This is a genomic window from Hyunsoonleella jejuensis (genome assembly GCF_900111025.1).
Lineage (GTDB): Bacteria > Bacteroidota > Bacteroidia > Flavobacteriales > Flavobacteriaceae > Jejuia > Jejuia jejuensis.
On sequence record NZ_FOFN01000001.1, the window covers coordinates 922745 to 980415 of the forward strand.

General features: G+C 34.7%; 46 protein-coding genes, 1 tRNA gene and 2 pseudogenes (2 of these 49 running past the window's edge). 34 read left to right on the top strand and 15 right to left on the bottom strand.

Translation table 11 applies throughout. The features are described from left to right. Together BMY39_RS04020 and BMY39_RS04025 are read left to right on the top strand one after the other, a co-directional pair. Positions 1-1136, top strand: the 3' portion of a protein-coding gene (locus BMY39_RS04020) for an ATP-binding protein (RefSeq protein WP_092575770.1). The gene continues 718 nt to the left of window position 1, outside the view; only the last 1136 of its 1854 coding nucleotides appear in the window; the start codon falls outside the window, past its left edge; it ends in the stop codon at positions 1134-1136. A 6-nt stretch (positions 1137-1142) separates the two neighbouring features. Next, a complete protein-coding gene (locus BMY39_RS04025; protein ID WP_092575775.1) occupies positions 1143-1820 on the top strand; it encodes a response regulator in 678 nt (225 codons plus the stop codon). 258 nt (positions 1821-2078) lie between these two features. Here the strand turns inward: BMY39_RS04025 and BMY39_RS04030 are convergent, their stop codons facing one another. Continuing rightward, complete coding sequence (locus tag BMY39_RS04030; protein WP_092575781.1) at positions 2079-2582, bottom strand: DUF456 domain-containing protein; 504 nt, start codon at positions 2580-2582, stop codon at positions 2079-2081. A gap of 138 nt (positions 2583-2720) precedes the next feature. On the opposite strand from BMY39_RS04030, the gene BMY39_RS04035 reads away from it, so the two are divergent. The 3 genes from BMY39_RS04035 to BMY39_RS04045 all read left to right on the top strand — a co-directional run bounded on the left by BMY39_RS04035 (position 2721) and on the right by BMY39_RS04045 (position 5433). Beyond that, positions 2721-3083, top strand: coding sequence for a BlaI/MecI/CopY family transcriptional regulator (locus BMY39_RS04035; RefSeq protein WP_092575786.1), 363 nt, complete (start codon positions 2721-2723; stop codon positions 3081-3083). Position 3084: 1 nt separating this feature from the next. Further along, positions 3085-4854, top strand: coding sequence for a M56 family metallopeptidase (locus BMY39_RS15200; protein WP_245738158.1), 1770 nt, complete (start codon positions 3085-3087; stop codon positions 4852-4854). Positions 4855-4956: 102 nt separating this feature from the next. Then, the gene (locus BMY39_RS04045; protein ID WP_092575788.1) at positions 4957-5433 is read left to right on the top strand and encodes a hypothetical protein; all 477 of its coding nucleotides are present in this window, start codon (positions 4957-4959) and stop codon (positions 5431-5433) included. Here the strand turns inward: BMY39_RS04045 and BMY39_RS04050 are convergent. From BMY39_RS04050 to BMY39_RS04060, 3 genes are read right to left on the bottom strand one after another with little or no spacing between them, the layout of a single operon-like run. Then, positions 5430-6164, bottom strand: coding sequence for a Bax inhibitor-1/YccA family protein (locus tag BMY39_RS04050; RefSeq protein WP_092575790.1), 735 nt, complete (start codon positions 6162-6164; stop codon positions 5430-5432). The two genes, BMY39_RS04045 and BMY39_RS04050, sit on opposite strands and share 4 nt — an antisense overlap. A gap of 18 nt (positions 6165-6182) precedes the next feature. Next, complete coding sequence (locus BMY39_RS04055) at positions 6183-7325, bottom strand: glycosyltransferase family 2 protein (RefSeq protein ID WP_092575792.1); 1143 nt, start codon at positions 7323-7325, stop codon at positions 6183-6185. 1 nt (position 7326) lies between these two features. After that, positions 7327-8292 (bottom strand): lysylphosphatidylglycerol synthase domain-containing protein, encoded by a 966-nt coding sequence (locus tag BMY39_RS04060; RefSeq protein WP_092575795.1) that lies wholly within the window; start codon positions 8290-8292, stop codon positions 7327-7329. 34 nt (positions 8293-8326) lie between these two features. Here BMY39_RS04060 and BMY39_RS04065 point away from each other — a divergent pair, with 34 nt between their 5' ends. From BMY39_RS04065 to BMY39_RS04105, 8 genes are all read left to right on the top strand, one after another. Beyond that, positions 8327-8965: an outer membrane beta-barrel protein gene (locus BMY39_RS04065; RefSeq protein ID WP_092577649.1), complete on the top strand. Its 639-nt coding sequence runs from the start codon at positions 8327-8329 to the stop codon at positions 8963-8965. Further along, positions 8965-9516, top strand: coding sequence for a crossover junction endodeoxyribonuclease RuvC (ruvC, locus tag BMY39_RS04070; protein ID WP_092575798.1), 552 nt, complete (start codon positions 8965-8967; stop codon positions 9514-9516). The genes BMY39_RS04065 and ruvC overlap by 1 nt, the downstream gene beginning before the upstream one ends. Before the next feature lie 190 nt (positions 9517-9706). Then, the gene (hemW, locus tag BMY39_RS04080) at positions 9707-10942 is read left to right on the top strand and encodes a radical SAM family heme chaperone HemW (protein WP_092575805.1); all 1236 of its coding nucleotides are present in this window, start codon (positions 9707-9709) and stop codon (positions 10940-10942) included. Continuing rightward, entirely contained in the window at positions 10939-11688 is a 750-nt protein-coding gene (locus BMY39_RS04085; protein WP_092575809.1) for a cyclase family protein, read from the top strand. Before hemW ends, BMY39_RS04085 begins: the two co-directional genes overlap by 4 nt. Beyond that, positions 11689-12297 (top strand): DUF4230 domain-containing protein, encoded by a 609-nt coding sequence (locus BMY39_RS04090; RefSeq protein WP_092575812.1) that lies wholly within the window; start codon positions 11689-11691, stop codon positions 12295-12297. A 62-nt stretch (positions 12298-12359) separates the two neighbouring features. Then, entirely contained in the window at positions 12360-12881 is a 522-nt protein-coding gene (locus tag BMY39_RS04095) for a RidA family protein (protein WP_092575815.1), read from the top strand. A 43-nt stretch (positions 12882-12924) separates the two neighbouring features. Then, the gene (locus BMY39_RS04100) at positions 12925-13302 is read left to right on the top strand and encodes an MmcQ/YjbR family DNA-binding protein (protein WP_092575818.1); all 378 of its coding nucleotides are present in this window, start codon (positions 12925-12927) and stop codon (positions 13300-13302) included. Positions 13303-13341: 39 nt separating this feature from the next. After that, positions 13342-13920: a PhnA domain-containing protein gene (locus tag BMY39_RS04105; RefSeq protein ID WP_092575821.1), complete on the top strand. Its 579-nt coding sequence runs from the start codon at positions 13342-13344 to the stop codon at positions 13918-13920. On the opposite strand, the gene BMY39_RS15160 is transcribed toward BMY39_RS04105, so the two are convergent. Next, positions 13917-14057, bottom strand: coding sequence for a hypothetical protein (locus tag BMY39_RS15160; protein WP_218140991.1), 141 nt, complete (start codon positions 14055-14057; stop codon positions 13917-13919). The genes BMY39_RS04105 and BMY39_RS15160 overlap by 4 nt on opposite strands. A gap of 194 nt (positions 14058-14251) precedes the next feature. Further along, complete coding sequence (locus BMY39_RS04110; protein WP_092577654.1) at positions 14252-14683, bottom strand: YybH family protein; 432 nt, start codon at positions 14681-14683, stop codon at positions 14252-14254. 218 nt (positions 14684-14901) lie between these two features. Here BMY39_RS04110 and BMY39_RS04115 point away from each other — a divergent pair, with 218 nt between their 5' ends. Next, entirely contained in the window at positions 14902-15183 is a 282-nt protein-coding gene (locus tag BMY39_RS04115; protein WP_092575825.1) for an STAS domain-containing protein, read from the top strand. A 2-nt stretch (positions 15184-15185) separates the two neighbouring features. Here the strand turns inward: BMY39_RS04115 and BMY39_RS04120 are convergent, their stop codons facing one another. The 5 genes from BMY39_RS04120 to BMY39_RS04140 all read right to left on the bottom strand — a co-directional run bounded on the left by BMY39_RS04120 (position 15186) and on the right by BMY39_RS04140 (position 20898). After that, on the bottom strand, positions 15186-16286 hold the full coding sequence (locus BMY39_RS04120) for a DUF4407 domain-containing protein (protein WP_092575829.1): 1101 nt from the start codon (positions 16284-16286) through the stop codon (positions 15186-15188). A 76-nt stretch (positions 16287-16362) separates the two neighbouring features. Continuing rightward, complete coding sequence (locus tag BMY39_RS04125; RefSeq protein ID WP_092575833.1) at positions 16363-18063, bottom strand: M56 family metallopeptidase; 1701 nt, start codon at positions 18061-18063, stop codon at positions 16363-16365. 2 nt (positions 18064-18065) lie between these two features. Beyond that, positions 18066-18431: a BlaI/MecI/CopY family transcriptional regulator gene (locus tag BMY39_RS04130; RefSeq protein WP_092575836.1), complete on the bottom strand. Its 366-nt coding sequence runs from the start codon at positions 18429-18431 to the stop codon at positions 18066-18068. A gap of 86 nt (positions 18432-18517) precedes the next feature. Then, positions 18518-19375 carry a DMT family transporter gene (locus tag BMY39_RS04135; protein ID WP_092575839.1) on the bottom strand — a complete coding sequence of 286 codons (858 nt, stop codon included), beginning with the start codon at positions 19373-19375 and terminating at the stop codon, positions 18518-18520. 134 nt (positions 19376-19509) lie between these two features. Further along, complete coding sequence (locus tag BMY39_RS04140) at positions 19510-20898, bottom strand: dipeptidase (protein ID WP_092575843.1); 1389 nt, start codon at positions 20896-20898, stop codon at positions 19510-19512. Between the two features lie 99 nt (positions 20899-20997). Between BMY39_RS04140 and BMY39_RS04145 the strand changes: the two genes are divergently transcribed. After that, positions 20998-21079, top strand: a tRNA-Leu gene (locus BMY39_RS04145). A 151-nt stretch (positions 21080-21230) separates the two neighbouring features. Here the strand turns inward: BMY39_RS04145 and BMY39_RS15205 are convergent. The 3 genes and pseudogenes from BMY39_RS15205 to BMY39_RS04160 all read right to left on the bottom strand — a co-directional run. Continuing rightward, positions 21231-21423: pseudogene (locus BMY39_RS15205) on the bottom strand (helix-turn-helix domain-containing protein); the annotation flags it as partial. A 56-nt stretch (positions 21424-21479) separates the two neighbouring features. Next, positions 21480-22448, bottom strand: coding sequence for a dihydrodipicolinate synthase family protein (locus BMY39_RS04155; RefSeq protein WP_218140992.1), 969 nt, complete (start codon positions 22446-22448; stop codon positions 21480-21482). A gap of 374 nt (positions 22449-22822) precedes the next feature. Further along, on the bottom strand, positions 22823-23668 hold the full coding sequence (locus BMY39_RS04160) for an AraC family transcriptional regulator (RefSeq protein WP_092575846.1): 846 nt from the start codon (positions 23666-23668) through the stop codon (positions 22823-22825). 134 nt (positions 23669-23802) lie between these two features. Here BMY39_RS04160 and BMY39_RS04165 point away from each other — a divergent pair. The 12 genes and pseudogenes from BMY39_RS04165 to BMY39_RS04220 form a co-directional block, all read left to right on the top strand. After that, a pseudogene (locus BMY39_RS04165) lies at positions 23803-24161 on the top strand (dihydrodipicolinate synthase family protein); the annotation flags it as partial. 66 nt (positions 24162-24227) lie between these two features. Next, entirely contained in the window at positions 24228-25811 is a 1584-nt protein-coding gene (locus BMY39_RS04170; protein ID WP_092575850.1) for an aldehyde dehydrogenase (NADP(+)), read from the top strand. 4 nt (positions 25812-25815) lie between these two features. Beyond that, positions 25816-27540, top strand: a complete 1725-nt coding sequence (locus tag BMY39_RS04175; protein WP_092577660.1) for a DUF885 domain-containing protein — start codon at positions 25816-25818, stop codon at positions 27538-27540. Then, positions 27533-28543 (top strand): 4-hydroxyproline epimerase, encoded by a 1011-nt coding sequence (locus tag BMY39_RS04180; protein ID WP_092575854.1) that lies wholly within the window; start codon positions 27533-27535, stop codon positions 28541-28543. Before BMY39_RS04175 ends, BMY39_RS04180 begins: the two co-directional genes overlap by 8 nt. A gap of 33 nt (positions 28544-28576) precedes the next feature. Then, entirely contained in the window at positions 28577-30847 is a 2271-nt protein-coding gene (locus BMY39_RS04185; protein ID WP_092575857.1) for a S9 family peptidase, read from the top strand. A gap of 3 nt (positions 30848-30850) precedes the next feature. Then, positions 30851-32098 carry an NAD(P)/FAD-dependent oxidoreductase gene (locus tag BMY39_RS04190; protein WP_092575860.1) on the top strand — a complete coding sequence of 416 codons (1248 nt, stop codon included), beginning with the start codon at positions 30851-30853 and terminating at the stop codon, positions 32096-32098. Between the two features lie 296 nt (positions 32099-32394). Continuing rightward, complete coding sequence (locus tag BMY39_RS04195; RefSeq protein ID WP_092575863.1) at positions 32395-33297, top strand: nucleotidyltransferase family protein; 903 nt, start codon at positions 32395-32397, stop codon at positions 33295-33297. Then, positions 33298-34383, top strand: a complete 1086-nt coding sequence (locus BMY39_RS04200; protein WP_245738161.1) for a phosphotransferase enzyme family protein — start codon at positions 33298-33300, stop codon at positions 34381-34383. It begins immediately after the preceding gene. Between the two features lie 31 nt (positions 34384-34414). Then, positions 34415-35728, top strand: coding sequence for a sugar MFS transporter (locus BMY39_RS04205; protein WP_092575869.1), 1314 nt, complete (start codon positions 34415-34417; stop codon positions 35726-35728). 44 nt (positions 35729-35772) lie between these two features. Next, entirely contained in the window at positions 35773-37701 is a 1929-nt protein-coding gene (nagB, locus tag BMY39_RS04210) for a glucosamine-6-phosphate deaminase (protein ID WP_092575875.1), read from the top strand. A 397-nt stretch (positions 37702-38098) separates the two neighbouring features. Beyond that, positions 38099-39787, top strand: a complete 1689-nt coding sequence (locus BMY39_RS04215; protein WP_092577665.1) for a GMC oxidoreductase — start codon at positions 38099-38101, stop codon at positions 39785-39787. Positions 39788-39789: 2 nt separating this feature from the next. Next, entirely contained in the window at positions 39790-40338 is a 549-nt protein-coding gene (locus BMY39_RS04220) for a gluconate 2-dehydrogenase subunit 3 family protein (protein WP_092575880.1), read from the top strand. Positions 40339-40350: 12 nt separating this feature from the next. On the opposite strand, the gene BMY39_RS04225 is transcribed toward BMY39_RS04220, so the two are convergent. Next, positions 40351-44451 carry a hybrid sensor histidine kinase/response regulator gene (locus BMY39_RS04225; RefSeq protein WP_092575886.1) on the bottom strand — a complete coding sequence of 1367 codons (4101 nt, stop codon included), beginning with the start codon at positions 44449-44451 and terminating at the stop codon, positions 40351-40353. A 313-nt stretch (positions 44452-44764) separates the two neighbouring features. Here BMY39_RS04225 and BMY39_RS04230 point away from each other — a divergent pair, with 313 nt between their 5' ends. The 7 genes from BMY39_RS04230 to BMY39_RS04260 all read left to right on the top strand — a co-directional run. Beyond that, a complete protein-coding gene (locus BMY39_RS04230) occupies positions 44765-46126 on the top strand; it encodes a Gfo/Idh/MocA family protein (protein WP_092575889.1) in 1362 nt (453 codons plus the stop codon). A gap of 51 nt (positions 46127-46177) precedes the next feature. Further along, positions 46178-49444 carry a SusC/RagA family TonB-linked outer membrane protein gene (locus tag BMY39_RS04235; RefSeq protein ID WP_092575892.1) on the top strand — a complete coding sequence of 1089 codons (3267 nt, stop codon included), beginning with the start codon at positions 46178-46180 and terminating at the stop codon, positions 49442-49444. A 13-nt stretch (positions 49445-49457) separates the two neighbouring features. Beyond that, positions 49458-51242, top strand: a complete 1785-nt coding sequence (locus BMY39_RS04240) for a RagB/SusD family nutrient uptake outer membrane protein (protein WP_092575899.1) — start codon at positions 49458-49460, stop codon at positions 51240-51242. A gap of 73 nt (positions 51243-51315) precedes the next feature. Beyond that, entirely contained in the window at positions 51316-52362 is a 1047-nt protein-coding gene (locus BMY39_RS04245; RefSeq protein WP_092575904.1) for a LamG-like jellyroll fold domain-containing protein, read from the top strand. Positions 52363-52545: 183 nt separating this feature from the next. After that, a complete protein-coding gene (locus BMY39_RS04250; RefSeq protein ID WP_092575907.1) occupies positions 52546-54135 on the top strand; it encodes an arylsulfatase in 1590 nt (529 codons plus the stop codon). A gap of 478 nt (positions 54136-54613) precedes the next feature. Continuing rightward, entirely contained in the window at positions 54614-56590 is a 1977-nt protein-coding gene (locus BMY39_RS04255; protein ID WP_092575912.1) for a LamG-like jellyroll fold domain-containing protein, read from the top strand. Positions 56591-56705: 115 nt separating this feature from the next. Beyond that, positions 56706-57671, top strand: partial view of a PKD domain-containing protein gene (locus BMY39_RS04260; protein WP_092575916.1) — the 5' end (the start) only. It continues 3732 nt past the right edge of the window; only the first 966 of its 4698 coding nucleotides appear in the window; it begins with the start codon at positions 56706-56708; its stop codon lies beyond the right edge, outside the window.

Consider the following 57671-nt stretch of genomic DNA (forward strand, 5'->3'; position numbering starts at 1 on the left):
ACTTTAAGGCATTAAGAGTTGCAGATAGCATAAATCCTGAAGGCGGCTATAATTCTATAATTATAAATCAACATCTAGCTAATTTTTATTTTGATAAAGATGAAATAGATTCCGCTAGATATTACGCTAATACCGCGAAGGAAATAGCAGAGAATTATTCTAATGACGAGCTTTTAACCTCTCTACTGGTACTTTCTAAAGTCGAGGATGGAGAAAAGGCAGTAGAGCACCTTAAAGCCTATGTAAAATTAAGTGACAGTCTCCAAAAAGCAGAACGAAAAATAAGAAACAAATTTGCACGTATTCGATTTGAAACCCAGCAAATAGAGCAAGAAAACATTCGAATAGCAAGAGAGCGTATGTGGCTGGTTATTATCTCCATTATTTTGCTTGTCGCAGGGGTCCTTATTTATATTATTATTACACAAAGGGCAAAAAACAAAGAGCTTCAATTTGCAAAACAACAGCAAGAAGCCAATGAAGAAATTTATAATTTAATGCTTGGCGAACATGAAAAAGTAGAGGAGGCCAGGGCATTAGAAAAACAAAGAATTTCCCAGGAACTTCATGATGGTGTTTTGGGTAGGTTATTTGGAACACGATTGAGTTTAGATAGTCTAAACATGAACAATAGTGATGAGGCTATTAAAACACGTAGTCAGTATATTGGTGAGCTTAAAACTATTGAAGAGGATATTAGAAAAGTATCTCACGAACTGAATACCGATTTTGTATCAGGTTCTGGATTTATTGATATCCTGAAAACTATGGTAGAGACTCAAACTACGGTCTACAAGTTGAAGTACGATATTTACCATGACGATGATATTAACTGGGATGGCGTTTCAAATAAATCTAAAATACACATTTATAGAATATTACAAGAATCGCTTCATAATATTCATAAACATGCTAATGCTACTTACATTATTATTAGCATAAAACTTGAAAATAATGTAATTTGCTTAACAGTGAAAGATGATGGTTCAGGTTTTGATATGGCTAAATCTAAATCAGGAATTGGCCTTAAAAACATGAATGCTAGAATTGCGGAAATAGGCGGTTCTCTTAAAATTGAATCAGAAAAAAATCAAGGTACAACAGTAAGAATAGAGATTCCAACCAAATACCTATAACTTATTATGCAACCAGAACATATAAAAATTTTAATGATTGATGATCACCCTATCATAATTGAGGGGTATCAAAACACATTACAGTTTACGAAAAAAGAGAACCAAGTATTGCATATTGATATTGCGAATAATTGCGACGAAGCCATAAATTACATGGACAAATCTGTTCATAACACTCTGCCTTATGATTTACTTTTTGTAGATATAAGCTTGCCTCCGTCAAGTAATGGACTTATGAATTCTGGAGAAGATTTGGCAGAATATGCTCGCAAAGTATTGCCAAATGCCAAAATCGTGATTCTTACTATGTTTAATGAGTCCTTTAGAATACATAATATTATAAAGAATATAGATCCTGAAGGTTTTTTAATTAAAAGCGACCTTACCTCGAGTGAATTGGCAAGTGCTTTTCAAGCAGTATTAAGAAATCCGCCATTTTATAGTGGTACCGTAAATAGTTTTATAAGAAAATCTATTACCAGCGATATTGTTATCGACGATAAAAACAGAAAGATACTGTATTTGCTTTCCCAAGGTGTTAAAACCAAGAATTTAGCATCGCATTTAGATATTTCCTTAAGTGCTGTTGAAAAACGGAAAAAGCAATTAAAGGAGCTTTTTGAAATTGAGGATGGACAAGATGAGTCGTTACTAAATGCCGCTAGAGAAAAGGGTTTTATTTAATAAATTGCTTGAATATCAGGATAAAACCATTACTTTTTTAAAAATTTACTAACTTTTTTTGGTTCCGTATATACTACTATCACTACATTTTCTAAGTTAACCACATCTGTGTTACGGGTTTTCCGCAGCTTGAAGATAAAAGTAATAACTAACTTTGTGCTATCAACATATCAGATTAATTAATCCCTCGATTTTTTTGTTGATAATAGCAATTTACAAGGCCCTGTGGAGGTGAGAGACCCACAGGGCTTCTTCTTGTTACAAATTGAATAACGGTTTACTATATTCAAAAAGTTTACCAATGTAAAGCCCTAAAAATATTATAGCTACAATAAACTTTAAAAATGTTGAGGTTAAAAACCCAATAAAAGATCCAAAAGCTGCTTTTACTGCAGTTTTAGAATCATTTTTATTAATTAGCTCGCCTATTAAAGCACCTACGAAAGGTCCAATAATAATGCCTCCAGGAATAGGAGCCAATAATCCTATAATTAAACCTATAGTAGTACCTATCATTCCGTATCTAGAGCCTCCAAAGCGTTTGGTGCCTATAGCAGGAATTATATAATCTAATATCCAAATAAGGGCAGCGATAATAAACGTAACTACTAAGAAAGTTGTATTCATTGGGATGGCATTCGTAAAATGTATAAGTAGCAGACCAATCCAACTCGTAATTGGTCCAGGTAATACAGGTAAAAAACTACCAAGTATTCCAAGCAACATAAAAAGCGCTGCGATAATGATTAAAATAATATCCATATCATATAATTGAATTCAATGTTTAGACGTAAAAAGAGCTTTATTGTTACATTTTGAACTAAAAAATTAGTTTAAACTAAAATTTTAGTTATATTTGTTGAACTAAGTATTTAGTTGAATATGATTTAAACGTAAAAAATGAAACAACTAACAAAAGCAGAAGAGGACATTATGCAAATTTTATGGCAACTTAAAAAGGCCAATGTTAAAGCAATTATTGATGAGTTACCAGAACCGAAACCAGCCTATAATACTGTTTCTACCATCGTTAGAATTTTAGAAAATAAGGGCTTTGTAGATTATGAGAAACAAGGAAAAGGACATGTATATTTTCCATTGGTAGCAAAACAAGATTACAGTAATCAATCCATTAATAAACTGGTAGATAATTACTTTCAGGGGTCATTTAAAAGTATGGTGTCATTTTTTGTAAAAAAGAATGATATGGATATAGAAGACTTGGAAGCTGTACTTAAAGAAATTAATAAAAAAGACGATTAACATGCTTTACTACATCATACAAACCATGGCATTTCAGTTAATGTTCTTAATAGTATACGATGTATTTCTAAAACGAGAAACATTTTTTAAATGGAATAGACTATATCTTCTGTTAACGCCTATTTTATCGCTTGTAATTCCACTAATTAAAATAGATAAGTTTAGTAAGGTGGTGCCACAAGAGTATATCATTAATTTGCCCGAAGTATTTATCGGTGGTACTTCAACTTCAGAAATTCCTGTAACAAATTTAAAGTCCGTTATGATTCAACCCCTAAGAATTTCATTTTGGGAATCAGGATTTTATGTAGGTATGTGTATTGTCGCGTTAATTTTTATGTACAAAGTAATTAGCTTATACCTATTAATCCATAAAAACCCTCGATTTAGGGATAATAACTTAGTAATAGTAGAACTTTTAAAAAGTGCAGCGGCATTCTCTTTTTTTAATTACATTTTTTTAGGAGAACAAATCAAAGCATCAGAAAAAGAAGCTATCCTAAAGCACGAAAAGGTACATGTAAGAGAGAAACACAGTTTTGATTTATTGTTTTTCGAAATATTAAAAATTGTCTTTTGGTTCAATCCTTTGGTATATATGTATCAGAATAGAATTCAAACTTTGCATGAGTTTATTGCTGATGCTGAGGCATTGAAGTTTCATGATAAAAAGCAGTACTATCAAAACTTATTATCTCAAGTGTTTGAAACCAAAAATATCTCATTCATCAATCCATTTTTTAAAAAATCATTAATCAAAAAACGAATCATTATGTTGCAAAAATCGAAATCAAAACAAACTCATTTAATAAAGTATACTCATTTAATAAAGTATGCATTACTAATTCCTATGGTTTTAGGAATGCTAATTTATACATCATGTAATAATGAAATAGACCAAGCTACTGACGATATAGAACTTTCAGATGAAGCATTAAAACAAAAGTTACAGGATGAATTTGACGAAATGATGAACTCTGGAATGAAAAAATTTGAAGTTTATAAAAAATATAATACTAATTCAAGGAGTTATATATTAACTAGAGAAGAGCATTATCGTCAATCTATTTTCTTTGAGGACTTGGCTCGTGAATTTTTAAAAGAAAATATCGATAAAAATTCTAAATTTAAACCAAAAACATACTCGGAATATTTGGAATGGAAAAAAACAGACGAAGCAAAAGAACAATGGGAAAACAACACTTATGATGGAGTTTTGAAACTCGTAGTAGATGATATGAACAACTTAACTCCTAAAGAAAAAGATAAGCGTGAGAAAAAGATGAAATTGCTGTTTAATGATGATCATTATACTAAGTTTATTCAAACTGATGGTAAAACAACAATTACACTTGGTGTGACAGAATCAAAAAAGCAAAATAACAGGGAAGAAAGCAAATTTAGCGATGCTGTCGACGTTCCTTTTGGAGTTATAGATCAAGCACCAATGTTTCCTGAATGCGAATCTGATACAAATGAAGAACGTAAAAAATGTACGTCAGAGACTATTGCGAAATTTGTAAATCAAAATTTCAACACAAAATTAGCAAATGAATATAATCTCACAGGGAGACAACGTATCAATGTTATTTTTAAAATAAATCCCGAGGGTAATATTACAGATGTAAGAGCAAGGGCGCCACACCCAGCACTTGAAGAGGAGGCAAAACGGGTGATACGATTACTTCCAAAAATGATTCCTGGAGAACATAAAGGGGAAAAAGTTAATGTGCCATATTCATTACCCATAATTTTTCAAGTAGCTGAATAAGAAAACCAAATTTTACAAAAACCAAGATGAACGTCCTGGTTTTTTAATTTTTCGGAATAAAAAATTTAAAAAAATTGTACTTTTCGGTTTCAGAAGAAACTTATGAAGCAATTTTGTCTTATTCTCTTGGTTTTAAGCGTTAATTCTTGCGATTATTTCAACGTAAAAAAAACGTCTTCTGAGGCTATATTACAAGAAGAATTACAAACTTTTGATTGGGAAAATGTAGATACGTACCCAAGCTTTTCGCAATGTGATAGCCTACAACTAAAAGAAGAAAAACGAGTGTGTTTTGAAAGCACCGTTTATGCTGAAATTAGTGAATTTCTTCAAGAACAAATTATTATAGTTACCCAAGATGTTAACGATACTTTAATATTGAAGTTAAGGGTGTCGAATACGGGCGAAATTTCCCTGCTAAATGCCAAAATGGATTCGCTAACCAAAGCAGAGATTCCAGAACTGGAAAAATTAATACTTCAAGGCTTAGATACATTGCCAAAAATAAACCCTGCAATTAAACGAAGCCAGCCAGTATCTACAGAATTTGAATTGCCCTTAATTGTGAAAGTAAACTAAAAGCGAATTGCCAATTTTCGCATTAAACGTAAAACTTCAACATACAACCACACAAGTGTTACCAGTAATCCCCAAGTGGCTAACCATTCTTTGTATTTTGGTGATTTGTTTTTATGGCGCTCAATATAATCAAAGTCTAAAAGCAAAGATAGAGATGCAAAAATGGCAGCCACTATATTAAAAATAATTGCTGGCCATGATGTGCCCCAAATAAATACTTTTATCCCAAAGAAACCGAGAATCCACGAAATAATATAAATGATAAAGATGCTTGTGGCAGCAGTAATAATAACACTCCTAAGTTTTTTAGTTACAATAATAATTCGTGTTTGATACAGTATAAGCATGACCAAAAATGTAACCATAGTGATACCAATGGCTTGATATGGCAAATTTGGAAAGTGCGCATGGGCATAAGCGGTAGTTGCTCCAAGAAAAAACCCTTTGGCAATAGCGTAAAGCGGTACCAAAATATGTGCCCAATGTTGCCTCACAGAAATAACAATACTAATAATTATAGCAGCCAACATACCTCCTAAGGAATACCATTTTATAGTAGCACCTTCACTGTGTAATTTCCAAATACCGATGGAAATGATAATCATAATCAAAATTGACAGCAGTGATTTTATAAAAATCCCAGTTACCGTCATTTTTTTAGTGGAAGGATGGTCGTTATTAAAAAAATAACTGTTGAATGCGGGGTTTGTAGTCTTGTCCAGTAATTTCATGGCATTAAATATAGGAGATTATCTTTTAAACGCGCGCCCTTTCCATGTATAGCCCTTAAAAAGTGAGAGTACGGCAACATAAACACTAAAAAAAGGATATACAGAAAAACTAGTTAAAAAACTAACAAAAGCGCGCCTTTGGTTAAAAAACGCCGATGTTTTATAAAGTAACAGAAAATCAATACTGAGTTTAATCACTAAAATATAAACCCAAATTTTAATATTAAAAAGCCCGAACACAGAAAATAAAGGAAGCAAAAGCACTTGAAGATTCATTAAAAATACAGTAATGCCCACTAGCTTACCAAAGCTATTGTTGTACGTGCTGGTTTTTGCTGCCCAACGCATGCGTTGCTGGATTAAAGCTTGCCAACTAGCCTGTGGTTTTGTAGCGACAATAGCCTTTTCACATTTTAAATATTGAACCGATTTTGAATACTTTTTGATAATTTTTTCTAATAAAAAAATGTCATCACCGCTTGAAATATTAGTATTTCCGTAAAATCCGTTAACCTCATTAAAGACCGATTTGGTATATGCAAAATTTGCACCGTTACATAAAAAAGGGTTGTTTATACCAAAAGCGCCAATAGTGGCTCCTTGTAAACTAAGTAGGTCTAATTCTTGAAATCTACTCAAAAATGTATGTTCTTCAAGATAGGTTACCGGACCAATTACACCAATGGGGTTTTTAGTTTGAATAAACGCATCAAAACTATCAAGCCAAAATTTAGAAAAAATGCAATCGGCATCTGTAGTAATGATCCATTCGTGTTTTGCATGTTTTATCGCTGTAGCAATAGCGTCTTTTTTTGGCGAGTTTGAGGTTCTTATGTTTTTAATAACGTGAATGTAAGTTCGCGTGTTTTCGCTTTGCCTAAATGTATCGAGAAGCTTTTTAATGATTTCAATAGAATTATCTTCAGATGCATCATCTACTAAAATTACTTCAAACAGGTGTTTAGGGTACTTTAGGGCATTTAAGGATTTTAAAAGTCTTGGTAAATTTTCAGCTTCATTTCTAAAAGGCACCACTATTGAAAATTTTGTTTTCGGCTGTGCATCATTCAAAAAAAATTCTGACACTTTATCAAACCCAAAAGCAAAACCACCTATCAAAACCAGGTATACTAAAGCAATACAAACACTTAATATTATCATATCACTCGGTATCAGGGAGTTTGAAATTCAGTACATAAAAACTCCCAAAAACACTTGGGATTACAAAGTTGAGTATCCACATTAAGGTAATAGTGCACAGAATAACTAGTGCATTTATATTTAAAAACGAAAATAAATATACGGCAATACTGCCTTTAATTATAACATCGAAAATAAAAATGGAAGGCACTATTGAAGCGATGAAATACATTGAAGTTATTACAGACATAGCTTCTAAATATGAGATGTTTACTTTAAAAAGAAGCAATATCACATAAAATTGATACGAGAAAACGAGATAACGTAGAAGTGAGAACACAAACCCGTAAACCAACTTTTTTTTAGGGAAATCCAACAAAAAACTTTTAATACGCTCTAGTGGAAATCCTTTTACTTTAAAACGACTTTGTTTTAATCCAAAGGCAGTTAAAAATGCAATGGCTAAAACAATAATAAAAAAGTGTCCTATTTTATAGTAGTTAATATATATGTCGTAGGTGTTCATAAAAATGTTAAAACCAATCACGCCCAATAATACAGTTACACTCATTTGCAACATATTACTTAGTAGGTTTACTAGTATTATCCTTTTTCTGTATTGTGGTTTGTAATAAATGGCTTTAGAGCCGTATTCACCAATTCTATTAGGTGTGAATAATGAAGCGGTAAGTGCGCCCAAGCTTTGTTCAAGGGCATTTTTAATTGTAATTTTTTTCACTTCTGAAGCCAAATATCGCCATTTTAAAATTTCGAAAAACCAGTTAAAAATTGATAAAATCAGTAAAAAAATGATATTTTTTGATAAAAAAACGTCATTTTTAAGGGTAAATCGAATAAAACGATTAAAATCTAAATCAGGATTATTCATCAATTTTTGATAAATAAAATAACTAGCACCAACAACTATGCTTAGCTTAATAAGTACAAAAAAGAATTGTTTAGTTTTGTATGGTAGCGCGTATAACATGTTTTTCAAGTTGCAAAATAACCTTAAAGTACTTATGAACCCAAAAATCAGGTTACATAAATTAACTGTAGCGTTTATGTTTTACTTGTTGGGCTATTTTTCAGTAGTTGCGCAAACAGATACAAGTACGTTTAAAGCACAACTTGCTTTGGGGGTAAATAGTCCGTCAAGCGATGGATTTGTGGATAATTTTGAAGGGAAATCGGTTAATTTTCCAACGGTAAATTTAGGATTTCAGTATATGTTCACAAGAAATTTAGGTGGTAAGTTGGACTATGGTTTTAGCAGAATTTCAAATAAAACCAATTCGCCAGAGTTTAAATTGAATTATTCCAGAATTAATTTACAGATGGTTTACGATGCTTCTAGAATAGTATCATTTTCAAATAGAATGGGTATCTTTTTGCATGCAGGACCAGGTTATGCTTTCGTTAAGCCTTTAGGGAATTATACAGATAACAATACCTCATTTTTCAATGCTATGGGCGGTGTAGAATTTCATTATGGTGTCTCTGATAGTTTATCATTATTTTTAGACACCTCTTATATTTTGGGAATAGGAAAAGATTTCAATCCCATAGCTTCGGGTTTTGGAGCATTTAATGGTAATTTACTAACCGTAACCATTGGCGCATCTATTTCGCTAAGTGGTTGTTATTTTTGTAACGATTAATGAAGAAAGAACGAATTATTTTAGGGATAGATCCCGGTACAACCATTATGGGTTTTGGCCTCATAAGAGTAGTGGGAAAAACTATGACCTTCATGCAATTGAATGAATTAGATTTAAAAAAGTACAGCGACCATTATTTAAAACTAAAACTCATTTTTGAGCGCACCATAGAACTTATTGACACACACAATCCTGATGAAATAGCCATTGAAGCCCCGTTTTACGGCAAGAACGTACAAAGTATGCTTAAGTTGGGTCGTGCTCAGGGTGTCGCTATGGCTGCAGGATTAAGTAGAGAAATCCCGATAACAGAATATTTGCCTAAAAAAATAAAAATGGCAATTACGGGTAATGGTAATGCGAGTAAGGAACAGGTTGCCAAAATGCTACAGAGTTTATTGGGGCTAAAAACATTGCCAAAAAATTTAGATGCAACCGATGGTTTAGCAGCGGCAGTTTGTCATTTCTACAATTCTGGAAGAGTTGAGGTTGGTAAAAACTATTCGGGGTGGGCTAGTTTTGTAAAAAACAATCCTGATAAATTGAGATGATATACTTAATTTTTCTTCTTCTTGTAATTGTTGAATGTTATCAAACTAAATTTAAAAAGAAATCTGACAAATATGCTTGGTTTTTAATTGTTGTAATCTTTGGCTTTTGTGGATATCCGTTTTATTTAGCTTATAGAAAACGGTTAGTGGTTAAAAGAAAATTCAACCCTGATTTTAACGGACATATGTTATGAATGAAAATATAGAGTGCAAGAGTAAAAGTTTCTCCCCTTTGGGGAGGTTAGGAGGGGCTTCTCTATATATTCATATACCTTTCTGCAAACAAGCATGCCATTACTGTGATTTTCATTTTTCGACCTCATTGAAAAAGAAGGATGACCTAATTCAATGTTTATCCAAAGAGTTAGAACTTAGAAAAAACGAACTTCAACATAAAACCATTGAAACTATTTATTTTGGAGGCGGCACACCTTCGTTATTAACCATTGATGAGTTGCAATTTTTGATTTCAGAAGTATATAAAAACTTTGAAGTTGTAGCGCTTCCAGAAATCACTTTAGAAGCAAACCCAGATGATTTAATCGAGGCTAATATGTCACCTCGAGCGCAGTCGAGAGGTTTCACAAGTAATTCCATTTTTCAATCTTACAAAGATATAGGCATCAACCGCTTAAGTATAGGTGTACAATCTTTTTTTGAACGGGATTTAAAACTGATGAATCGTGCGCACAATGCTGCAGAAGCAAAAGCATGTTTGCATGAGGCATCACGCTATTTTGATAATATTTCAATTGATTTAATTTACGGCATTCCAGATTTGTCAAATGAAGAATGGATAGAAAATATTGAAACTGCCTTGTCTTTTAATGTGCCACATATTTCATGTTATGCATTAACCGTCGAACCAAAAACGGCTTTAGCATCTTTTATAAAAAAAGGAATTGTAAAAAATATTGATGATGATTTAGCTCAAGAGCAATTTCAAATATTATTGGAAAGACTAGAAAACGAAGGTTTTGTAAATTATGAGTTGTCTAACTTTGGTAGGCCTAACTATTTTAGCAAAAATAATTCAGCATATTGGCAAGGGAAACCTTATTTGGGTATTGGCCCTTCGGCACACTCTTTTAATGGTGACCAGCGCAGTTGGAACGTGTCTAATAACACGAAGTACATCAAGAGTATTCTTCAGCATGAATTGCCTTTGGAAATAGAAACATTATCTACAACAGATAAGTTTAATGAGTATGTTATGACAGGTTTGAGAACTGTTTGGGGGGTGTCTTTAGAAAAAGTAGCTGAAGAATTCGGAGCATCATACAAAAAAGACCTATTAGTACAAGCTGAACTTTTTATAAATGAACATTTATTGTATATTGATGATAACAAATTATTAACCACTAAAAAGGGTAAGTTTCTTAGCGATGGTATCGCTTCTAGCCTTTTTAAAATTAATTTATCTTGATTACAACCATACAATACAATTCCAGAAAATTACAAATTGATTTACTAAAACCACTGGATATTTCTATACCCATGCGCGCATCAACATCAAATGTGAATGCTTGGTATTTGGATGCTCCAAAAATTGAACCCGTAAAGAATGGGGATTGGATAGCAACGGTTAAGGATGGTGCTTGTATTAATTTTAACACTATAGAATTCAATCCGCATGCCCATGGTACGCACACGGAGTGTGTGGGGCATATTACAGAGAATGTATATTCCATAAATCAAAACTTAAAACAATTCTTTTTTTTAGCAGAAGTGATTACGGTTGCACCAGAAAAATTGGGAGAAGATTTCGTGATTTCAAAAAAACAACTGCAATTTGCTTTAGGTAATAAAAAACGAGACGCTGTAGTGATACGTACTATGCCTAATACTACCGAAAAGTTATCAAGACAATATTCGCATACCAATCCTACTTATCTATTAGAAGCAGCAGCTTTATATTTAAAACAAAAAGATATAAAGCATTTGTTGATTGACTTACCTAGTGTGGATAAGGAAAAAGATGAGTGCAGACTATTGTCTCATAATGCCTTTTGGAATACCAAAGGTAAATTACGCTTAGATGCAACAATAACAGAGTTGATTTATGTGCCAAATCATGTGGAAGACGGAGAGTATTTTTTAAATTTACAAATAGCACCTTTCGAAAACGATGCATCACCTAGTAAACCAATTTTATATAAAGTGATTAATTAAATGGACGTATTCATTACTATAATTCTGGCTGTTTTAGTCACACTTGGTGTAGTCACTATTGTAAAGTCTTTTAAGAAAAAACAATTGGTCAATGCACAGTCCACCATCCTTTTAAACAAGATAAAAAAGGTATGCAAGTTTATTACTGTTGAAGGCGATTTTGCAGAAATTTACCATTATGAGGATGTAAAGCAACGGTTTTTAAAACTGATTTCCAGCAGAAAAAAAGCTTTAGTTGTGATTAATGCGAAAGCACATGTGGGGTATGACTTGTCTAAAATTCAATTGAAGTCTGATACCGATAAAAAGAAAATTATTTTAGAGCATTTTCCGCAGCCTGAAGTGTTATCTATAGAAACCAATTTAAACTACTACGATAAGACTGATGGATATTTTAATAAGTTTGAAGCTAACGATTTAACCGATTTGCATAATGAAGCTAAAGTGCATATAAGGGCTAAAATACCAGAAAGCGGATTGATACAAATAGCGCAACAAGAAGCTCTGGAAACTATTTTGCTTATTGAAACCATTGTTGAAACTATTGGTTGGAAATTGGATTATTCAGCATTAAGAATTAATGATAAAGAAGTGAAAAAACTGCAATAACATATTATTATTTTTCTTTTGAAAATAAGCAGTCATATATAACTCTAACCAAAAAAATAATTATGGTAAGCATTACTAAACAAACCAGTCTATTCTATGTAATTATTTTTTGCATACCATTAACTTTTGCATTTCAAAGTTGTAAGCAAAACGAGAAAGAAATTATAAAAGAAGTTCAAACGAATGTTGAAATCGAAAAGCCGGAATATTTCTTGCTAAGACCCGAGGTTGAAAAAGCATATGGATATTCACATGCTGTTAAAATTGGTAATCACATTAAAGTTTCTGGAGCAGTGAGTATGGATGATGAAGGAAATCCAACAGCCATAGGTGATTTAGAACAACAAATGAAAAACTGCTATAACGATTTGGATAAAATATTAAAGCATTATGGCTGTTCATTTGATGATGTAGTTGTAGAAAATATTTTTACAACCAATATGCCATTGTTTCTAGAAAAGGCAGGTTATAGAAATTCAATTTACAAAAAACAATTTCCAACGGGCTCTTGGCTCGGTGTAAAGGAGTTAGCAATTCCAGAATTCATGATAGAAATTGAACTAGAAGTTTATAAATCAGAGTAAATTATTGGTGGCTTTCAACTTTAGCTAAGTTTCAATAGTAAGCATGAACATAGAACAAATAAGAACATATTGTTTAAGCAAAAAAGGTACCACCGAAAGTTTTCCTTTTGATGAGAGTACCTTGGTTTTTAAAGTGCTGAATAAAATGTTTCTATTGGCACCGTTAACCTTGTGGGATAAAGGCGAAGCAACAATTACGCTAAAATGTGACCCAGACTATACGATAGAATTGCGAAGTACATACGCTAGCATTTATGCAGGCCCGTACGTAAGCAACAAGCATTGGAACACGATAAGTATCTATAAAGGAGAGTTGCAACCGCAATTTATTATGTCGCTTATAGACCACTCCTACGAGATGGTTGTAAAGGGAATGACAAAAAAGATGCGAGAACAATTGTCTAATTTGTCCGATTCGTAGCCTTAAAACACTTATTATTGCATCACTAAACAAATTATAATGAGCGTACTCCAAATACTTAATGAAAGAAGCAATACTACCTGCGAATTATGTGCTTCAAAAAGCAATTTGAGTCTATACACCATACCACCATCACTTAATGAAAACGTTGAAAATACAATCTTAGCTTGCAAAACATGTATGGATCAAATAAATGGCGATGCAGAGATGGAGCCTAACCATTGGCGATGCTTAAACGATAGTATGTGGAGCGAGCATGTGGCAGTGCAAGTTATGTCTTGGAGAATGCTGCAAAGGCTTCGTAGCGAAGGTTGGCCCAAAGATTTGCTAGATATGATGTATTTAGATGAAGACGCTTTAGCATTAGCCAGAGCAACCGGGGAGGATAAGGAAGAGAGTGAAAAAATTATACACAGGGATATAAATGGTGTTGTCTTAGCTAATGGAGATTCGGTAGTTTTAATTAAGGATTTAAAAGTGAAGGGTTCTAGTATGGTGGCAAAACAAGGGACAGCAGTTAGAAATATTCGTTTAGACCATGAAAACCCGAACTATATTGAAGGTAAGGTGAATGGACAACACATTGTTATTGTAACAGATTATGTGAAAAAAACTTAATCTTTGCCTTTTTTATTAAAGAAACCTAGCCCCAACGGAAACATAAACACCAAAAAAAGGTAACGACCAGTTATTAAACCGTAAATGGTAATTGCAGCAAGTACAACCATTACAATAACTTTATAGCTATAGTTCATAATACAAAAATAAAAGGCTGATTTTAATTTTAAAACTATACTATAGTGAAAGACCTGTGATTAAATTATGAAGCTAGTTTTAAAAAACACCCTACGCGTCCTAAACATTTTTTCGACAAATACCCGGTTTCAGAAATAGTTATTCATAAACCTGTGGATATTGAGAAGCATCAAAATTCACTAAATGCAAAAAGCTAAACCGAAGTATCTGCAATTATCTTCCACATTCCGTTAATCTTTTTAAATACCAACATAAAAATACCATCGGCATTTCCAATCTCACGTTTAAGATGATATTCGCCTAATACATAGTAAGCATCTGGAGCAATATTATTTACGGCGTTTATTTTAAAACTTAAGGTGCCAGTATATGCAGCAGTAGGGTAATAGGTTAAATAATGATCGAGTGTATTCTCCCAACCGTATGTAACACCCTTATTGCCATAAAATGCTAAAGAATCACTTTTCCAATAACTGTCCATAAAGCCTTCTATATCATTGTTAGACCAGGCGATACGCGCTTTTTTTAAAACTTTGTTAATTGCTTTTACATCAGCATCATTATTCACCTGACCATGAGAGAAACTCATGGTAAAAAAGCATAAAAGGATAAGCGTTTTTTTCATAATTGTAGGTTTTTCAATAAAAATATTGGGTAAATGTAAACAAAAAATCATGCCAAAAGTGTTTCTTGTCGATGAAATAAACAGTTGCCATACGTTCAACCTGAGTTAAAATCTATTTGTCGAAAAATCTGTAAGAATTTCATTTAAGTATAGTATATTTACAACAGAATCAGACGATTAATAGCCCAAATTTATTGTTGAACCAAAATTTATCTCTTATGGATTTAAGAATTACCAGCTGTAATAATTTCTTTAAATTAAAAGGAATACTCAACAAAAATAATGTTGCTGTATTTCAATCTCAGTTCCAAGAAGCTTTTAAAAATTTTAATTCACTTACCATTAGTGTTGAGGGTTTAGAAAGTGTAGATAGGCATGGCGTTAATGCTTTAGCAGATTTACATAATCAATCCATTAAAAATAATATTCAGCTTTCTATTGTTGGATTGGGATGCAAAGAACTTTACGACCATTTTAAAACAACTGAAACTGCAGCATAATTCTATAATATAGATTTTTGCTTTTTATAAAACGCATCGGCTTGCAATTGTAATAATTCGCGAGCCTTTTTGCGCTTATAGGTGTATAACGCTTCGTCAGTTTCTATGTCTGTGTACACATTATCATTAATGGTGTTTTCAGTGCTCAATAATGCCGCCCTTTGATGTTTGTTTTGAAGCATTAAGTGTTTCACGGTATCTTCTTCATCTTCCAATTGGAAATCATAGATGCCTTTTGGTGATAATAGTTTTGCAAAAATTGGAGCGGTTTCTATAGCAAGAAATAATAGAAAAATAAAGAAAGAAGGTAACCATGGTAGTTTGTTCAATGCATTAATACGAGCCATTAATCCATCAAAATTATTAATTATGGGTTGTGTTTCAACAACTTTACTATTAAAGTCGCCTTGCAACTCAGCAATCTTGGTTTCAGCAGCTTTAATTTTAGCTTTATTCTCTGCCTTTAAAGCTTGTAAGTCACCTAGCGCCGCATCATGCTTTTCGCGTTTCTCTTTATAAACGGGCCCTTTTCCTAATAGCTTAGTACCTGCAGTTCCTTCAGCTTCAGAGATATAGGTATCGTATAAACTATTCACCTCATTTTCTTTTGTTATTATCTGATTTTGCAACGCACTAATTTCAGTATTTAAAATTGCAATTTCTGGCGTGTATTGTTCAGCCAATTGTGACTTATTAGCTAGTGTCATTGCATTTTTTTCCTCTAAGAGCACTTGGTTGATTTCCTTTTCAAAAATTTTCAATTCCAGAGGTTTTGCAATCACAATAGCGATAATAATGGCTAAAATAATTCTTGGAGATGCTTGAATAAATTCATCTAGAGCGCTGCCAGTTTTCTTAATTGTAGAAACGATATAGCGATCTAAATTAAAAATTAAGAGTCCCCAAATTAATCCGAAAAATGAGGCTGTAAATAAATTATCGAATACAGTATATAACGCATAACCTGCAGCAATAAATGCCATAACAGCCGTAAAGAAAACAGTGGCACCAATGCCTGCGTATTTATTTTGTTCTCCAGAAGAACAATTTTCAAGAATAGTTGTATCTGCACCAGAGCAGATAATAAAAAAACGTTTTAACATACTGATTGATTTTTGATTGATACTTCGACTGCGCTCGGCACAGGTTGACTATTAGAACGTTAAAGCGCATGATTTGTTACATAATTGACTCAAATTTTAAGTGATTTTTCCTTTCTACAATTTCCGAAGATACTTTTAGAGATTTTTTATCAGAGATTAGTTTAATGATTTTTTCGGGTGCTATTAATCGATTATCTAGATAACAAACAGCACCATTTTTAATCATATCTATAATAATCTGTTCATTTGATTTTTGAGGCGAAAGAAAGCTTGGAAAAGGTTCTATGGCTTTTTTTTGACGGCTACTCATCTTATCATAAAGCTCGTATAGTCGAGAAAAATCATTTAATTTTACAGTTCTTTTGTTTTCTTGTTTAGCTTTAAAGTTTTTTGCCAAAGTATTGTATTCGTCAACCTCTTCTTTGCTTGCATTTTTTAGTGGCGCATTTACATCATTTAAAACCATATTATTTAATCCAACTGCATTTACACCAACGGTAACCTTCCACGGTGAATTGGAATTTTTAGTGGGGCTTAAATCAATAGTTTGATTGTCTAAAATTTGTTGTGCTTCTTTAATAGTTTTATTTAGATATGGACTAGTGTATGGATTAGAAGTTTTATCTATTTCAATATTTCTTATACTAGATGTACTTATGTTGCATTGCTCAGATAATAAGTCAGATATTTCTTTAGCGAAATTTAATAGTTGATTATCTTTTATTTCTATCCTTGCGTGTAGAAAATTTTGTTTTTGTTTAGCTGTTAAATTGGAGTTTATAGAATTAACTTTTTCGTTTAAGTTTTCAAATTCTACAGGATTACCATTTAAGCTAATATTGTTTTTACTTAAAATTAGAAGATTTACTTCTTTAATAGTATAATTTTCTGATAATGACGAATTACTTTTCGTAATAATCTGTTTTTGACTAAAACCATACACAGAAAAAGCCAAAAGAGGGATTAAAAGTAAAAATCTAAAAAATAAATTGGATTTTGGTGTTCTTGTTTTCATGATTTTAAAACGTTTTTTGAGTGATGAATAATTAATAGGGTTTACTAATGTTGAATACGGGGTGCTTGATGAAAATTTAAGAAGTGTGTTTTGATATTCTGAGGAGTCAACGCCATTATTTAAAACCTGTTGGTCTGCTAAAAATTCATGATTTAATTTGACGTGTTTTTTAAGTAGAATTAATAACGGGTTAAACCAATATATAAGTTGTATAACTTCAATTATAATGATGTCGATAGAATGTTTTTGGATTGCGTGGGTTTGTTCGTGTAGCAAAACGGAATTTTTAATCTTGTTACTATCATACTCTTTTTTATTTAAAAAGATATAATTGAAAAATGTATGTGGTGGTATTTTTTCTTCAAGGAGAATAAGGTTAACATTATTATATTTCTGTTTTTGAGAATATTTTATTTTTTTAAAGAGTTTTTTTAAATTCATCGTAAATCTTAGTGTAAAGAGTATAATACCGATGCTATAAATTACCCATAGCATTATTGGAAGATAGTTTCTGTCAGGGTTATCAATTAAGGAAGTTTTTGTTTCAATATTATCTTCAAATACTAAGATTGAGGCGTTTGAAGCAAAAGGAACTTCGGCATAGTTTGTAAAAGTTATGAATGGAATTAAAATAGAAACAAATAAAACTCCTAAAAGATAAAAACGCTTAAACTTGTGCGCACTCGTATTTGCCAAAAATAGTACATAAAAGAGGATAAATACTGCTAAACATGTACATGATTTTATAATAATTAAGAGCATAACTATTTCTTTTTAATTTCATTATCAATTAATGCCTTTAAATCTTCTAATTCTTGTTTTGTAAGATTAGTTTCCTTTGTGAAAAAGGATGCAAATTGAGCTGCATCATCGTTAAAAAATTTTTTAATCAGTCCGTTTACATGCTTAGAGAAATAATCCTTTTTCTTTACGAGTGGATAATATTGACGAGATTTTCCAAACAAATTATAAGCGATGAACCCTTTGTTTGTCATTCGCTTTAATAGAGTTGCTATTGTTGTTGCTGCGGGCTTGGGCTCTTTATAGGCGTCCAACAAATCTTTCATGAAAGCTTTTCTAAGCTTCCATAAATGATTCATTAATTCCTCTTCACTTTTTGATAATTGCATCTTCTACAAATTTAGAATGTTCTCTACAAATATAGAGCAAATATTTAATTCTACAAACATAGAATTTGTTTATAGAAGAGATTTAACTATTTTCTAGACCTAATACTTTCAATCACAACTGTGGTAAGAATTAATGCACCTCCAATAAAGGTGTTTGATGTTGGGATTTCATTTAGGAAATAATACGCCATAACCATACCAAAAACAGGTTGAATGCTACCGATAATACTTGCGGTACTTACGGAGAAATGTTTGAAGCTACTTATAAATAAAGAATGTCCTACAGCTGTAGTTACTAAACCAAGTAATAGAAGAAATGGTAATTGCGTTTGTACTTGCTCCATATTTACATTGAATAAAACAGGTATCAATAAAATAGAGACTATTATACATTGTTGCATCATTAATACAGTGCCATCGTACCGAGACACATGTCTTTTTAATATCAGATTTCTTAATGAGTAACAAAAAGCAGAAAAGACACCAAAAAGAATACCTTTTAAATACGTGTTTTCAAAATTTATTTCTGGAGCAAGAATGTAGATGCCTAATAATACCATAAGCCCCAGTAATATGTGTATTGGGTTTAGTTTTGATTTGGTAAAAAACGGCTCTAATAATGCTGTAATTATAGGGAATGTAAACATGGAAAGCATGCCTATGGCGACATTGCTTAATTTTAAGGCTAAGAAATATGTAATCCAATGTATTCCTAATAAAACACCGCCCAAGAGAATGGATGGGACATCTCTTTTTGATTTGATCGTAATGTTTAAATTACGGTATTTACAGAAAATGAGTAGTAGTATTGCTGCCAGCGCACTTCTAAACCATATTATTAGAGGTGTTGGAAGGTCTATGTACTTTCCTAATACGCCTGATGTACTTATAAGGAGTGTTGCTAAACCGAGTAATAAAAGATGGCTGGAGTGTTGGTTTTTCATATAATGGCCTTTTCTGCGTTAGCGATTGCAGCGGTTAGCTTTTGGCGAGGCGAGCATCGAGCCAAAACTAGTAGTGTAAAGCGCGACCCACCTGCACTGAGCTTGTCGAAGTGTTGTGGGTAACGCCCAAATAATTATATTGAAAGTTCTGTAAAATATTTATAAAAATAAGGTATAGTTTCTATGCCTTTTAGGTAATTCCAAACGCCGAAATGCTCGTTTGGTGAATGGATAGCATCACTATCTAAACCAAAGCCCATGAGAATAGTTTTACTTTTTAATTCTTGCTCAAAAAGTGCAACAATAGGGATGCTACCGCCACTACGTTGGGGTATAGGTGTTTTGCCAAACGTTTCTTGGTATGCCCTACTTGCGGCTTGGTAACCTATGCCATCTATTGGTGTAACATAACCTTGTCCGCCATGGTGTGGTGTTACTTTAACTTTTACACCTTTAGGCGCTATATTCTCAAAATGCGTTTTGAATAGTTGTGTAATATTTTCCCAATCCTGATGAGGCACTAAGCGCATTGAAATTTTTGCATAAGCTTTACTGGCAATAACTGTTTTGGCGCCTTCGCCAGTGTAACCTCCCCAAATACCGTTGACATCTAATGTAGGGCGAATAGAATTTCTTTCGTTGGTGGTATAGCCTTTTTCTCCGTAAACGGCGTCTATATCCAATGCTTTTTTATAGTTTTCTAAACTGAATGGTGCTTTTGCCATTTCAGCGCGTTCTTCTTTTGTGAGCTCTTCTACTTTATCATAAAATCCAGGAATAGTAATATGATTGTTTTCATCGTGAAGCGAAGCAATCATTTTTGTAAGAACATTTATAGGATTTGCTACGGCACCACCATATAACCCAGAATGTAAATCGCGATTTGGACCTGTAACTTCTACTTCAACATAGCTGAGACCTCTTAGACCAGTGGTTATAGATGGCACATCTTTGGCAATCATTCCCGTATCAGAAATCAGTATGACATCATTTTTTAGTTTCTCACGATTATTTTTCACGAAGGTAGAAAGGTTCTTACTGCCTACTTCTTCCTCACCCTCAATCATAAATTTAACATTACATGGTAATTGATTTGTGGACGTCATAAACTCCATGGCTTTTACGTGCATGTACATTTGTCCTTTATCGTCACAGGCGCCTCTGGCAAAAATAGCACCATCAGGATGCAATTCAGTTTTTTCTATTATGGGTTCAAAAGGTGCAGAATTCCAAAGCTCTAACGGGTCGGGTGGTTGTACGTCATAGTGTCCATAAACCAACACTGTTGGTAGGTTTTTATCTATTATTTTTTCACCATAAACAATGGGATAACCGTCTGTCTTACAAATTTCTACAGTATCGCAACCAGCATTTTCTAAACTAATTTTTATGGCATCTGCAGTTTTTAAAACATCGTTTTTATAAGCAGAATCGGCACTTATTGATGGGATTTTAAGCAGCTCGATAAGTTCATTTAAAAATCGGTCTTTATGTTTTTCTATGTAAGATGTGATACTATCCATGCGTTAAAGTTATGTTGATTTTCAAAAGTATAAAAAAGAATACTTTTTAGGGATAGAAGTTTGCAATTTAAAAATCTTGATTATATTTGCAGTCCTTTAGCGGGCGTGGTGGAATTGGTAGACACGCTAGACTTAGGATCTAGTGCCGCGAGGTGTGGGAGTTCGAGTCTCCCCGCCCGCACGAAATTAAAGCTTCTCAGATTTGAGGAGCTTTTTTTATTTAGATTGGAGCGATTTTATTGTTTTGCAATAAGTATTGCTTATTTATCTCATTAGGTATTTAGGATATTAAAAGAAAGTAAATGCTATATGATAGCTACGTGAGTTTTAAACTATCGCATTTTAGACTTTCTGTATTTTGATGGAGAAGAATGTTTATAAGATTTAAACTGCCTATTAAAATTTAAAATGTTATTAAACCCAGATTTTTGGGCATTTTCAATACGTAGTTCATTTAAAAACTTAAAACAAGTTTTATTCGTTCGTTTTAAAGTATTTGCAAAAGGCATTTTTAGTCATATTGGCAAAAAAAGCCCCGTAAAAACGGAGCTTTTTTTATTTGAATATTTAAAGGTATTAGACTACAATAAGTCTAAAGCTTCAAGTCTTTCTTTTGCTAGAGTATATCTTGCTTGAACATCATCAATTTGTTGTTGCGTTAATTTTATACCATATGTACGAAGCCCTCCAGCTATATCATTATGATGAATACCCATAGCAAGTTTAAGATATTCCATAAGTAGCGGCTGGCCATCCAGATACGATATGGAATTCAAAGCTTGAGAAATTTTGTTTGCCTCAGCCCATTCTCCATTTAAAACATGCTCCTGCATAGTAACGCTTGCTTTTGGGAAGATAACACCTACACCTGTAATACCACCACTTGCTCCCGCAAGTCCGGCGTACACAGTAACTGTGTCAACCCCTGCCAAAACTTTTAAATCTTTGTTCTCTAACATTAAAGTTTCAATAATAGAAACATCTATAGTCGATATTTTAAGAGCAGTTACATTAGGTAGAGCAGAAATTCTTCGAAGAAGATCAGTTGATATTGCATGATATCCAGCAGCATCAGGATTGTTGTAAGGCATAATTGTTACGCCTACATGTCTTGCAGTTACTTCAGCAAGTTCAAAGTAATCATACATTTCATCATCAGATGGAATTGCCTTAGTTTTAGGCGGCATGACCATGACTGTATCCACTCCAACCGTTGCAAGACCTTCAACGATTTTAGCAAGTTCTTCCTTAGTTTCTGCCGCAGCTCCACTAATCAACGGTACGTTGTATTCTTTGGCAACGTCAGAAAGAGCTTTAAGTAAAGTAAGGCGCTGTTTGGTGCTTAGGTAGCTATTCTCTCCCAGAGTACCGGAGCCGACAAGTCCGCCCATTCTACTTCCTCCTTTTCCTTGAGCTTTTAAAACATCTGCGGCGTATTTTTTTGTTGCATCTAGGTCAATTTCAAGGGCACCTGATTTTGACTCTTTCAACCATGTAAACACAGCCGGCATAACGCTATGCCTCCAATCTGCACTATTTGTTTCTATCATAATTTCTTATTATCTAAAATAAACCTAAATAAACATTTTTCAATTGATGTCTTTGGCAAAAGTATAACCCAAAACCTCCTTCAACGAAATATTGTTAGCATAAAGCGATATTATATTACCCTTTTTTAAGGGTTTTATTAAAAAACAAGGTAGTTGTAATTCCTTAAGAGTAAAATATAGATTTTAAACCGAATGTAAACTAATGGGTTATATCTCTGTAGTTATTTCGTGAAACAAGGAACCTTCAGGCGGCAAACACTTTTAATCTATTGTATTGACAAAGAACAACTTAGGTAATATATCATTATCTAAAACCGGTTAATTGTGGCATTTGCCTAATTATAAATTTTATAATAGGTTAGGTGTCTCATCTATTAAAACCTTTGCAACCTGTAATGAGATGGTGTTATGCCTTTAATCTCTTTAAATTTTCGATTAAAATTAGCGATGTTATGAAATCCGCATAATTCAGAAATGGACGAAATGGATTGATCTGGATTGTTGTAGATGAGTTTACAAGCGTTTTCTATGCGTATTTCTATTAATAACTGAAAAAATGTTTTGTTAGTGCGTTTTTTAAAATAGCGACAAAAAGCATTTCTGCTCATATTGGCTATTTTAGATATTTCTTCTAAGGTAATAGGTTCCATATAATTTTCCATGGCGTAATTAAATACATCATTCATACGTTTACCTTCATCGTCAGTGTATTTCTTTTTGTAGACAAATGATGATAAAGGTGTTTTGTCGGCCTTGGTGATAAGATCTATAATTCTTAAAAGACTACTAATTCGTTGAACTTTATTCTGGTCTTTTAATTTTAAGAAGAGTTCAATGAGTTTATGCTTTGGGGTTAATATTTTCATCCCGTATTCAGATTCATTAAAAAAATCACTAATAATTTCCATATCAGGCAAATCGAAGAAATGTTTCCCAAAAGATTCTTTGTCAAAAAACAACGTGTAAACTACGGTTTCATCAAAAAGCTTAGTGTCTGTTCTAAACACATGTGGTAAATAGCCTCCTAATACAATAATATCGTCTGGAGAAAAAGTATTAATGGTATCTCCAACTATAAGTGTTCCTGCTCCTTTTTCTATATAGCTAATTTGTATCTCACTATGTTGGTGTAATTGATCGTATAATACTTTTAATCGTTCTTCCTGATATACTAATGCTTCGTTATCTGGTTTCGGAATTTTAAATGGAAGTACCTTCATATACTATTGTTTATGTAAATATTATTAAATTTTTTACAAAAACCATGTTTGTATGGTAATATAGTATTAGTATGTGCTAATTATAAAAATAGTTAATTTATGTATATAATCTATTTTTGTTCATATCAAAGTGTGTTGATACCTTGGCCCTAGAAAGTTTGGTATTGAAAGCCGATGGATGGGTTGCTGGCTTGGTAGATGCTTTTCTAGCAGAAAACGTGGCGATTTATGAGTTGGTAAAAGCTGGTAAAAACAAGGGGTTATCAAAATTTACCGTTGGTTTATGCCATTATTAGAACTAGATATCCACCCAAAATTAGTACAATATGTTATATTGACTTCGGTGCATACAGGTATTGGAAACGAATATCTAAGAGCACCAGGATTGGTTTTAGAAGGCGAAGAGCGTATAAGAATCGAAAAAGTAATTACAGATGCTTTGGTTATAAGACCAGAATTGCCAAATTTTAAGAGTCTATGCGAACTGGCGTAAATTGCTTTATTTGCTAGTTTTGGTAAAGGGTTGTATTTTAAAAATGCATATAAATAAATTTAGAAAATGATATTGGGCGAAAATTATATAGGTAATAACTTATCAGCAAAAGGAAATAAAACGTTTAAGACCTTCAATCCATTGTTGAATATTGAAAACAATTGGGAAATCACTAAAGCTACAGAGGAAGAAGTACATGAAGCAGCAGAATTAGCTTCTGAAGCATTTAAGAGTTATTCTAAATTTTCTGGAGCGAAAAAAGCATCATTTTTAAGAGCCATTGCAGATGAAATTGAAGCACTAGGTGATGAATTGTTAGAAGTTTATTGTGCCGAAAGTGGATTGCCCAATGGTAGAGCCATGGGTGAAAGAGGTCGAACTTTAGGTCAACTACGTGCGTTTGCAAATCATGTTGAAGAAGGGCATTGGGTAGAGGCTTCTATTGATACCGCACAACCAGAGCGACAACCTCTTCCTAAAGTAGATTTAAGAAAAATGAACGTTGCCTTAGGTCCAGTAGCGGTTTTTGGAGCGTCTAATTTTCCTTTGGCATTTTCTACTGCTGGTGGCGATACCGCTTCTGCTTTTGCAGCAGGTTGTCCGGTTATAGTAAAGTCGCACCCTATGCATGCTGGTACAGGTGCCATGGTGGCATCTGCAATTATTAAAGCCGCTCAAAAAACAGGTATGCCCAATGGTGTTTTTTCAAACTTAAATAGTAACGGTATAGAGGTTGGTCAAATTTTGGTACAGCATCCAAAAGTAAAGGCGGTTGGTTTTACAGGAAGTATTAATGGAGGAAGAGCGTTATACGATTTGGCAGCAAAACGAGAAGAACCCATTCCTGTTTTTGCAGAAATGGGTAGTGTAAACCCAGTAATTTTATTGCCAAAAGCTTTACAAAATAGAGCAGATAGTATTGCAAAAACCTACGCTGGTTCAATAACTTTGGGTACAGGACAATTTTGTACCAACCCTGGGTTGATTTTGGGTTTAAAATCTAAAGGATTAACAAATTTTGTAAATAGTCTTGCTGAAGAAATTGTAAAAATTGAACCTTCATGTATGCTTCACCCTAATATTGCGGGAGCTTATGAAAACAATAAATCAAAAGCCGTATCGCAAACCGGTATTCAGGTTTTGGCACATGTTGATGCAGATATTGAACCTAATTATGCAAGACAAGTGGTGACGACAGTTGAAGGCAAAACATTTTTAAATAACACAACACTGCATCATGAAGTTTTTGGCCCGTATTCTTTAGTTGTGCAATGTGAAGATGAAGCGCAATTGGAAGATATAGTTTCGAACTTAGAAGGACAACTTACAGGTACTGTAATTTCAGATGAAAATGAAGTTGCAGATTTCAATAACGTAGTAACTGCTTTGGAAAATAGAGTAGGACGAATCATTTTCAACGGTGTTCCTACAGGAGTAGAAGTTTGTCCGTCTATGCAACATGGCGGCCCTTATCCAGCTTCAACCGACAGTCGTTTTACTGCTGTTGGAGTAGATGCCATTAAGCGTTTTGTGAGACCATTTAGTTATCAAGATTGGCCTAATAATTTGCTTCCTGATGAATTGAAAAATGAGAATCCATTAGGCATTCTAAGAACCGTTAATGGTAAAAAAACTACCGATAAAATTTAATTTGATGAAAATTGTAAAATCTATCGTTTTGCTATTGGCTATAATTGTTTTCGTGGCTTTTAATAATAATTCATCCAGTAATGAACTGGAAAAAATAATAGCACAATATGAAGCTGAGAGAGAGTATGATTTTAAACGTAATCAGTCGGTGGAAAATACGATTAAGTTTCACCAATTAGAAGCGGATTTTGCAAAAAACTTACTCGAAAAATTAAATGCTATTACGGATGAAGGCTTATCAGAAAGCGAAACCATTTCCAAAGAGTTATTGGCTTTTGTTTTGCAAGATAAGATTGATAGAAATACCTATAAGATGCATTTAAACCCAATTACGAATGAGATTGCATTTCATCTGAATTTAGGAAACATGGGTAATAAATCTCTAAAAAACAAAAAAGATGTGGTATCATATCTTAATGATTTAGACAGTTTGCCCTTAAAAATAGATTACAATTTAAATCTTCTAAGAGCAGGTATTAACGCTGGTGTTTCTCAACCAAAAGAGGCATTCCCAAACTATGACATAACGTACAATAAGCACATTGTATCTGATGTTTCTAAAAGTGATTTTTACAAACCTTTTTTGAGTCTTCCTGAGGATTTTTCGGAATCTTTCAAAGATTCTGTTTTAAATGTGGCCAAAATAAGTGTTCAAAAAAATGCGATAGACCAGTATAAAAAAATCAAAGCGTTTTTTGTAACGGAATACTTTCCAAAAACAAGAAAAGGTTTGGGAGTTGGCACAATTAAAAACGGAAAAGAATTCTATCAAAATAGAATTAATTACTACACGACGAGTATCCAATATACTGCAGAAGACATCCATCAAATAGGATTAAAAGAAGTTGCACGTATAAAGGCAGAAATGCAAAAAATAATAAAGGATTTGGCTTTTGACGGCTCTTTCGAGGATTTTTTAGAGTTTTTAAGAACCGATGAGCAATTCTACCCTAAAACAGCCAAGGAATTATTAATGTTTGCCCGAGATATTTCTAAAAGAATTGATGCTGAATTACCAAAGTATTTTAAAACCTTACCCAGAAAACCCTATGGTGTAGAACCTGTTCCAGAAGCCATTGCACCCAACTATACAAGCGGTAGATATTCTGGAACGAGAGATGACGATAAAGCAGGTTTTTACTGGGTAAATACCTATAATTTACCTAGCAGAACCCTTTATACTATTCCAGCTTTAACAGCCCATGAAGCCGTACCAGGGCATCATTTGCAAATGTCTTTGAATAATGAATTGCCAAAAACAATCCCACAGTTCAGACGAGATTTATATTTGTCGGCATATGGTGAAGGTTGGGCACTCTATACAGAAACTCTTGCAGACGAAATGGGTATTTATACCACACCCTACGAGAAATTTGGAAAATATACTTATGAAATGTGGCGGGCTTGCCGATTAGTAGTCGATACCGGTATTCATGCCAAAGGTTGGACCAGACAACAAGTTATCGATTACATGGCATCGAATACGGCACTTTCAATACACGAAGTTACAACAGAAACCGATCGGTATATCACATGGCCTGGGCAGGCTATATCTTATAAAATGGGTGAAATTAAAATCCGTGAATTACGAGAAAAAGCCGAAAAAGAATTGGGTGATAAGTTTGATATTCGAGAATTCCATGAGATTATTTTAGGACAAGGCACTGTAACACTTTCCATTCTAGAAAATAGACTCTTAAATTATATCAATAAGGTGAAAAATGGCTAAGAGTACATTTGTTTGTATTGATGCGCATACCTGTGGTAATCCGGTACGGGTTATCAAGGAAGGAGGACCTGAGCTTATAGGGAAAACCATGAGCGAGAAGCGCCAGCATTTTTTAAAAGAATACGATTGGATTCGTAAAGGCTTAATGTTCGAACCTCGTGGGCACGATATGATGAGTGGGAGTATTTTATACCCACCTCATAACCCAGAGAACGACTTTGCCATTTTGTTTATTGAGACTTCAGGGTGTTTGCCAATGTGTGGTCATGGCACAATAGGTACCATTACCATAGCTATTGAAGAAGGTTTGATAACGCCTAAAACTCCAGGTAAAATAAGAATGGAAGCCCCTGCAGGTTTGGTACATATTGAGTACCAGCAAACAGATGATAAAGTCGATTGGGTTAAATTGACCAATGTGAAAAGTTACCTAGCTTCTGAAGGATTGACTGTTGCGTGTCCCGAATTGGGAGAGATAACCTTTGATGTCGCTTATGGGGGAAATTACTACGCCATTGTAGACCCTCAAAAGAATTTTGAGGGTGTTCATGCGTTTTCAGCTTCAAAAATTATTCAGTATTCTCAAGTTGTAAGGCAACGTATCAATGAAAAATATCCAAATCGGTTTATTCATCCAGAAAATGAAACCATTCGTGATGTAAGCCACATGTTATGGACAGGAAACCCTATAGATCCAACATCATCAGGCAGAAATGCGGTGTTTTATGGAGACAAAGCCATTGATAGAAGTCCTTGCGGTACGGGAACATCAGCACGTTTGGCACAGTTATATGCCAAGGGCAAATTAAAAAAGGGAGCGCCTTTTATACATGAGAGTTTCATAGGAAGTAAATTTATTGGTCGAATTGAAGAGGAAACAACCTTGGATGGCAAACCAGCTATTATACCAAGTATTCAAGGTTGGGCAAAAATTTATGGTCAGAATACCATAACAATTGATAGTGAAGACGATCCTTATGCCTTTGGGTTTCAGGTTATTTAAAGCTAATTCCTCGTTTAAAATTGAATAGAATTTATGCTAACACAAATAAGATTGCATCATACTTTTAAATACTTTTTGATATTAATGCTGAGTCTTTCAGCTTTAAATGCCCAAGATGATATCACAATTGAAGATTACAATAGGGCTGTAGCTTTTAATAATTATGGAGGTATGGCCTATAATCTATTTACCAAGGTTAACTGGTATAAAGATGGTTCTGGTTTTTGGTTTATTGATACGAATGAGGAAGAGAAGTTTTATAAAACAGTAGCGTTTAAAGACGATAAAGTCAAGGATCTTTTTAATCAAGAGGAACTGTCCAAAGCGCTAAGTGAAGTATTAGGGAAGACCATTTTAGCCAACAAATTAAATATTACGAAAATTGAAAAGCAAAATGGAAATAGTCTGCTTATTGAGGTTTCAGGAAAAACATTCGAATTAGATATTAATTCTTATAAACTTCAACTACAAGAAAAAGAGCCCAAAAAAGAAGCAAATAATTTTGAAACCACATCTCCTGATGGAAAATGGATTGCCTTTGCAAAGGATTATAATGTATTTGTAAAATCGGTTGAAACCGATGAGGTTTTTCAACTGAGCTATGATGGGAAGAAAGATTATGAATATGCCACTTATTATGGATGGTTTGATTTAATTGAGGGCGAAAACGGCGAACGCCCTAAGCATTTTAGTGTAAGTTGGTCTAAAGATTCCAAGTGGTTAAAAACAAACCTAGTAGATTACCGAGGGGCCGAAAAAATGTATTTGTTAAATTATACAATAGATTCCTTATACAAACCCAAGTTATTATCATACTACCGCGGTTCTCCAGGGGACACTGCTTTAGTAAAAGTGAAGCCTGTATTTTATAACATTGCTACCAAAAAAGAAGTAAAAACCAACTTGCCAACGGTAACCCATATCAATTCGGTGGGTGTGCGATGGCTAGAGGATTCAGGGAAGTTAATTGCTAATTGGAAAGCACGAGGGTTTCAAAAAGAGTATGTCAAGGAAGTAGATTTGAATACGGGTACGGATAAAGACTTGATTGTTGAAACCAGTACTACTAATGTTGATAATTTCGAATACCGCTTAATAGAACCTTGGAATAAAATATTGTTTCTATCAGAGCGTAGTGGATGGCGGCAACTGTATGTCCTAGATTTGAAATCGAATGCCATAAAACCGCTAACGCAAGGAGATTTTTTCATTAACAGTATAGAGCATGTTGATGAGAAACGTAAAATCATTTATTTCTTAGCTTCAGGGAAGATGGAAGGGGCAAACCCATATCATCAGCAATTATATAAAGTAGATGTAAAAGGGAAGATAACCTGTATTACGCCAGAAAAAGGGCATCATCGTATAGTTTTTTCTAAAGACGGAAACTACGTTGTTGATAATTATTCAACAGTAACAACACCTACAAAAACATGGTTGCGCAAAGCGTCTACTGGAAAAATAATAGCATTATTAACCGAAGCTAATGTCGATAAAGCCATTACAAGAGGTTGGAGTCCGCCACAAGAATTTCAGTTAATCGCTAAAGATGGAAAAACAACCATTTATGGAGCTATTTGGAAGCCTTCTAATTTTGATGTAACTCAATCGTATCCTATTATTGATGCCACTTACACGGGGCCTCATACACAACGTTTCCCAAAGTCTTTTGATGTAGCTTTTGCAAACCAAGCGCTTGCTGAATTGGGCTTTATAGTGATGCAAGTAGATGGTTTGGGTACCTATGGACGTTCCAAGGCTTTTCACAATCATTCCTATAAAAATATGGGAAACAATTTAGAAGATCATGTAAAAGCCATTCAATATTTGGGAGATATTCATAGTTGGATAGATGCTGATAGGGTCGGAATTTTTGGGCACTCTGCTGGTGGTTATGACACTGGAAGAGCCATGTTGGCATTTCCTGAGACCTATAAAGTAGGTGTGGCTAGTGCCGCAGATCATGATTTTAGAATGGAAAAAGCATGGTGGCCAGAAATGTACCAAGGTTGGCCAGTAGATGATACGTATCATGAGATTTCTAATATTACAAACGCAAAAAACCTACAGGGTAAATTATTATTGGTACACGGTGGTATGGACGATAATGTGAATCCTTCAGCAACATTTAAACTGGCTGAAGCCTTGATAAAAGCGGATAAAGAATTCGATTTATTGATACTTCCTAGTCAGCGTCACGGTTTTCGTGGTCCCCATCGTGATTATTTTACAAAAAAACGATGGAACTATTTTGTGGAACACCTTAGAGGAGCAAAACCTATTTGGGATTTTAAATTAAATTGATGCATGAGTAAAGATGTTGTTATAATTGGAGGAGGTATTATTGGGTTATGTTCAGCATATTACCTCAAACAAGAGGGTTGTAATGTAACGGTTGTAGATCAATCTAATATGGATAGCGGTGCATCCTATGTTAATGCAGGGTATATAACCCCGAGCCATTTTATTGCGTTGGCAGCACCGGGTATGATTACCAAAGGTTTAAAATGGATGTTTAATACTTCAAGTCCACTATACGTTAAGCCACGGTTAGATAAGGATTTTCTGCAATGGGCGTATGCTTTTAAAAAATCTGCAACAAAATCAAGGGTAGAAAAATCAATAGCTGTAATAAAAGATATTAATCTATTTAGTAGGGATTTATACGAAGATTTAAAAGCTTCCCAACAGTTTAATTTCCATTACGAACGTAAAGGTTTATTGATGTGTTATAAAACAGATAAAGTTGGTGAAGAAGAATGGGAAATTGGTCAGCGCGGTATTCAGGAAGGATTAGGCGTAAAACATTTAACCAAGGTAGAGGTTGATAAACTGGAAACCCAAATAGACATGAATATAAAAGGGGCTGTGTATTATGATAGCGACTCGCACATGACACCCAATAACTTCATGCACGAAATGATTGCCCGTTTAAAATCTTATGGTGTTACCTTTTATAAAAATGAAAAGGTAGCAGATATTGAAGTTTCCAAAGGAAAAATAGTCAAGGTTGTTACCAATAAACAAGTGTTTAATCCAGATGAAGTCGTTTTGGCAGCTGGGAGTTGGAGCCCTTCAATCACTAAAAAGCTAGGGCTTAACATTCCTGTTCAGGCAGGTAAGGGTTATCGCATTGATGTCACCAAAGAAACGGGTATAAATTATCCGGCAATTTTATGTGAGGCCAAAGTAGCAGTAACACCCATGGATGGATTTACACGTTTTGCGGGTACTATGGAATTAGGAGGCGTTAACCACGCCATTAATCCTAAGCGTGTTGAAGCTATAGCTAAAGCAGCACAAGGCTACTATAACGGATTAAATATAGCCCCTAAAGATAAACAAGCGGCCCAATGTGGGTTGCGCCCTTGCTCTCCCGATGGCCTGCCATTTATTGGTAAATCCCAAAAGTGTGAAAATTTAACCATAGCGACAGGGCATGCCATGATGGGGTGGAGCTTAGGACCTGCAACCGGGAAATTAGTGTCCCAAACGATCCTAGATCAAGAGTCATCATTACCATTACAACCATTTAGTCCAGATAGAAAATTTTAAATCGCTACGATTTTTGGTGCTATTTATGGCATAAATACGCATTTGGTTTATTTTACAATCACCCTAAACAGGGAGCATCTAAGTTTTTCATGCATTCCATTAAATTCTCATGAATAAATATTAAAAGATGGTCTAAGGTATTGTTATGTAATAGGTTATTTGGCGTTTAAAAAAAAGGTTTACTAAAAAACCTACCTTTTTTGACAAATAATCATAGGGGTTAATTTGTTTAGATATAATTAATTTGTAAGAGTAGTGTTAATTAAATTTAAATAAGAACGCAAATAGTAATGAGCATGCAAAAACCAACACTCGTAATACTGGCAGCAGGAATGGGGAGCAGATATGGAGGTCTAAAGCAAATGGATTCTTTTACGCAAGAAGGCGATACCATCATAGATTTTTCATTATTTGATGCTTTAAGGGCAGGATTCGGAAAGTTCGTATTTATAATCCGTAAAAGCTTTGAGAAAGAATTCAAGGCAATTTACAATAAGAAGTTAGAGGATAAAGCAGAGGTGGTTTATGTATATCAAGAACTTGATAATGTGCCAGAGCAATACGTGAATCCAGAACGTTCAAAACCATGGGGTACGGGTCATGCGTTGTTAATGGCTAAAGATGCCGTAAATGAAAACTTTGCCATAATTAATGGAGATGATTTTTATGGAAGGGAAGCATTTCAGTCTATGGCTACCGCGCTAATGGCAACGGATAAAGATTCATATAATTTTAAAACTATGGCATATTTACTAAAGAATACAGTATCAGATTATGGTTATGTATCCAGAGGGGAATGCCAGTTAGATGACAATGGCTTTTTGATTGATGTTACTGAAAGAACGCATATAGAAAAAGTAGACGGCATATTGATGCGTAAGAATGATAGTGGAGCATTTATTCCTATTGATGAGGATACGGTAGTGTCTATGAATTTTTGGGGATTTACACCTAAATGCTTTGAATTTGGAGGGCAGTTGTTTCTAGATTTTTTAGAACAGAACAAAGAAAATTTAAAGGCAGAGTTTTATCTCCCAACTATCGTTAATGAAATCCTTAAATCTGGTGAGGCCAGCGTAGAGGTTTTAAAATCAGATGCTAAGTGGTTTGGTGTTACATATAGTGAAGATAAAGAGGTTGTAAAGAAGGCGATAAAAGAACTCAAAGCAAATAACGTATATCCTAAACACCTTTGGTAAATGATGACGACAGAGCAAATAAAATTTAAATTCAACCAATTTGACCATAAATCGAAGCTTGTTTCATTTAAGGAATTGGCCTCTGGACATATAAACGATACTTTTTTGATTGAAACTGAAGAAGAACCGTTCTTTATTTTGCAGCGCATCAATCACGATGTATTTAAAGATGTCCCTGGATTAATTTCGAATAAGGTGAGTGTAAGCAAACATCTTCAGGATAAATTATCACATTTACCCGAAAAAGAACTAAAACGTCGTGTCCTTACGTTTATTCCAACAAAAAGTGGAGACTATTATTATAAAGATGAAGATGGCAACTTCTGGAATGTTATGGTTTTCATTAAAGATAGCGTGACTTATGAAATCGTTACCGATAAGGAAGTGGCCTATGAAGGCGGAAAACTATCAGGCGATTTTTTAAATCTTACCAGCGATTTTGATGCGTCTACCCTAACAGAAGTTATCCCTAAATTTCATAACATGTCGTTCAGGTACGCCCAATTTAAATCGGCAATACAATCGGCACCTAAGGAGCGCCTTTTTAAAGCTTCGGAATATATTGATAAGGCTTTAGATTTAGAGGATGAAATGCTTGTTCTTCAGAAATTGAAAGACTCTGGAGAAATAAAAACTAGAGTTACCCATAACGATACCAAAATTTCTAACACCTTATTTGACACAAACAACAAGGGGCTTTGCGTCATAGATACCGATACCGTAATGCCGGGTATTGTACACTATGATTTTGGTGATGCTATTAGAACGATATGCAATACCGCAGCCGAAGATGAAACTAATTTAGATCTGGTCAACTTCAATGTAGAGTTTTATAACGCTTACAAACAGGGATTCTTAGAAGAAGTAGAATCAGCACTATCAGACAAAGAAATTGAAACGTTGCCATTGGCAGCAAAATCTATGATATTTATTATGGCACTTCGTTTTCTTACAGATTTCTTGAATAATGACCTATACTACAAAACAAAATATCCTGAGCATAATTTAGATCGTGCTAAAAATCAATTCAAACTTTTAGATAGCTTTATTATGCAGGTTGAAAATAAATATTATAAAGTAAATTGAATCAAGCTTTAACATTCTAACAAATGAAATAATGACAGAACTATCTAAAAACAGTAACAGGGTTGCAATAGCAATAATAGCAGGATTATTTTTCATCTTCGGATTTGTAACTTGGATAAATGGTGCTTTAATACCGTTTATGAAAACCATAAATGAGCTCACCGAAGCGCAATCGTATTTAGTAGCCTCTGCTTCATACATTTCTTTTGTGGTAATGGCGTTACCAGCGTCTTACATCCTTGGTAAAATTGGTTACCGCAAAGGGATGTCCCTAGGCCTTATTATAATGGCCATTGGGGCTTTGGTTTTTATACCAGCGGCGGAAGCCCGTACCTATAGCGTTTTCCTTATAGCTATTTTTATTCAAGGGATTGGAATGACTATTTTACAGACAGCTGCCAATCCTTACATTACCATTTTAGGGCCCATTGAAAGTGGTGCTAAACGTATTGCCATTATGGGTATAGCCAATAAAACTGCAGGCGCTTTAGGGTCTTTAATTTTTGGGGCTATATTGCTCTCTGGTATTGATGATGTGAAAGAAAAATTAAGCACTGTATCCGAAACTGAAAAAGGACAGCTTTTAGATACCATGGCAGATAGTGTATTTACACCCTATGTAATTATGGCAATAGTGCTTTTTGTGTTAGGTATTTTAATTAGAAAAGCGCCTTTACCACATGTTGAGGCTGCGCCTGCTGATGAGCTCAAAACAGGAGAAACCTCAAAGACGAGCATTTTTCAATTTCCTCACTTATGGTTTGGTGTGCTAACGCTATTTGTTTATGTGGGTGCAGAGGTAATTGCTGGAGACACTATTATTGCCTACGGGATATCTTTAGGATTTTCAGGCGAGGAAGCAAAATTCTTTACCACTTTTACCTTAATGGCTATGGTGGCTACGTATGCTTTAGGGGTATTTTTAATACCAAAGTACCTAAAGCAAGATATGGCATTAAAAATAAGCGCAGCTTTAGGAATTCTTTTTAGTATCTGTATTCTACTTACTAATGGATTTACTTCGGTATTGTTTGTAGCGGCATTAGGTGTTGCAAATGCTTTGGTGTGGCCTGCCGTTTGGCCATTAACATTGGAAGGCCTTGGTAAGTTTACCAAAACCGCATCAGCATTATTAATTATGGCTATTGCTGGAGGCGCAATTATACCACCGTTGTACGGGAGATTGGTAGATTCTGGCAAACATGAGCTAATAACAACTGGTATGGGAGAAGCGGAGGCAGTTGCATCATCGGCAACATCAAGCTACTGGATTTTAATTCCATGTTACGCCATTATATTGTTGTTCGCCTTATGGGGTCATAAAATAAAAAGTTGGTCAAAGTAATTTAAAAATAGAACATATAAAATTCAACATATAATCAAAAGAACATGCTAAAGAGTAATATTGATAAGGCAACTAGTTTTGAAAAGCGTTTTGAAAACGCTGGTACCGTAGTTTATGAGGATTCAGAGGCAGCATCAAAAGCTGTAGCCGAGGAAATGGCGGCTCTAATTAGGGTTAAGCAATCTCAAAAACAACCTTGCATTTTAGGATTGGCAACGGGTTCTACGCCAAAAGGCTTATATGCTGAGTTGGTAAGAATGCACAAAGAAGAGGGCTTGAGCTTTAAGAATGTAGTGAGTTTCAATTTGGATGAATATTACCCAATGGAGCCCGATTCCGTTCATAGTTATGTTAGGTTTATGAAGGAGCTTTTATTTAATCATGTAGATATTTTACCTGAGAATATCCATATTCCAGATGGTACATTAACAAAAGAAAACATATCTGAACATTGTAGTAATTACGAAGCAAAAATAAAAGCTTTAGGCGGTATAGATCTTCAAATATTAGGTATAGGTGGTAACGGACATATTGGTTTTAACGAGTCAGGATCTTTGCAAAACTCAAGAACCCGCTTGGTCGCATTAGACCATATTACGCGTGTGGCAGCAAGTAATGATTTTGGTGGGTTGGATAAAACACCTAGAACAGCAATCACCTTAGGTGTTAAAAAAATTATGGAGGCCAAACGTGTTATTTTAATGGCATGGGGAGAGCGCAAGTCTGAAATTATCAAAGCTGCTGTAGAAGGTCCTGTAACGAATCAAGTTCCTGCATCTTTCCTACAAGAACATGATAATGCCACATTTGTTATTGATCAAAATGCAGCATCAAAACTTACACGGATTGATACGCCATGGTTGGTTGAGAAGATCGAATGGACTCAAAAATTAACCAGAAAGGCTGTATTAGGTTTAGCATTAAAATTAAAGAAGCCGATTTTAATGTTAACAGATGCAGACTATATTGAGAATGGAATGAGCGATTTGCTAGCCGACTCTGGGCCGGCTTATGATATTAATATTGATATTTTTAACCAAGTACAACACACTATTACCGGATGGCCAGGAGGTAAGCCCAATTCTGATGAAAGTAAACGCCCCGAACGTGCTGAACCTGCCAAAAAACGCGTGCTTATTTTTAGTCCGCATCCAGATGATGATATTATTAGCATGGGTGGTACTTTTAGACGTTTAGTTGAGCAAGGCCATGATGTGCATGTAGCGTATCAAACCTCTGGGAATATTGCTGTTGCAGATGATGAGGCATTGCGTTTTGCAAGTTTTGTATGTGATTTTAATAAGAAATTTGATATAGAAAGTTCTGAAACTCAAAATATTTATAAAAAAACTGTAGCTTTTTTAAAGAATAAAAGGCCTAGTGAAATGGATATACCAGAGGTTAGGCATATCAAAGGACTCATAAGAAAGGGAGAAGCACGAGCTACAAGTCATTTTGTTGGTTTAGAGGATGATCACATCCATTTTATGGAACTGCCTTTTTATGAAACAGGTACCATTGAAAAGAAACCCATTGGTGAAAAAGATATAAAACTAACTATGGATTTGATTGAAAAGATAAAGCCTCATCAAATCTATGCAGCTGGCGATTTGGCAGATCCACATGGCACGCATAAAGTATGTTTAGATGCTATTTTCGCTGCAGTAAAGAATCTAAAAGGCAAGTCGTTTATGAAAGATTGTTGGGTATGGTTGTATAGAGGGGCATGGCAGGAATGGGATATTGACGAAATTGAAATGGCAGTACCAATGAGCCCAGGTCAGGTACTAGAAAAGCGTTATGGAATATTTAAGCATCAATCTCAAAAAGATGGCGTAGTATTTCAAGGTAATGATAGCAGGGAGTTTTGGGAAAGAGCCGAAGATAGAAACAAGGAAACAGCTCAACTTTATCACGAATTAGGTTTAGCCCACTATGCCGCAATAGAGGCTTTTGTGAAATATGATTTTTAATGTAAAGGAGGATAGAATAATTCGATATGTTTGAAAACGTTAAATATTTAGAAAACAGCTACAAGTTGTCTTTTCAAGGTTTTATAGATTCGACTGAATCGTATAATAAGTTAATCAATTGGATAAGTGCTGAATATGTGCTTTTTCTATAAGATTTTTCAGAATGTTTAACCATTTTTTTTCCAGGAGGAAAATTAGAAATAAGTAAGACTAAAAAGGTAGAGCAGTTGGTACAGTTCAGTATAGATGTAGAAAGCAAATATGAAAAGCAATGCATTAGTATTAAGGATGATATAGCTCAAATTATAAAACATTTCGAAGTCTTTACTAATGCCTATGAAGCGACTGATGCTTGAATATAAATAATGTTGATGCAGATTTAATAAAAGGTAAACTCATGACCGAGGAATTTGATGCCATTGTTATTGGAACAGGAGTGTCTGGAGGTTGGGCAGCAAAGGAACTTTGTGAAAAAGGACTTAAAACCTTGGTGCTGGAACGCGGTAGAATGGTTAATCACGTAGCAGATTATCCAACAGCAAATAAGGATATTTGGGAGTTTGCGTATAGGGGGAAACCAACTTCAAATGATAGAATAAAACAATTCAAGCAACACCGAACGGGTTTTGTAACCCATGAAGCTACAAGTCATTGGTTTGTTAACGATTTAAAGCACCCTTACAATGAAAAAAAACGTTTTGATTGGATAAGGGGTTATCATGTAGGCGGTCGTTCTATTACGTGGGGTAGGCAGTCCTTGAGAATGGGTAATCTTGATTTTGAAGCCAACAAAAAAGAGCATATTGCCGTAGATTGGCCTATTAGGTATAATGATATAGCGCCTTGGTACACTAAAGTTGAAAAATTTATTGGTGTTTGTGGAGAAAAATTAGGGCTATCTCATTTACCGGATGGCCATTTTTCGCCCCCTATGGCTTTAAATGTGGTTGAGCGTTACTTTAAAAAGGTAATTTCAGAAAATTATACGAATAGATATTTAACTATAGGGCGTTTTGCAAACTTAACGGGAGACGCTGTTCACGAAGGTAGAGGAAATTGTATTTATAGAAACAGGTGCATGAGAGGCTGTCCTCTAGGAGCTTATTTCAGCAGTAATTCTTCAACATTGCCAGCAGCGGAACGAACAGGCAATATGGTGTTAAGGCCAAACGCGATAGTACATGAGATTATTTACGATGATTCCAAAAATAAAGCGACAGGCGTTAAAATTATTGATGCCATATCAAAAGAAAAAATAGAATATTCTGCGAAGATTATTTTCTGTTGCGCTTCTACAGTTGCAACTACGAGTATATTGCTACAATCTAAATCTAAAAGATTTCCAAATGGCCTGGGGAATGACAGCGGGGAGTTAGGACATAATTTAATGGATCATCATTTTAGGGTAGGGGCAACCGCAGAAATAGATGGCTTCACAAAAGACTTTCAGAATAAGTATCGTCCAGGAAGTTTCCATATTCCTAGATTTAGGAATTTAGAAGATGCTTCAACTAAAACAGGATTCTTAAGAGGATACAGTTTTCAAGGTAGTGCCAGTAGAACTGATTGGAGACGTGCAATTAAAGAATTAAGCTATGGTAAAGCATTTAAAGACAGTCTTTTAAAACCAGGAAATTGGCGTATTGGTATTACGGGCTTTGGCGAATGTTTACCATACCATGACAATAAAATGGAGCTAGATTATAATAAACTAGACGAATGGGGTTTGCCAACCATTACATTTGATGCAGAGTTTAAAGAGAACGAAATGCTAATGCGTAAAGATATTAAGAGAGAGGCAATTAAAATGTTAACTCTAGCTGGTTTTAAAAATGTAACAGGTTTTGATGAGGCATTTTATCCAGGGCATGCTATACACGAAATGGGGACTGCTAGAATGGGCCGTAACCCAGAAACATCAGTACTTAATAAATACAATCAAATTCATGCGGTACCAAATGTTTTTGTTACTGATGGCGCTTGTATGACGTCTTCGGGAAACCAAAACCCTTCTTTAACCTATATGGCATTAACAGCTAGAGCTGTAGATTACGCTATAAAACAATTAAATGCTAAAGCCTTTTAGGTATGGAGAGAAGAACGGCCATAAAAAATATTGTAATGTCTTTGGGTATCAGCGTAAGTGCTTCTTCTGTACTAAGCATTTTGGAATCATGCACAAATAATAGGGCTAAATTCAAACCTGTATTTTTTAATTTGAATGAAAAACGTCTTATTGATCTTTTGGTGGATATCATTCTTCCAAGAACGTCAACTTTAGGTGGTAAAGATTTGAATTTAACTCAATTTGTAGATAAAATTTGTAAGCATGTATTGGCAACCCAAGAGCAACATTTTATGAAGCAAGGAGCAGAAGTGTTTCAAAGCAGATTAAATGATGAGTTAAACAAGACAATTTCTAATGCTTCAGCAGCCGATTTAGAAGTCTTTGTTAGTTCGCATTTCAATACGTCAAAAGAAAAAGAAATTTTTAGTTTACTAGAGCAGGATTTCGATACGTTAAACGAGGCAGAGAAAAACAACTACCAATTCTTTTATTTCTTTAAGACAGCTAGGGAATTTAGCTTGTTGGGTTATTTCACGTCACAATCAATCGTGGAGGATTATCTTAAGTAACAGAATTGTGTACTACGATTGAGTGATAGGGTTAATTTTATACTTATTAATAATTTTTTCTACACCACTAAGTTTAGCCTCCCTTTTAAAAGTGGCGGGAGGAACTCCAAATTCTTCTTTAAAGCTTTTAGCAAAGTACTTCGGGTCTTTATAACCAACCATATATGCTGCTTCTGAAATGTTATAACCGTTTTTAATAATTAATAATGCAGCTTTTTTTAATCTTAGGGATTTTACTAAGTCTATTAATGTTCTACCGGTAATCTCTTGATATTTTCTGTAAATAACAGAATAGCTCATATTAAAAGTTTTGGTTAAATCTTCCAGTTTAAAATCCGGATTTTCTAATTGCGTATTAATTTCATTCACCAAATCTTGTAAGAAAATATCATCTTTTGAGGGTTCGCTAATATCGACTGGAGCGCTAATAAGATCAGTTTTATATTTAGAAATAATTTTTTCTCTAGAAGTAAGAATGTTGTTGACTTTTAACAATAATTCATGAAAGTTAAAGGGCTTCTTTATATACTCTATAGCGCCTACATTTAGGCCTTTTATTTTTGCAGATGTTGAATTTTTAGCTGTTAATAGTATAATAGGGATATGATATGTAGATTTCTTTTTTTGTAGAGTTTTCGACATCTCGATACCATCCATAACGGGCATCATAATATCACTTATTATTAAATCTGGCATGTGTTTTTCGGCTAGAACAATACCCTCTTTACCATTAGGAGCAATTAATAAGTTATAATAATCACTTAAAACATCTTTTAGAAACATTTGCATTTCTATGTTGTCTTCAACAATTAGTAATGTTTGGTTTTTATCTTTAATTAGATTGTTGACAGAATAATCGCTATCGGAGATTAATGCTTCGTTTTTCGATAAATTGGATATAGTGTTGGTGTCTTGGATTAAAACTTTTTCGTCTTGAGTAAAAATATCTTCTCTAGTAGATAGATTTACAGAAAACGTTGTGCCGGTTTCTGGGGAAGATGAGACATTAATGCTGCCTTTGTGGAGATTTACAAGGTCCTTTGTTAGCGCTAATCCAATACCGGATCCTTTTGTCCCCTTTCCTGTTTCTGATTGATAGAAAAGTTTGAATATGTCATCTAGCTCGTTTTTAGGGATTCCTGGGCCAGAATCTTCTACAGAAATTTTTATCTCTTCTTCCGAAGGTATTTCTATGACTTTTACTTTTATAGTGCCTTCGCTAGGTGTAAACTTAAATGCATTAGATAATAAATTATAGATAACATGCTCAATTTTTTCGGAATCGTACCAAATTTTAATATCGTTTTTTGGATATTCTTGGATGAAATCAATATTCTTAAATCGAGCTTGTTCACTAAAAGATTGAGATATCCGCTTTAAATCTGCTATTAAATCGTTTTTTGATGCATAAACTCTTAGCCTTCCAAGTTCTTTATTTCTAATGGTCATCAATTCCATAGCAATTCTAGAAAGACGGTTGGCGTTATTATCTATCATTAAAAGACGTTGTCTCAATAGTTCATTTCCATTATCCGTAGCTCTTTTTAACATGTCTGAAATTGGACCAAGAATTAAGGTAAGTGGAGTTTGAATTTCATGAGACATTTTTGCGAAAAAATTCATTTTTAGAGCGTATAGCTCCTTTTCTTTATTGTTTTCCCAAGTTTCTTTCGCAAGTCTATTCTTTAAACGTAGCCATAGTACAATGCTGTATGCAATTAAAGCTACAGCAATTAGATATAGCATATAAGCCAAATTACTTTGGTACCATGGTGGCATAATAGATAAATTAACGGCAATAGGGGTGATATTCCAGTTGCCTCTTTTGGAGCCTGCTTTAACTTCGAATGTGTAGTCGCCATGAGGTATGTTAGTGTATGAGGCTGTTCTACTTTCCTTTGGTGCTATCCAGTCTTTATCAAAACCATTTAACCTGTACACATAGTGATAGTCAGTATTTATAATATTGCCTATAGCTGCAAACTGAAACGAAAAAGAAGATTGATCGTAATCGAGTTTTAAGTGCTCTACACGTTCGACGCCCTGTTTTACCTGATTAGGAATAATCAAATTTGCAGGTTTGTTTAAAATTTCAATATCATTGATGTATAGTTGGCCTTCTGTATTCGTTTTAATAAGATCCTTTGGGGAAAAAGCATTTACGCCATTTTCTCCTCCGAAATAAAAGGTGCCCTCATCATCTTTAAAAGCACTTCTAAAAGAGAATTCCTTACTTTGAAAACCATCTATTTGGTAATAGGAGTTTAACTCATCTTTTTCTAAATTATAATGGTGCATACCATTTAAACTACTAAGCCATAAATTATTTGGATCCTCTAGTAATAACGCTGTAAAAAAGTATTCTTTCAAAGATTCTTTTTTGTAATACGGTAGAAAGGATTCTTTTTCGAGATTAAATTGAATTAACATGCCTGAGGCACAAACCATCCACAGGGTGCCTTGAAAATCTGGTACTAACGATAGAATGTTGTAATTCCGTAAATCGTCATTATCATTTAAAAAATAATTATGTTTGGTAAAATAGGAATCATTTAAATCATTGAAATTTTCATTAAACTTAAACAATTGACTTGGGTTTACACTAAGCCAAACAGTTTTGTTTTCATCCTCTGCTAGACTCATTGAAACGTTTCCAAATAATCCATTTGAATCATATTTAAATGTTGCCAATAAATCTTGATTGGTATTATAGATATTAATGGACCTAGTTGAGGTTGCCCAAATTCTGTTCTTTGAATCTTTGAAAAGAGTCCTTATATCATCTGAATAAAGGTTATCAGAAATTATGGTTTTTAATTTTTGAAATTTATCCCGTTTCGGGTAATAAATCCATAAGCCATTTTGATATGTAGCTATCCAAATATTACCATGAGCATCTTCTAATAAATTTTGGATATATCTAGCCTCAAAATTATCGCCATCTTTGGTATAATGGTCTTTTTTTCCATTTAAAAAAACTCTATTCAGCCCTTTTCCGTCGGTACCAATATATATAGAACCATCTTTTGCCTTTAGCACAGATAATACTTTAACGGGGGTATTGTTTGTTAAACCATTATAGTATTTAATGGTGTTGCTTCCTTTTGGCAGAATATTAATTATGCCGTTTTTATCTATTATCCAAATATTGTTATTTGAATCCTCCGTAATAAACAATATTGTATTGCTACTGATAGAAAATTTATTGCTTTCTTGGTGCTTGTAAATATTTATTTCATTGTTCTTTTGGTCAATATTGTATAATCCATCCCCATCAGTTCCTGCCCATATGTTTCCAAGGCTGTCGCAGTAAAGCGAGGTAAACAAATGGTGCTGGGAAGCAGTACTTACTCCTCCAGTCTTGTCATATTGCTTAAATAGTTTGCTCGAAGGATTGTAGCTAAATAAACCATCCAATTCTGTAGCAAGCCATATTTTTCCAGAAGCATCATTTACTAAATTAATTATCTGAGTTTTATCGCCTAAAGGACTTTCAAATAGTTTTAGTTTCTTTTCTTGTACAGCATAGTTGTATATTTTTCCATTTAGTGTACTTATCCATAAAGAATTTTTATCACTAAGGGCAAGGCCTTTAATAATTTGAGGTTTTTCGTTTACTGATGGTAGAGTTGCAATATATTCAATAGTAGAATCATCGGCCTTGTATTTATATATGCCTCCTGTTGAAGAGCCAAACCAAACATAGTTTTCATATGGCTTAATACTGGTTATTTGAACATATTCATCCTCTGATTTTAATTTGTCTCTATAACATTCATAATAACCATTAGGTGTTATTTTGGTAAGTTCCCCTTTAAAAGAAGCGACCCATATATTACTTTGATTATCTTTTTTTAAAACGTATTGCCTATCGCCAGTAAAGTCATTTCCAAAAACTGTTTCAAGCGATGTGGTTGAAAAATTGTAGCCATTATATTTGTGCAAGCCGTCACCATCAAGAATAATCATAAACCCTAGATTATCTTCTGTAATTTGTGCGCTTGCAGAAAATTCCTTGTCTAGTTTGATGAAGTTCGAATTCTCTTGTCCCCAAGATATACTTACAAATGATAGTAAAATAGAATATGCTACAAATTTTAAATATGTAACCATTTTTAAGGCATAAAAACGTTAAAGAAAATGCAATTTATTCAAAAATAGATGTTTTAATTATTTAAAAAAACTTTTAACCTCAATTAAACCATTTTTATCGTGTGATTGATATAGCGCTATTAAAAAAGGGGGGTAATTCGTCAAAAATGGTAGGTAAAATAGTTTTTTTACAATGTATGAGTAAAAAACACACCTTTTTAGATAAAAAAAACCACACTAAAAACCAGTAAACTTTAACAAATTTGTAACATAAGATAGAAAAGGCATTTTTTGTGAGAATTATAAGGTGTTTCTATAGTAAAATTTAAGAATAATGAACAAGAGAAGGAACTTTATTAAAAATACAGCAATTGCAGGGGTAGGAATGGCTATGATGCCGCATATGACCTTTGGATTGTCAAAAGGGGTTTTTAACGATAAATTAAAAGTAGGGCTTATTGGTGTTGGACTAAGAGGAACGAATCACTTAGTAAACTTGCTGCATAGAGATGATGTAGCTGTTACAGCTATTTGTGATATCGATTCCAACAGAATTTCATTAGCACTAGATAAAATTTCTAAATCAGGAAAAAGAAAACCTGAAGTTTTTGGGAAAAATGACTATGACTACAGGAATCTTTTAGAATTAGATAATGTTGACGCTGTTATTATAGCAACACCTTGGTTATGGCATACACGTATGGCAAAAGACGCTATGAAAGCCGGTAAGTATACCGGTTTAGAGGTTTCTGCAGCGAATACTTTAGAGGAATGTTGGGATTTAGTCAATGTTCACGAACAAACAGGCACACATTTAATGCTTCTTGAAAACGTTAATTATCGTCGTGATGTTCTAGCTGTGCTTAATATGGTGAAGCAAAATGTGTTTGGAGAATTAATGCACTTTAGATGCGGATACCAGCACGACTTGCGCTTCGTAATGCTTAATGATGGAAAAACAGCTTATGGTAAAGGTGTGGAATTTGGAGAAAAAGGAATTTCAGAGTCCGTATGGCGCACACAGCATTCTGTATTAAGAAATGCGGATGTATATCCAACGCATGGCATCGGTCCAATAGCTGCTATGTGCGATATTAACAGAGGAAATCGTTTGGTGTCTCTAACTTCTCACGCTACAAAAAGCCGGGGTATGCATAATTATATCGTAGAGCATGGCGGGAAAGATCACCCAAATGCTAAAGTGAATTTTAAAATGGGCGATGTAATTACTTCTACTATAGAAACGGCCAATGGAGAAACTATAATAGTAACCCACGATGTGCATTTACCAAGACCGTATTCATTGGGCTTTAGAGTTCAGGGTACTAAAGGACTTTGGGAAAAAGATGGGGATAGAATATATATTGAAGGCAAATCAGAAAAACCACATCGCTGGGACGATTCTAAAGAGTGGCTTAAGAAATATGACCACCCACTTTGGAAGAAATACGGCGAAAAGGCTACTGGGGCGGGTCATGGAGGCATGGACTTTTTTGTGATACAAGCTTTTGTTGAGTCAGCAAAACAAAATATTGCGCCACCAATGGACGCTTATGATGCTGCCGCTTGGAGTGCCATAACACCATTGTCTGAACGTTCAATTGAAAATAACGGGGAGCCACAGGATTTTCCAGATTTTACAAGAGGTTTGTGGGTGAAACGTAAACCGTACCAATGGATGAAAGATACTTTTTAAAATAAACTACTAATCAATAACTAAAATGAATACTAAATCAATCTTTAAATTATGAGAAAAATACTAACTTTAAAGTTCTTAGGAATTTTGTTGATGCTGACATGCGCGATGCAAGCACAACAAAAAACTGTAACAGGAACAGTAACTGACGGCTTAGGAATTCCATTAGCGGGTGCTACGGTAGCCGTTAAAGGTACGAACAGTGGTGCATCAACCGATTTTGATGGAAAGTTCTCTCTGTCAGTAGGTAATAATGATGTGCTAGTTGTTTCTTACATTGGATTTGTAACTCAAGAAATTACGGTAGGTCAAAAATCAACAATTAATGTGTCTTTAAAAGAAGATACGGCACAACTCGATGAAGTAGTTGTAGTTGGTTTCGGTACCCAGAAAAAATCCAATGTAACGGGTGCGAACTCTTACGTAAAAATGGATAAAATTGTATCAGACAGACCTATTACAAATGCTGCCGAAGCATTACAGGGTATTGCATCTGGTTTACAGGTTACGGTTGGTTCTGGTCAACCTGGTTCAGAGGGTGTAAGCTTAAATGTAAGAGGTTTTACTTCTATTAATGGAGGTTCTCCGTTAGTTTTAATTAATAACGTACCGGGAAGTTTAAATGATGTGAATCCACAGGATATTGAGTCTGTCTCTGTACTGAAAGATGCTGCGGCATCCTCTATATATGGTGCGCGTGCAGCTTTTGGTGTAATAGTAATTACTACAAAGCAGGGTAAAAGAAATCAAAAAGTAAAGTTTGATTACAATGTAACCTCAAGTATATCTACGCCTTCTGATTTGCCTGAAAAAGCAACAACTAAGGAGTTTGTGAGATCATTAGAGTTTTGGGGTGTTAACGCATATTTTGCTGGTCAGAATATTAGCGATTGGTTAGGGTATATTAATCAATATGAGACAGACCCAAGTCAACTTAATTTAGCCCAAGATCCTGTGTCTGGTCAAACGTATCCAATTCACTTTGACGGAGGACAATATTATCCGTTGCAAGATGCAGATACTTTTGGTGACTTTATTGAGAATTTTGGATATTCAACCATTCATAACTTTGCAGTTAGTGGTGGTAGCGAAAATATTGCATATCGTTTAAATACCGGATATAGCTACCAAGATGGAGTGATGGTGACAGATAAGGATTCTTTCAGGAAATATAACGTAAATGCGTTGATTTCTGCCGATATATCTGAGAAATTAACTTCAACTAGTAATGTGTTATTTAGATCAAGTATACAGTCTAGACCTAATGGGCGTTACAATGATGCAGTACAGGTTAGGATGTTCGATCCTTCTAGTGGATTTTTCGATGATGGTTCAGGGCTAGTTTTACCTTTCCAATCACCATCTAATGTAGTGAGATTCAGCGAGCCAGGGAGAAGAGAAGACGATAACTTAAGATTGTTCCAAAAATTAGAGTGGAAGCCTCTAAAAAATTTATCGGTAACTGGTGAATATACGTTCGAGAAAAATTATGTTAATAATAGAACTGTTAATAACGGGCAACGTTATTACAGTACTTTTAGATTTAACCCGAACACCTCTGAAGCCAATGCGCAGACAAGTTCAAGTATATCAAGAAACCAATCTAATAGAATATATAACGGTATTAACCTTTACGCAAACTACAATTTAACTTTAGGTGAAAATCATAATATAGGAGTATTAGTTGGTCTAAATAAAGAAGATGAAAAACAAAATTTCTTTTTTGCTACAAAAAGAAATTTAATTGATCCGCTAGAAACACCATCGTTAAATTTAGGTTTTGATGACACCAATGTTAATGTAGGTGATGCCTTTTATGAATGGGGTGTTGTTGGTTATTTCTCTCGTTTAAACTATAACTATAAGGAGAAATATTTTATTGAAGGAAATTTACGTTACGATGGCTCATCTTTATTTGCAGATGGCGATCGTTATGTAGTGTTACCATCGGCATCTGTTGGTTGGAATATCGCTAAAGAAGGGTTTATGGAAAATGTTGATTTTGTTTCCCTTTTAAAATTTAGAGCATCTTATGGTGTTATTGGAAATCAGGTGTATAATAGGCCAGGTACTAATTCTAGAGACTATTTTCCAACTATCCCTGGATATGAGGATTTTACAACAAGATGGACAGACATAAATACTGAACAACGTTATATTAGTTTTAGTCCGGCAGGATTAATAAGTGCTGGATTTACATGGGAAGATGTAGAATCTAGAAACTTTGGATTGGATTTTGGCTTGGCTCAAAATAGACTTACAGGTTCTTTTGATTACTATGTTAGAGAGACCAATGGAATTTTAGGTCCTGGTGCTGAACTTCCTGCTGTTTTAGGAACCAATGCTCCTTTACAAAACTCGAGGGACATAGAAGTTACTGGATGGGAATTTGAACTTGGTTGGAACGACCGAAGAGGAGATTTCTCTTATGGTTTAAACCTTAATGTATTTGATAATATAGCAAAAGTAACACGTTTTGATAACCCATCGCAAGACATCAGTCAGGTATATTGGGAAGGTTCAACTATTGGCGATATTTGGGGTTATGTTACAGATGGGTATTACACCACGGATGATTTTGTTGATGGTACCTTAAATGCCGATTTATCGGGAGATAACAGGCAATTAAAACCAGGTGTACCAATTATAGATGGTGCGCCAGTACCTTATCCTGGAGATATAAAGTATCAAGATTTGGATGGTGATGGTGTTATCACAAATGGTAATAATAGCGCGTCTTATGATATTGATCCTAATACTGGAGAAATTATTGCTCGTACAGGACCTGGAGACCGTAAGGTAATTGGAAATGGCAGAAAGCGTTACCAGTTTGGTATTAACGGATTTTTGGAGTACAAAGGATTTGATTTCTCATTTGTGTTAAGTGGTGTTGGAAAAGAAGATGGTTGGAGAGATTCAGATTTAATTTTCCCTTACCGATCTGTTTTTGATAATATTTATGCGAATCAATTAGATTATTGGACACCAGACAACCAAAATGCATACTTCCCAAGAGTGCATGGTAATGCAGCGGCAGGAAATATAGACAGTAATTATGGATTAAGTAGAAGGGTACAAACGAAATACCTACAAGACGAAAGTTACCTAAGAATACAAAACATTACCTTTGGCTATAGTATAGATAGCGAATTATTAAGACGTATGAAGATTAATAAGTTTAGAGTGTTTGTGTCTGGTAACAACCTATTTACATTCGACAATTTGCCAAAAGGACTAGATCCTGACGTAAATGAAGATGCTGCAAGTACGTATCCAATACTGAGACAATTTTCAGCTGGTTTAAATCTGTCATTCTAAAAAAAATAAAATTATGAAAAACTTAAAACACATTTCACTTTTACTGGCAGTAGTGGCGACATTATTTGCCTGTAATGATGATTTTTTGGACACTGCGCCAAAAGATGAACTTTCAAAAGCAACCATATTTAGTACATATAACAACATCAAGCTATATGCATGGGGCTTTTATGATTTCTTAGAGGAGTACCCAACGTCAACATCATGGGCAGCAACAAGAGATCTTCAAGGAGACTTAATGCAAAACGGAAACAGCTCTGTAAATCCAGGTTACTTGAATCAAAATTACATTGTACCTATTAATGATGGAAGATATTCTAATGCATATGAAAATATTAGGCGCGTTAACATCATGTTGGATGCATTACCCGATTCGCCACTTAGTGATGCTGAAAAAGCGCATTGGAGAGGTGTAGGTCTATTTTTCAGAGCGCATGAGTATTTTGGAATGTTACAAACTTTTGGAGGTGTGCCGTGGATTGAGAATGAAATTACAGACCAAGATACGGATGAACTTAATAAACCAAGAGATACGCGCGATTTGGTAGCGGGTAATATTTTAAGAGATCTTAATGAGGCAGTTGCGACTATTTTTGATAATGGTGATGGTCCAAATACTATTAATCCAGATGTAGCTCGAGCGCTATTAGCACGTTTCGCATTATTTGAAGGTACATGGCGTAAATATCATGGATTAGCGGATGCTGCAACGTATTTAAATGCTGCTAATCAGTCGTCTACATATCTGGTTGATAAATATGCCACAATTATGGATAACTATGATGCTGTGTTTAATTCTCTAGACTTAGGAGGGCAACCTGGAATTTTGTTGTATAGACATTATGTAATTGATGAATTAACACATTGGGTGAGTACTAATACACGATCTACAAACAACAAATATGATATTACTAGAAAAGGTATAGATAAGTTTTTAACAATAGATGGAAAACCTATTTATAATGCTACTAACACTTTGTATGAGGGTGATCAAGACCATTATGCCGAATTTAGAAACAGAGATAAGCGTATATTAACTATGACGCCTCCACCATATCGCATAAACGGTAATGGTACGCAAACATGGACGCCAACAGGCAACCCGGCAGATGCAGAGTGGTTTGGTCAAGTAGCTGCGGCTACCGGGGGATATCCTTTAAAAGAATTACCAGACAGAAACTGGTCTGGAAGGGTAACAGATAGAGTCCCTAATTTTGAAAGGTTAACCCCAACACAAACAGGAAATGGTTACCGCTTTTGGAAAGTTTATAATGATCATAATGACAGGGTGTCTTCAAGAGACTTAAATGATCTTCCTATATTTAGAATGGGTGAAATTTATCTTATACATGCTGAGGTAAAGTTTGAATTAGGAGAATTCAATCAATCTATTGCCGATGCTACGATTAATAAGCTTAGAGCAAGAGGTGGTGTTGCACCTTTAGATTTAGGAGCGGTAGATGCTAGTTGGGACCCAATGAGAGATCCGACAGTAGACCCTATTTTATGGGAAATACGCAGAGAAAGAGCTATTGAACTTATGGGTGATGGTTTTAGAAGAGAGGATTTAAGACGATGGAAAAAAATGGACTATGCTACCGAAGTAAAATTAGGACGTTGGGTAGCACAATCAGATTTTGGTGTTACATTACCTATTCAAAACAGTGCGCCTGAAGGCTATGTGCAGTTAATTCCTGAAACGCCTCCTACATTTCCCGATCACTATTATTTGTTTCCATTACCGTCTGGTGAGATTTTGTTAAATCCGAATTTGGAACAAAACCCACTTTGGGAATAACATATTTCATTGCACTTGTGTTATAAAAAACGCACAAGTGCATAACAACAATTAATTTAAAAAAAATACAAAAATGAAGTTACTTAAAACATATACCATAATTGCGTTTGCCGCAACTATGATTTTAAACCTGACCTCATGTGATAAAGTTGGAGGAGATTTCGCTCTCGATTATGAGGCAGACCCAGCTTTATTGCCAGAAGTATCATTTTCGGCTTCTGCAACTACAATTATTGAAGGAGAATCTATCACCTTTACAGATACTTCAACTAACGACCCAAGTTTTTGGACATGGTCTTTAGTAGGTTCAGAGTTTGGTGAATACACCGAGCAATCACCTACAGTTATTTATACTGTGCCTGGAGAGTATGATGTAAAGTTAAAAGTTAGAAACGAATATGGTGCTAGTGAAGTATTGCTAGAAGATTATATTATTGTAGAAGGCGAGCCATTGCCATTCGTGTCAATATTTAGATTTGACGGTAACTTGGAAGATACCGAAGGTACAAATGGAATTACAGCTGTTTCCAGCTATGGCGATGTAACTTATGTTGCAGATAGAAATGGCAATGCAAGTAGTGCATATTTAGCACCTCCATTCCCTCCATACTCTCAAGATTTAACGATTCCAGGGTACAAAGGTGTAAGTGGAGATGCAGCAAGAAGTGTTGTAGCATGGTTTAAAACTGGTGCAGGTACAGGTAGAAAGGCTATTGTTGGTTGGGGTACAAATTCACCGGGACAAATGTTTAACGTGATGTTACAAGGCGGACAGGTTCGTGTAGAAGGCGGTGGTTGTAGTCTTAGAACTAGCAGAACTGACTTAATGGATGATCAATGGCATCATTTGGCGGTTACATACGATCCAGCTGATGGTCCTGAAGTAGCTCGTGTTAAAGTTTATATTGATGGTGCTCTGGACGAGAATTTACCTGATGCACCTGGGCAGTCGTTCAATTCAGAAAGGAGAGAAGTTAATACCGATCCCGATGGAATAGATGTTAGAATCGGTCGACCAGCTTATAGAACTGATTATATGTGGGTAGGAGAGTTGGACGATGTGGCTATTTTAGACATCGCATTGAGTCCAGACCAAATTGGAGCTCTTGCTGCTGAATAAAAATTTTATGTAGTATATTAAATGGTAATTAATTGCCATTTGAAATATTTGTTTAGTTTGAGTTAGTTTTAAAAAGATGTTTATTGAAGCGCTGCAATGTAGTCGTAAAATAAGCATCTTTTTTTATTCAAAACTTAATGATTATTTTTTAAAAATTAACAACGTACTTTAAAATGAAACTTAATGGGTAGATATAGTAAAAAAGTAAAATATTTGATTCTGAGCATCTTACTAGCTGTTTCATTTTCTTGTAAAGAACCTCCAAAAAACGAAGCTTCTAATTCTGAAAAATCAAAACCAAACATCATATATATATTGGCAGACGATTTAGGTTATGGAGAATTAGGGGTTTATGGTCAAGAAAAAATAGAAACGCCAAACATTGATGCCTTAGCAAAAAACGGAATGCGTTTCACGCAACATTATACTAGTGCGCCAGTATGTGCGCCAGCAAGATATATGTTGCTTACGGGAAAGCACTCTGGGCATGCCTACATTAGAGGTAATGATGAGTGGAACGAGCGAGGCGATGTATGGGATTACCGAAAAACTATTTTAGACTCTACGCTGGAAGGCCAGCGTCCTATTCCAAAAAACACTTTGCTATTTCCTAAAAAATTACAAGAAAACGGTTATGCTACAGGTATGGTAGGTAAATGGGGTTTAGGCGCTCCGCATACGGAATCATTACCTACCAAAATGGGCTTCGACTTCTTTTTTGGTTACAATTGCCAGCGTCAAGCACATACGTACTACCCAGTACATGTGTATAGGAATGAAAAACGGGTGCATTTAAATAACGACACAATTAAACCATCAAGAAAGTTGTTAAAAGATGCTGACCCAAATGATCCAGAGAGTTATAAAGACTATACACTTAACGACTATACTCCAGAATTGTTTTTTGATGAAATGCTGGGATTCATCGATAGAGAAAAGGATAATCCTTTTTTCTTTTATTGGGCAACCCCAATACCGCATAATCCTATTCAAGCACCACAACGTTGGGTAGATTATTATAAAAAGAAGTTTGGTGAAGAAGAACCTTACTTGGGAAAAATAGGGTATTATCCACACCAAAACCCAAGAGCTGGATATGCGGCCATGATTTCTTATTTAGATGAAAACGTTGGAAAGTTAGTACAATATTTAAAAGATAATGGCCTTTATGAAAACACGTTAATTATGTTTTCTTCAGATAATGGGGTTACATATTCAGGTGGTACCGATGGAGAATTTTTTAATAGTTCTGGAATTTTTGATGAAGAACTTGGTAGGGCCAAGGGCTTTGTGTACGAAGGAGGTATAAGAGTACCTATGATTGCATCGTGGCCTGGACATATAAAGCCAAATACTAAAACGGATTTAATTTCGGCACAATATGATGTTATGGCAACCCTATCAGACTTGGTGGGTTTTGAGAAACCGAAAGACACGGATGGTATTAGCTTTTTACCAACCCTTCGAGGAGAAGATAACGACCAAAAAGAACATGAATTTCTATTCTGGGAATATCCAGAATATGGAGGGCAAGTAGCTATTAGGATGGGAGATTGGAAAGTAGTGCGCCAAAATTTAAAAAACAAAAAGAAAGCACCAACCTTAGAGTTGTATAACCTCAAGGAAGACCCTTCTGAAAACAATAATATTGCTGAAAAACACCCAGAAATTATCAAGAAGGCTGAAGCTATTTTTGCTAACGAGCATCAAGATGCAGAACTAGAACGCTTTAGGATTCCTTTAATTGAAAGTGGCCTAACCAATAATCCTTGAGACAAAAAAGGAAGGTAAAATTCCTTTTTTAGGGTAATGCCCATTTTACGTTAAAACGTGAAATGGGCTTTTTTATGTAATTCTTTCAATATATACCAAACATAACGTTATCATACTTCGTAAAAATAGGCTGCTAATTGAAATAATTTAGTTAATTAAATTCTTATAGAATTATTGATTTTCCAAGGCAGTTTTGGGATTGGAAACCGAAGTATCATAAATAATCATAATTTATGTAGGTTTTTATGTGAAATCATCCAATTTAGAAAAGCCAGAACATATAATTTGTTCTGGCTTTTTTATGTCTTTTCGGGTTGTTTAGACACTACACAATATTGATGACACCACCGTAAGCCTTGTGTTTATTGGTTTTTTAGCGACGTGTAAATTATTCCCCCCTTTTAAGCCGATATTTTCCCCCTAATTTTTTTAACTATTACTCTAACTTGCTACCAATTAATCTGTAAAATAAATAAATATGAAACTAACAACTACATTTTTAAACCGAGCAACTTGTATTTTTGCAATTGTATTGGTAACTACATTTAGTGCTTTTGCACAGACCCCTGTAGCCCATTTTGATTTCAATGGGAATTTAACAGACTCTTCTACGAATGGATATACGTTAACACCTCAAGGCACTTTTGCTGCCGCCTACGAAGCTGACCAAGAAAGTACAGCTAATAGTGCCATTTCTTTCCCAGGTACTTCGGGAGATTATTTGCTTTCTAACTATAATGGAATAACCGGGGCAGCTGCCAGAACAGTTACAGCATGGTTTAAATCCACAACTACCTATGCGCGAAATACAATTGTTGGTTGGGGTACATCAGGGTCAGGTGCTGCGTTTAATGTAATGTTAACTGACGTTGGAGGCATAAGAGTTGAAGGCGGAAGTTCTAACAAAAGAACTTCAGGTCTAGGTCTTAATGATGGCAATTGGCATCATGTTGGAGTTACGTTTGAAGATGATGGAACGCCAACACTAGACGACGTTAAAATTTTTGTTGATGGCGTGGAAATTACATCAGGTCTATTAGGTTTTAATACAGCCACCGCTATTAACACCGCTTCAGGAGCTATGCAAATAGGCAATGCTGTAGATAATGCAAACTATTACTTTAGAAACGGTGCTCTTAATGATATAAGAATTTTTGATAGCGCACTTACAGAAGCACAAATATTAGCTATATCTGGAATTACAGCAGCAGCTCCTGTTGCAGATTTTAGTGCAAGCAATACAGCACCATCAACAGATGAAATTATAAGCTTTACTGATGCATCTACAAATTCACCAACATCATGGTCTTGGGATTTTGGTGCGGTTGATGCTATTGGGAATACAACAGACCCTAACCCTCAGGTATCCTATCCTACAGCAGGTACTTATACGGTTACTTTAACAGCGACCAATGCAGGTGGTAGTGATGACGAAATTAAAACAAGTTATATAACAGTTTCGGCAGGCTCAGGCACAGGAGACCTTCAATTACAATATAATTTTGATGGCGATGTTGCTGATGCGTCATCTTACGGCAGAGACTTAACTGCTACAGGTGCATTTGTGCCATCTTATGAAGCTGATGCAGATGCAAACGCATCAAGTGCCTTAACGGCATCTGGAGTGTATGCAGATCATTTAATAACAGGTTATCCTGGTGTAGCAGCAGATGGTGCAAGAACGGTAACAGGCTGGTTTAAAACTACTGGAACATCTAGAGAACCTATTGTTTCATTTGGAAACAATAGCTCTGGAGAAATGTTTAATGTGATGATAGATGGCAGTACAGATGCTGGAGGATCTGGTTCAGGTTTAACAGGGGTGCCAAGAGTAGAAGGAGGCGGTTCTTCCCTAAAAACCACTGATACAGGATTAAACGACGGCAATTGGCATCATATAGCAGTGACTTACGATCCTGCTGACGGAGATAAATTATCTGATTGTAAAATTTACATTGATGGCGTGCTAAGTACAAACTCTGGCGATACTCCTGGATCTGCAAATCCTGGAACGGGTATTTCATTCAATTCTACGTCAACAGTTATTAATACAAATACAAGTAACTTTTTAAAGGTGGGGTCAGCTGTGTATAATTCATTCACTTTTGATGGAGCTATAGACGATGTACGTATATATTCTCGGGCACTAACAGCAGGAGAGGTAACTCAAGTGGCTAGTCGTCAAACCTTATCTACTGGGTCAACCACAGCGTTAGAGAATACAATTAGAGCATATCCTAACCCAACTGTTGATAAGTTAACTGTTAATATTGGTTCAAAAGAAGATTTTTCTGTAGCGATATACAATGTGTTAGGTAGTCGTGTTAAAACTAATTTAGTTTCAAGAGAGAATGGAGAAGCAGTACTAGATTTTAGTGATTATGCAGTAGGTTTATATTATGTTGAGGTATCAACGGATACCAACCGTACAAGTTTGAAGGTTGTGAGAAAATAATAAATTTCCACTATATTAATAGCAAGATAAAAGATGTAGCATTGTAAAATATGCTACATCTTTTTAAAAAAAAAGAATATTAGAGAAAAGGAAAAAATACAATAATACAATAGTTATGAAAAAGCCCTTATTGAAACTTATGATGCTGTGTTTGCTAACCTGTTTTACCATGGTGAATGCACAGGATTATAAGACCATGATGGACGACCCAAAGTATAATGTTTATGATGTGATACAAAAGGGTAATGCCTATTTTAAGAACAGAGATAAAGGAAAAGGTTCTGGTTATAAACAATTTCAAAGATGGATTATAGCTAACGAAGACCGCTTTTACCCTTCTGGAGAGCGAACAAAAGTAGATCCAAGATTAGTGTATTACCTTGGTAAATCCAAACACGATTTTGAAGCTACTTTAAAATCTTCTTCTGGTAAAATTCTTTTAAATCCAGTTCAGGATAGCGAGTGGGAGGAAATAGGGCCGTTTGTTGAACTCAAAGAGCCATTTAGTGATAGGCGTAATGGTAACGGTAGGGTAGATGCTATTTGGGTAAATCCCACAAATGAAAATCATATTTATATAGGCTGTCGCGGTGGTGGTTTATGGGCAACGACCAATGGAGGGCAGTCTTGGACACCAAAAACAGATGGTTTAGGAATTACGGGTATTTGGAGTTTGGCAGTAAACCCTAACAATACTGACGAAATTTATATTTCTACCAATGTTGGGGGCAGTGGTAATTACAGTATAGGAATTTTTAAAACTACCGATGGAGGCAATACATGGAATCCTACAGGGTATGCGCTAGATATTCCTTCAACATACACCCGTGTTCATAAAATTCTAATGAACCCCAGCGATACTAACATGTTATTTGCGGCAACGTCTAACGGTCTTTTAAAGTCGCCCGATGGATTTCAAACATTTACAACAGTACTCACGGGAGATATTACAGATATTGAGTTTAAGCCGGGAGATCCATCAATAGTATATGCTACCAATAAGACAAATAGAACGCTATATAGGTCGACTGATACTGGAGGTAATTTTACAGCTACGTCTGCAACAGCAACAGATCCTCAA

What these genes read in the sequence shown, in the direction of transcription:
- BMY39_RS04110 (WP_092577654.1), bottom strand. Translation starts at nt 14,683, where the DNA reads ATGAAAAAAACGCTTATCCTTTTATGCTTTTTTACCATGAGTTTCTCT.
- BMY39_RS04090 (WP_092575812.1), top strand. Translation starts at nt 11,689, where the DNA reads ATGGACGTATTCATTACTATAATTCTGGCTGTTTTAGTCACACTTGGT.
- BMY39_RS04140 (WP_092575843.1), bottom strand. Translation starts at nt 20,898, where the DNA reads ATGGATAGTATCACATCTTACATAGAAAAACATAAAGACCGATTTTTA.
- BMY39_RS04155 (WP_218140992.1), bottom strand. Translation starts at nt 22,448, where the DNA reads ATGATAGAAACAAATAGTGCAGATTGGAGGCATAGCGTTATGCCGGCT.
- BMY39_RS04045 (WP_092575788.1), top strand. Translation starts at nt 4,957, where the DNA reads ATGAAGCAATTTTGTCTTATTCTCTTGGTTTTAAGCGTTAATTCTTGC.
- BMY39_RS04160 (WP_092575846.1), bottom strand. Translation starts at nt 23,668, where the DNA reads ATGAAGGTACTTCCATTTAAAATTCCGAAACCAGATAACGAAGCATTA.
- BMY39_RS04100 (WP_092575818.1), top strand. Translation starts at nt 12,925, where the DNA reads ATGAACATAGAACAAATAAGAACATATTGTTTAAGCAAAAAAGGTACC.
- BMY39_RS15200 (WP_245738158.1), top strand. Translation starts at nt 3,085, where the DNA reads ATGCTTTACTACATCATACAAACCATGGCATTTCAGTTAATGTTCTTA.
- BMY39_RS04095 (WP_092575815.1), top strand. Translation starts at nt 12,360, where the DNA reads ATGGTAAGCATTACTAAACAAACCAGTCTATTCTATGTAATTATTTTT.
- BMY39_RS04030 (WP_092575781.1), bottom strand. Translation starts at nt 2,582, where the DNA reads ATGGATATTATTTTAATCATTATCGCAGCGCTTTTTATGTTGCTTGGA.
- BMY39_RS04230 (WP_092575889.1), top strand. Translation starts at nt 44,765, where the DNA reads ATGAACAAGAGAAGGAACTTTATTAAAAATACAGCAATTGCAGGGGTA.
- BMY39_RS04035 (WP_092575786.1), top strand. Translation starts at nt 2,721, where the DNA reads ATGAAACAACTAACAAAAGCAGAAGAGGACATTATGCAAATTTTATGG.
- BMY39_RS04050 (WP_092575790.1), bottom strand. Translation starts at nt 6,164, where the DNA reads ATGAAATTACTGGACAAGACTACAAACCCCGCATTCAACAGTTATTTT.
- BMY39_RS04190 (WP_092575860.1), top strand. Translation starts at nt 30,851, where the DNA reads ATGAGTAAAGATGTTGTTATAATTGGAGGAGGTATTATTGGGTTATGT.
- BMY39_RS04200 (WP_245738161.1), top strand. Translation starts at nt 33,298, where the DNA reads ATGATGACGACAGAGCAAATAAAATTTAAATTCAACCAATTTGACCAT.
- BMY39_RS04240 (WP_092575899.1), top strand. Translation starts at nt 49,458, where the DNA reads ATGAAAAACTTAAAACACATTTCACTTTTACTGGCAGTAGTGGCGACA.
- BMY39_RS15160 (WP_218140991.1), bottom strand. Translation starts at nt 14,057, where the DNA reads ATGAACTATAGCTATAAAGTTATTGTAATGGTTGTACTTGCTGCAATT.
- BMY39_RS04205 (WP_092575869.1), top strand. Translation starts at nt 34,415, where the DNA reads ATGACAGAACTATCTAAAAACAGTAACAGGGTTGCAATAGCAATAATA.
- BMY39_RS04235 (WP_092575892.1), top strand. Translation starts at nt 46,178, where the DNA reads ATGAGAAAAATACTAACTTTAAAGTTCTTAGGAATTTTGTTGATGCTG.
- hemW (WP_092575805.1), top strand. Translation starts at nt 9,707, where the DNA reads ATGAATGAAAATATAGAGTGCAAGAGTAAAAGTTTCTCCCCTTTGGGG.
- BMY39_RS04220 (WP_092575880.1), top strand. Translation starts at nt 39,790, where the DNA reads ATGGAGAGAAGAACGGCCATAAAAAATATTGTAATGTCTTTGGGTATC.
- BMY39_RS04225 (WP_092575886.1), bottom strand. Translation starts at nt 44,451, where the DNA reads ATGGTTACATATTTAAAATTTGTAGCATATTCTATTTTACTATCATTT.
- BMY39_RS04115 (WP_092575825.1), top strand. Translation starts at nt 14,902, where the DNA reads ATGGATTTAAGAATTACCAGCTGTAATAATTTCTTTAAATTAAAAGGA.
- BMY39_RS04195 (WP_092575863.1), top strand. Translation starts at nt 32,395, where the DNA reads ATGCAAAAACCAACACTCGTAATACTGGCAGCAGGAATGGGGAGCAGA.
- BMY39_RS04255 (WP_092575912.1), top strand. Translation starts at nt 54,614, where the DNA reads ATGAAACTAACAACTACATTTTTAAACCGAGCAACTTGTATTTTTGCA.
- BMY39_RS04215 (WP_092577665.1), top strand. Translation starts at nt 38,099, where the DNA reads ATGACCGAGGAATTTGATGCCATTGTTATTGGAACAGGAGTGTCTGGA.
- BMY39_RS04060 (WP_092575795.1), bottom strand. Translation starts at nt 8,292, where the DNA reads ATGTTATACGCGCTACCATACAAAACTAAACAATTCTTTTTTGTACTT.
- BMY39_RS04175 (WP_092577660.1), top strand. Translation starts at nt 25,816, where the DNA reads ATGAAAATTGTAAAATCTATCGTTTTGCTATTGGCTATAATTGTTTTC.
- BMY39_RS04135 (WP_092575839.1), bottom strand. Translation starts at nt 19,375, where the DNA reads ATGAAAAACCAACACTCCAGCCATCTTTTATTACTCGGTTTAGCAACA.
- BMY39_RS04245 (WP_092575904.1), top strand. Translation starts at nt 51,316, where the DNA reads ATGAAGTTACTTAAAACATATACCATAATTGCGTTTGCCGCAACTATG.
- BMY39_RS04125 (WP_092575833.1), bottom strand. Translation starts at nt 18,063, where the DNA reads ATGCTCTTAATTATTATAAAATCATGTACATGTTTAGCAGTATTTATC.
- BMY39_RS04055 (WP_092575792.1), bottom strand. Translation starts at nt 7,325, where the DNA reads ATGATAATATTAAGTGTTTGTATTGCTTTAGTATACCTGGTTTTGATA.
- nagB (WP_092575875.1), top strand. Translation starts at nt 35,773, where the DNA reads ATGCTAAAGAGTAATATTGATAAGGCAACTAGTTTTGAAAAGCGTTTT.
- BMY39_RS04180 (WP_092575854.1), top strand. Translation starts at nt 27,533, where the DNA reads ATGGCTAAGAGTACATTTGTTTGTATTGATGCGCATACCTGTGGTAAT.
- BMY39_RS04025 (WP_092575775.1), top strand. Translation starts at nt 1,143, where the DNA reads ATGCAACCAGAACATATAAAAATTTTAATGATTGATGATCACCCTATC.
- BMY39_RS04105 (WP_092575821.1), top strand. Translation starts at nt 13,342, where the DNA reads ATGAGCGTACTCCAAATACTTAATGAAAGAAGCAATACTACCTGCGAA.
- BMY39_RS04250 (WP_092575907.1), top strand. Translation starts at nt 52,546, where the DNA reads ATGGGTAGATATAGTAAAAAAGTAAAATATTTGATTCTGAGCATCTTA.
- BMY39_RS04170 (WP_092575850.1), top strand. Translation starts at nt 24,228, where the DNA reads ATGATATTGGGCGAAAATTATATAGGTAATAACTTATCAGCAAAAGGA.
- BMY39_RS04120 (WP_092575829.1), bottom strand. Translation starts at nt 16,286, where the DNA reads ATGTTAAAACGTTTTTTTATTATCTGCTCTGGTGCAGATACAACTATT.
- BMY39_RS04130 (WP_092575836.1), bottom strand. Translation starts at nt 18,431, where the DNA reads ATGCAATTATCAAAAAGTGAAGAGGAATTAATGAATCATTTATGGAAG.
- BMY39_RS04185 (WP_092575857.1), top strand. Translation starts at nt 28,577, where the DNA reads ATGCTAACACAAATAAGATTGCATCATACTTTTAAATACTTTTTGATA.
- BMY39_RS04065 (WP_092577649.1), top strand. Translation starts at nt 8,327, where the DNA reads ATGAACCCAAAAATCAGGTTACATAAATTAACTGTAGCGTTTATGTTT.
- ruvC (WP_092575798.1), top strand. Translation starts at nt 8,965, where the DNA reads ATGAAGAAAGAACGAATTATTTTAGGGATAGATCCCGGTACAACCATT.